At 65.3% G+C, this 54062-nt stretch carries 62 protein-coding genes and 1 tRNA gene (1 of these 63 cut by a window edge); 18 read left to right on the plus strand and 45 right to left on the minus strand.

Translation table 11 applies throughout. The annotated features are described in order from the left end of the window. The first annotated feature begins 34 nt into the window (after positions 1-34). Genes yajC through secF form a run of 3 tightly spaced genes read left to right on the plus strand, consistent with a single transcriptional unit; the run spans position 35 to position 2960 of the window. A complete protein-coding gene (gene yajC, locus ABWP22_RS04125; protein ID WP_353198875.1) occupies positions 35-391 on the plus strand; it encodes a preprotein translocase subunit YajC in 357 nt (118 codons plus the stop codon). Positions 392-397: 6 nt separating this feature from the next. Next, positions 398-1993, plus strand: a complete 1596-nt coding sequence (secD, locus tag ABWP22_RS04130) for a protein translocase subunit SecD (protein WP_353198679.1) — start codon at positions 398-400, stop codon at positions 1991-1993. A 19-nt stretch (positions 1994-2012) separates the two neighbouring features. Then, positions 2013-2960 carry a protein translocase subunit SecF gene (gene secF / locus ABWP22_RS04135; RefSeq protein ID WP_353198680.1) on the plus strand — a complete coding sequence of 316 codons (948 nt, stop codon included), beginning with the start codon at positions 2013-2015 and terminating at the stop codon, positions 2958-2960. A gap of 210 nt (positions 2961-3170) precedes the next feature. Here secF and ABWP22_RS04140 read toward each other — a convergent pair whose 3' ends face one another. Together ABWP22_RS04140 and ABWP22_RS04145 are read right to left on the minus strand one after the other, a co-directional pair. After that, entirely contained in the window at positions 3171-4133 is a 963-nt protein-coding gene (locus ABWP22_RS04140) for an NAD(P)H-dependent flavin oxidoreductase (RefSeq protein ID WP_353198681.1), read from the minus strand. 100 nt (positions 4134-4233) lie between these two features. Beyond that, positions 4234-4310, minus strand: a tRNA-Met gene (locus tag ABWP22_RS04145). Between the two features lie 133 nt (positions 4311-4443). Between ABWP22_RS04145 and ABWP22_RS04150 the strand changes: the two genes are divergently transcribed. Both ABWP22_RS04150 and ABWP22_RS04155 read left to right on the plus strand, forming a co-directional pair. Beyond that, positions 4444-5382 carry an isopenicillin N synthase family dioxygenase gene (locus tag ABWP22_RS04150; RefSeq protein WP_353198682.1) on the plus strand — a complete coding sequence of 313 codons (939 nt, stop codon included), beginning with the start codon at positions 4444-4446 and terminating at the stop codon, positions 5380-5382. Positions 5383-5411: 29 nt separating this feature from the next. Beyond that, positions 5412-6911, plus strand: a complete 1500-nt coding sequence (locus ABWP22_RS04155) for an alkaline phosphatase (RefSeq protein WP_353198683.1) — start codon at positions 5412-5414, stop codon at positions 6909-6911. Between the two features lie 257 nt (positions 6912-7168). Here the strand turns inward: ABWP22_RS04155 and truA are convergent, their stop codons facing one another. The 18 genes from truA to ffh form a co-directional block, all read right to left on the minus strand. Further along, positions 7169-7930, minus strand: coding sequence for a tRNA pseudouridine(38-40) synthase TruA (gene truA / locus ABWP22_RS04160; protein ID WP_353198684.1), 762 nt, complete (start codon positions 7928-7930; stop codon positions 7169-7171). Then, positions 7927-8832, minus strand: a complete 906-nt coding sequence (gene fmt / locus ABWP22_RS04165; protein WP_353198685.1) for a methionyl-tRNA formyltransferase — start codon at positions 8830-8832, stop codon at positions 7927-7929. Before fmt ends, truA begins: the two co-directional genes overlap by 4 nt. Positions 8833-8891: 59 nt before the next feature. After that, complete coding sequence (gene pal / locus ABWP22_RS04170; RefSeq protein ID WP_353198686.1) at positions 8892-9437, minus strand: peptidoglycan-associated lipoprotein Pal; 546 nt, start codon at positions 9435-9437, stop codon at positions 8892-8894. 71 nt (positions 9438-9508) lie between these two features. Further along, positions 9509-10849, minus strand: coding sequence for a Tol-Pal system beta propeller repeat protein TolB (tolB, locus tag ABWP22_RS04175; RefSeq protein ID WP_353198687.1), 1341 nt, complete (start codon positions 10847-10849; stop codon positions 9509-9511). A 509-nt stretch (positions 10850-11358) separates the two neighbouring features. Next, positions 11359-11553, minus strand: coding sequence for a hypothetical protein (locus tag ABWP22_RS04180; protein WP_353198688.1), 195 nt, complete (start codon positions 11551-11553; stop codon positions 11359-11361). Next, positions 11525-11773 (minus strand): hypothetical protein, encoded by a 249-nt coding sequence (locus ABWP22_RS04185; protein ID WP_353198689.1) that lies wholly within the window; start codon positions 11771-11773, stop codon positions 11525-11527. Before ABWP22_RS04185 ends, ABWP22_RS04180 begins: the two co-directional genes overlap by 29 nt. Then, positions 11774-12064 carry a hypothetical protein gene (locus ABWP22_RS04190; RefSeq protein ID WP_353198690.1) on the minus strand — a complete coding sequence of 97 codons (291 nt, stop codon included), beginning with the start codon at positions 12062-12064 and terminating at the stop codon, positions 11774-11776. Positions 12065-12861: 797 nt separating this feature from the next. After that, positions 12862-13653 (minus strand): cell envelope integrity protein TolA, encoded by a 792-nt coding sequence (gene tolA / locus ABWP22_RS04195; protein WP_353198691.1) that lies wholly within the window; start codon positions 13651-13653, stop codon positions 12862-12864. Next, a complete protein-coding gene (locus ABWP22_RS04200) occupies positions 13650-14051 on the minus strand; it encodes an ExbD/TolR family protein (protein WP_353198692.1) in 402 nt (133 codons plus the stop codon). Before ABWP22_RS04200 ends, tolA begins: the two co-directional genes overlap by 4 nt. A gap of 56 nt (positions 14052-14107) precedes the next feature. Continuing rightward, positions 14108-14830: a protein TolQ gene (tolQ, locus tag ABWP22_RS04205; RefSeq protein ID WP_353198693.1), complete on the minus strand. Its 723-nt coding sequence runs from the start codon at positions 14828-14830 to the stop codon at positions 14108-14110. Further along, a complete protein-coding gene (locus ABWP22_RS04210; protein WP_353198694.1) occupies positions 14827-15273 on the minus strand; it encodes a YbgC/FadM family acyl-CoA thioesterase in 447 nt (148 codons plus the stop codon). The genes tolQ and ABWP22_RS04210 overlap by 4 nt, the downstream gene beginning before the upstream one ends. Before the next feature lie 99 nt (positions 15274-15372). Then, positions 15373-15744 carry a 50S ribosomal protein L19 gene (gene rplS / locus ABWP22_RS04215; protein ID WP_353198695.1) on the minus strand — a complete coding sequence of 124 codons (372 nt, stop codon included), beginning with the start codon at positions 15742-15744 and terminating at the stop codon, positions 15373-15375. Position 15745: 1 nt separating this feature from the next. Next, positions 15746-16477 (minus strand): tRNA (guanosine(37)-N1)-methyltransferase TrmD, encoded by a 732-nt coding sequence (trmD, locus tag ABWP22_RS04220; protein ID WP_353198696.1) that lies wholly within the window; start codon positions 16475-16477, stop codon positions 15746-15748. Beyond that, positions 16474-16851, minus strand: a complete 378-nt coding sequence (locus ABWP22_RS04225; RefSeq protein WP_353198697.1) for a type II toxin-antitoxin system VapC family toxin — start codon at positions 16849-16851, stop codon at positions 16474-16476. Before ABWP22_RS04225 ends, trmD begins: the two co-directional genes overlap by 4 nt. After that, positions 16848-17123 (minus strand): antitoxin, encoded by a 276-nt coding sequence (locus ABWP22_RS04230; RefSeq protein ID WP_353198698.1) that lies wholly within the window; start codon positions 17121-17123, stop codon positions 16848-16850. Before ABWP22_RS04230 ends, ABWP22_RS04225 begins: the two co-directional genes overlap by 4 nt. A gap of 35 nt (positions 17124-17158) precedes the next feature. After that, a complete protein-coding gene (rimM, locus tag ABWP22_RS04235; RefSeq protein WP_353198699.1) occupies positions 17159-17647 on the minus strand; it encodes a ribosome maturation factor RimM in 489 nt (162 codons plus the stop codon). 12 nt (positions 17648-17659) lie between these two features. After that, positions 17660-18160 (minus strand): 30S ribosomal protein S16, encoded by a 501-nt coding sequence (gene rpsP, locus ABWP22_RS04240; RefSeq protein ID WP_353198700.1) that lies wholly within the window; start codon positions 18158-18160, stop codon positions 17660-17662. 44 nt (positions 18161-18204) lie between these two features. Next, positions 18205-19719 (minus strand): signal recognition particle protein, encoded by a 1515-nt coding sequence (ffh, locus tag ABWP22_RS04245; protein ID WP_353198701.1) that lies wholly within the window; start codon positions 19717-19719, stop codon positions 18205-18207. A 375-nt stretch (positions 19720-20094) separates the two neighbouring features. Between ffh and ABWP22_RS04250 the strand changes: the two genes are divergently transcribed. Beyond that, positions 20095-22332, plus strand: coding sequence for a putative bifunctional diguanylate cyclase/phosphodiesterase (locus tag ABWP22_RS04250; protein WP_353198702.1), 2238 nt, complete (start codon positions 20095-20097; stop codon positions 22330-22332). A gap of 9 nt (positions 22333-22341) precedes the next feature. Here the strand turns inward: ABWP22_RS04250 and ftsY are convergent, their stop codons facing one another. From ftsY to ABWP22_RS04280, 6 genes are read right to left on the minus strand one after another with little or no spacing between them, the layout of a single operon-like run. Continuing rightward, a complete protein-coding gene (ftsY, locus tag ABWP22_RS04255; protein ID WP_353198703.1) occupies positions 22342-23253 on the minus strand; it encodes a signal recognition particle-docking protein FtsY in 912 nt (303 codons plus the stop codon). Then, on the minus strand, positions 23250-24059 hold the full coding sequence (gene dapF / locus ABWP22_RS04260; RefSeq protein WP_353198704.1) for a diaminopimelate epimerase: 810 nt from the start codon (positions 24057-24059) through the stop codon (positions 23250-23252). Before dapF ends, ftsY begins: the two co-directional genes overlap by 4 nt. A 9-nt stretch (positions 24060-24068) precedes the next feature. Beyond that, positions 24069-24902, minus strand: coding sequence for a PhzF family phenazine biosynthesis protein (locus tag ABWP22_RS04265; RefSeq protein WP_353198705.1), 834 nt, complete (start codon positions 24900-24902; stop codon positions 24069-24071). Then, positions 24902-25489, minus strand: a complete 588-nt coding sequence (pdxH, locus tag ABWP22_RS04270; RefSeq protein ID WP_353198706.1) for a pyridoxamine 5'-phosphate oxidase — start codon at positions 25487-25489, stop codon at positions 24902-24904. The genes ABWP22_RS04265 and pdxH overlap by 1 nt, the downstream gene beginning before the upstream one ends. Before the next feature lie 41 nt (positions 25490-25530). Next, complete coding sequence (locus tag ABWP22_RS04275) at positions 25531-25845, minus strand: TraR/DksA family transcriptional regulator (RefSeq protein WP_353198707.1); 315 nt, start codon at positions 25843-25845, stop codon at positions 25531-25533. Further along, a complete protein-coding gene (locus ABWP22_RS04280; RefSeq protein ID WP_353198708.1) occupies positions 25842-26102 on the minus strand; it encodes an HP1242/YdcH family protein in 261 nt (86 codons plus the stop codon). Before ABWP22_RS04280 ends, ABWP22_RS04275 begins: the two co-directional genes overlap by 4 nt. Before the next feature lie 175 nt (positions 26103-26277). Between ABWP22_RS04280 and ABWP22_RS04285 the strand changes: the two genes are divergently transcribed. The 3 genes from ABWP22_RS04285 to ABWP22_RS04295 all read left to right on the plus strand — a co-directional run bounded on the left by ABWP22_RS04285 (position 26278) and on the right by ABWP22_RS04295 (position 27869). Beyond that, the gene (locus ABWP22_RS04285) at positions 26278-27177 is read left to right on the plus strand and encodes a MipA/OmpV family protein (protein WP_353198709.1); all 900 of its coding nucleotides are present in this window, start codon (positions 26278-26280) and stop codon (positions 27175-27177) included. A gap of 133 nt (positions 27178-27310) precedes the next feature. After that, entirely contained in the window at positions 27311-27550 is a 240-nt protein-coding gene (locus ABWP22_RS04290; protein ID WP_353198710.1) for an AbrB/MazE/SpoVT family DNA-binding domain-containing protein, read from the plus strand. Next, on the plus strand, positions 27531-27869 hold the full coding sequence (locus ABWP22_RS04295) for a type II toxin-antitoxin system PemK/MazF family toxin (RefSeq protein ID WP_353198711.1): 339 nt from the start codon (positions 27531-27533) through the stop codon (positions 27867-27869). The genes ABWP22_RS04290 and ABWP22_RS04295 overlap by 20 nt, the downstream gene beginning before the upstream one ends. 42 nt (positions 27870-27911) lie before the next feature. Here the strand turns inward: ABWP22_RS04295 and ABWP22_RS04300 are convergent, their stop codons facing one another. The 6 genes from ABWP22_RS04300 to ABWP22_RS04325 form a co-directional block, all read right to left on the minus strand. Beyond that, positions 27912-28160 (minus strand): BrnA antitoxin family protein, encoded by a 249-nt coding sequence (locus ABWP22_RS04300; protein WP_353198712.1) that lies wholly within the window; start codon positions 28158-28160, stop codon positions 27912-27914. Next, positions 28120-28395 carry a BrnT family toxin gene (locus ABWP22_RS04305; protein WP_353198713.1) on the minus strand — a complete coding sequence of 92 codons (276 nt, stop codon included), beginning with the start codon at positions 28393-28395 and terminating at the stop codon, positions 28120-28122. The genes ABWP22_RS04300 and ABWP22_RS04305 overlap by 41 nt, the downstream gene beginning before the upstream one ends. Before the next feature lie 178 nt (positions 28396-28573). Next, complete coding sequence (gene uvrA / locus ABWP22_RS04310) at positions 28574-31495, minus strand: excinuclease ABC subunit UvrA (protein WP_353198714.1); 2922 nt, start codon at positions 31493-31495, stop codon at positions 28574-28576. A 197-nt stretch (positions 31496-31692) separates the two neighbouring features. Further along, entirely contained in the window at positions 31693-32100 is a 408-nt protein-coding gene (locus tag ABWP22_RS04315) for a hypothetical protein (protein ID WP_353198715.1), read from the minus strand. Positions 32101-32187: 87 nt separating this feature from the next. Continuing rightward, positions 32188-32544 carry a hypothetical protein gene (locus ABWP22_RS04320; protein WP_353198716.1) on the minus strand — a complete coding sequence of 119 codons (357 nt, stop codon included), beginning with the start codon at positions 32542-32544 and terminating at the stop codon, positions 32188-32190. A 79-nt stretch (positions 32545-32623) separates the two neighbouring features. Continuing rightward, positions 32624-33283: a helix-turn-helix domain-containing protein gene (locus tag ABWP22_RS04325; RefSeq protein ID WP_353198717.1), complete on the minus strand. Its 660-nt coding sequence runs from the start codon at positions 33281-33283 to the stop codon at positions 32624-32626. Positions 33284-33707: 424 nt separating this feature from the next. Between ABWP22_RS04325 and ABWP22_RS04330 the strand changes: the two genes are divergently transcribed. After that, positions 33708-35255 (plus strand): acyl-CoA carboxylase subunit beta, encoded by a 1548-nt coding sequence (locus tag ABWP22_RS04330; RefSeq protein WP_353198718.1) that lies wholly within the window; start codon positions 33708-33710, stop codon positions 35253-35255. Between the two features lie 116 nt (positions 35256-35371). Here ABWP22_RS04330 and ABWP22_RS04335 read toward each other — a convergent pair whose 3' ends face one another. Then, the gene (locus tag ABWP22_RS04335) at positions 35372-35656 is read right to left on the minus strand and encodes an EF-hand domain-containing protein (RefSeq protein WP_353198719.1); all 285 of its coding nucleotides are present in this window, start codon (positions 35654-35656) and stop codon (positions 35372-35374) included. A gap of 79 nt (positions 35657-35735) precedes the next feature. After that, positions 35736-36548 (minus strand): NUDIX hydrolase, encoded by an 813-nt coding sequence (locus ABWP22_RS04340; RefSeq protein WP_353198720.1) that lies wholly within the window; start codon positions 36546-36548, stop codon positions 35736-35738. Positions 36549-36654: 106 nt separating this feature from the next. Here ABWP22_RS04340 and ispG point away from each other — a divergent pair, with 106 nt between their 5' ends. From ispG to ABWP22_RS04360, 4 genes are read left to right on the plus strand one after another with little or no spacing between them, the layout of a single operon-like run. Beyond that, entirely contained in the window at positions 36655-37779 is a 1125-nt protein-coding gene (gene ispG / locus ABWP22_RS04345) for a flavodoxin-dependent (E)-4-hydroxy-3-methylbut-2-enyl-diphosphate synthase (protein ID WP_353198721.1), read from the plus strand. Between the two features lie 6 nt (positions 37780-37785). Continuing rightward, on the plus strand, positions 37786-38115 hold the full coding sequence (locus ABWP22_RS04350) for a hypothetical protein (protein WP_353198722.1): 330 nt from the start codon (positions 37786-37788) through the stop codon (positions 38113-38115). Continuing rightward, positions 38112-38306, plus strand: a complete 195-nt coding sequence (locus tag ABWP22_RS04355) for a hypothetical protein (protein WP_353198723.1) — start codon at positions 38112-38114, stop codon at positions 38304-38306. Before ABWP22_RS04350 ends, ABWP22_RS04355 begins: the two co-directional genes overlap by 4 nt. Then, on the plus strand, positions 38303-38776 hold the full coding sequence (locus tag ABWP22_RS04360; RefSeq protein WP_353198724.1) for a GNAT family N-acetyltransferase: 474 nt from the start codon (positions 38303-38305) through the stop codon (positions 38774-38776). Before ABWP22_RS04355 ends, ABWP22_RS04360 begins: the two co-directional genes overlap by 4 nt. Before the next feature lie 40 nt (positions 38777-38816). On the opposite strand, the gene ppa is transcribed toward ABWP22_RS04360, so the two are convergent. After that, positions 38817-39401 (minus strand): inorganic diphosphatase, encoded by a 585-nt coding sequence (ppa, locus tag ABWP22_RS04365; RefSeq protein WP_353198725.1) that lies wholly within the window; start codon positions 39399-39401, stop codon positions 38817-38819. 94 nt (positions 39402-39495) lie between these two features. Further along, a complete protein-coding gene (locus tag ABWP22_RS04370; protein WP_353198726.1) occupies positions 39496-41415 on the minus strand; it encodes a M61 family metallopeptidase in 1920 nt (639 codons plus the stop codon). Between the two features lie 206 nt (positions 41416-41621). Here ABWP22_RS04370 and hisS point away from each other — a divergent pair, with 206 nt between their 5' ends. The 3 genes from hisS to prmC are packed head-to-tail and all read left to right on the plus strand — an operon-like array spanning position 41622 to position 44774. After that, on the plus strand, positions 41622-42890 hold the full coding sequence (gene hisS / locus ABWP22_RS04375; RefSeq protein ID WP_353198727.1) for a histidine--tRNA ligase: 1269 nt from the start codon (positions 41622-41624) through the stop codon (positions 42888-42890). Positions 42891-42900: 10 nt separating this feature from the next. Beyond that, positions 42901-43962, plus strand: a complete 1062-nt coding sequence (gene prfA / locus ABWP22_RS04380; RefSeq protein ID WP_353198728.1) for a peptide chain release factor 1 — start codon at positions 42901-42903, stop codon at positions 43960-43962. After that, positions 43959-44774 carry a peptide chain release factor N(5)-glutamine methyltransferase gene (prmC, locus tag ABWP22_RS04385; protein WP_353198729.1) on the plus strand — a complete coding sequence of 272 codons (816 nt, stop codon included), beginning with the start codon at positions 43959-43961 and terminating at the stop codon, positions 44772-44774. The genes prfA and prmC overlap by 4 nt, the downstream gene beginning before the upstream one ends. Here the strand turns inward: prmC and mazG are convergent. Both mazG and ABWP22_RS04395 read right to left on the minus strand, forming a co-directional pair. Then, complete coding sequence (mazG, locus tag ABWP22_RS04390; RefSeq protein ID WP_353198730.1) at positions 44766-45569, minus strand: nucleoside triphosphate pyrophosphohydrolase; 804 nt, start codon at positions 45567-45569, stop codon at positions 44766-44768. The two genes, prmC and mazG, sit on opposite strands and share 9 nt — an antisense overlap. After that, positions 45566-46513 carry an alpha/beta fold hydrolase gene (locus ABWP22_RS04395; RefSeq protein WP_353198731.1) on the minus strand — a complete coding sequence of 316 codons (948 nt, stop codon included), beginning with the start codon at positions 46511-46513 and terminating at the stop codon, positions 45566-45568. Before ABWP22_RS04395 ends, mazG begins: the two co-directional genes overlap by 4 nt. 172 nt (positions 46514-46685) lie before the next feature. Between ABWP22_RS04395 and ABWP22_RS04400 the strand changes: the two genes are divergently transcribed. After that, a complete protein-coding gene (locus tag ABWP22_RS04400; protein WP_353198732.1) occupies positions 46686-47741 on the plus strand; it encodes a YeiH family protein in 1056 nt (351 codons plus the stop codon). On the opposite strand, the gene ABWP22_RS04405 is transcribed toward ABWP22_RS04400, so the two are convergent. The 7 genes in view from ABWP22_RS04405 to ABWP22_RS04435 are tightly spaced (at most 46 nt apart) and all read right to left on the minus strand, a layout consistent with a single transcriptional unit that may run on beyond the window. Beyond that, positions 47736-48515, minus strand: a complete 780-nt coding sequence (locus ABWP22_RS04405; protein WP_353198733.1) for an MBL fold metallo-hydrolase — start codon at positions 48513-48515, stop codon at positions 47736-47738. The genes ABWP22_RS04400 and ABWP22_RS04405 overlap by 6 nt on opposite strands. Beyond that, positions 48512-49282: a TatD family hydrolase gene (locus ABWP22_RS04410; RefSeq protein WP_353198734.1), complete on the minus strand. Its 771-nt coding sequence runs from the start codon at positions 49280-49282 to the stop codon at positions 48512-48514. Before ABWP22_RS04410 ends, ABWP22_RS04405 begins: the two co-directional genes overlap by 4 nt. Positions 49283-49285: 3 nt before the next feature. Beyond that, the gene (gene metG / locus ABWP22_RS04415) at positions 49286-50845 is read right to left on the minus strand and encodes a methionine--tRNA ligase (protein ID WP_353198735.1); all 1560 of its coding nucleotides are present in this window, start codon (positions 50843-50845) and stop codon (positions 49286-49288) included. A 46-nt stretch (positions 50846-50891) separates the two neighbouring features. Next, positions 50892-51866: a DNA polymerase III delta subunit-related protein gene (locus ABWP22_RS04420; protein ID WP_353198736.1), complete on the minus strand. Its 975-nt coding sequence runs from the start codon at positions 51864-51866 to the stop codon at positions 50892-50894. Further along, positions 51863-52471 (minus strand): dTMP kinase, encoded by a 609-nt coding sequence (gene tmk / locus ABWP22_RS04425; RefSeq protein ID WP_353198737.1) that lies wholly within the window; start codon positions 52469-52471, stop codon positions 51863-51865. Before tmk ends, ABWP22_RS04420 begins: the two co-directional genes overlap by 4 nt. Then, entirely contained in the window at positions 52471-53634 is a 1164-nt protein-coding gene (locus tag ABWP22_RS04430) for a D-alanyl-D-alanine carboxypeptidase family protein (protein ID WP_353198738.1), read from the minus strand. The genes tmk and ABWP22_RS04430 overlap by 1 nt, the downstream gene beginning before the upstream one ends. 23 nt (positions 53635-53657) lie before the next feature. Next, positions 53658-54062 carry the 3' end of a septal ring lytic transglycosylase RlpA family protein gene (locus tag ABWP22_RS04435; protein WP_353198739.1) on the minus strand. Its footprint extends 447 nt past the window's final position, so 405 of the gene's 852 nt are visible here — the last part of the coding sequence; its start codon lies off the right edge, out of view; it ends in the stop codon at positions 53658-53660.

Here is a 54062-nt window from a genome sequence, read left to right on the forward strand (position 1 = left end):
GTTTTCCGGTCGATTTTCCGAGAGCGAGACCATGATATTTGCATCCCCGGCCCATGCCCAGACAGCCGGCGCTGCCGCTGCTGGCGGCACTGCCGCCCTGATCGGCTTCCTGCCTTATCTGGCGATCTTCGGGATTTTCTATTTCCTGATCATCCGGCCGCAGCAGCAGCGGGTGAAGCAGCACCGTGCCATGGTCGACGCCGTGAAAAAGGGTGACGATGTGGTGACCGGCGGCGGGATCATCGGCAAGGCCATTCGCGTGACCGATACCGAAGTGGAAGTGGAAGCCGGCCCGAACGTGAAGTTCCGCGTGCTCAAATCCACACTGGTCGATGTCAAGTCGCGCGGCCTGACCGCCGCCAACGATGTTGCAACGGTCGGCAAGGAATAAGCGCTCGTGCTCGATTTTCCCGCGTGGAAGAACTGGTCGATCTGGCTGACTGTGCTCGTCTGCTTCCTGCTGGCGGTGCCCAACGCGCTGACGCCGTCGCAGATTGCGATGATCCCCGACGGCCTGCCGAAAAGCCAGTTGCCGCTGGGCCTCGATCTGCGCGGCGGCTCGCATCTGATGCTGGAAGCCACCGCCAACGAGGTTGAAAAGGCCAAGCTGGAAGGCCTGGAAGACACGGTGCGCAGCGAATTGCGCGTGGCCGAAGGCGGCGCGATTGCCGTGTCGGACCTGTCGATCAACCGCGGCCAATTGAGCTTTGCGGTGGGCGATGTCACCCGCGTCGATCAGGCCGTCGCCATCCTCAACAAGGTGACCGCGCCGCTGGGTGTCGGCGCGGCGCGTGAGGTCTCGGTCAGCCGCGGCAGCCTGCCCGGCCAGATCATCCTGCAACCAACGGCCGCCGGCATCAGTGCGGCTGTCGATGGCGCCATGGCGCAGGCTGTCGAAGTCATCCGCAAGCGCATCGACGAGCTCGGCACGCGCGAGCCGACCATTGTGCGGCAGGGCAAGACCCGCATCGTCGTGCAGGTGCCGGGTCTGCAAGACCCGGAAGCACTGAAGGCGCTGCTCGGCAAGACCGCGAAGCTGGAATTCAAACTGGTCGATGCTGCGGCCGATCCGGAAGAGGTCGCCCAGGGCCGCGCGCCGCCGGGCAGCCAGATCCTCCCGGTTCAGCAGGGCGGGCAGGTGGTGGTGAAGCGCCGCGCCATCATCACCGGCGATCAACTGGTCGATTCCCAGGTTTCCACCGATCAGAATGGTGCGCCAGCGGTGTCGTTCCGCTTTGATTCGACCGGCGGCCGGCGTTTTGCCCAGGCCACCACCGAGAATGTCGGCAAGCCATTTGCCATCATCCTCGACGGCATGGTGATTTCCGCGCCGAACATCAACGAGCCGATCCTGGGCGGCAGCGGCGTGATCAGTGGCAGTTACACGGTGGAAACTGCCAACGAACTGGCCATCCTGCTGCGTTCGGGCAAGTTGCCGGTGGAACTGAAGGTGGTCGAGGAGCGAACGGTCGGGCCCGATCTGGGTGCGGATTCGATCCGCGCCGGCGCCATTGCGTCGATCGTGGCGGTGCTGGCGGTTTCGCTTCTGATGATCCTCACTTACGGCCGCTTCGGCGTCTATGCCGTGGTTGCGCTGTTCATCAACATCATCATGATCCTCGGCATCATGTCGGCGGCCGGCTTCACGCTGACGCTGCCGGGCATTGCCGGCATGGTGCTGACCATCGGCGCGGCGGTGGACGCCAACGTGCTGGTGAACGAACGCATCCGCGAAGAACAACGCAAGGGCAGGGGCGTGATCGCCAGTGTGGAGGTGGGCTTCCGCGAAGCCACCCGCACCATCTGGGATGCCAACAGCCTGAACATCATCGTCGCCATCATCATGTTCCTGTTCGGCTCCGGCCCGATCAAGGGCTTTGCCGTGGTGCTGTCGATCGGCATTGCCACATCGGTGTTCACCGCGGTCACCTTGGTGCGCTGGATGGTGGCGCGCTGGTTGACGTCGGCGCGCCCCGCCACGCTCGACATCTGATCGGGAAAGGACTGGCCCCATGCCGCTGAAACTTGTTCCCGACAACACCAATATCGGTTTCGTCAAACTGCGCTTTCTGGCGTTTGCGTTCACCATTGCGCTCACCATCGGCGCTGGCGCGCTGCTGGGCCTGCGCGGGCTCAATCTGGGGGTCGATTTCCTCGGCGGCCTGACCATGCAGGTGGAATTCAAGGCGCCGCCCGAGCTTGATACGCTGCGCGTGCGGGTCAATCAGGTGGGTGTCGGCGATGCGGCCCTGCAGGAATTCGGCAAGCCTTCGACCATCCTGGTGCGGCTGCCGTTGCCCGACGGCGATCAGGCGGCCGTGCAGCGCGTGGTGGCCAAGGTGCGCAAGGCGCTGGAAAAGGATTATCCCGGCGTCAGCTTTGCCCGCGTCGAAAGCGTATCGGGCAAGGTGTCCGATGAGTTGATCACCGACGGCCTGTGGGCGGTCGGCCTGTCGATGCTGTTCGTGGCCGTGTTCACCTGGTTCCGCTTCGAATGGTATTTCGGCGTGTCCACGGTGGTGGCCCTGGTGCATGATGTGGTGGTGACGTTGGGCTTTTTCGCGCTCACGCAGCTCGAATTCGATCTCAACATCGTCGCTGCCGTGCTGACCATCATCGGCTACAGCCTGAACGACAAGGTGGTGATCGACGATCGCATCCGCGAAAACCTGCGCAAGTATCGGCAGATGGACATCAAGGGCATCATCGATCTGTCGGTGAACGAAACGCTGCCGCGCACGGTGATGACCTCGGTGACACTGCTGGCGGCGCTGGTGGCGTTGCTGTTCCTGGGCCCGGAGGTTATTTTCGGCTTCACTGCGGCGATGGTGCTGGGGATTGTGGTCGGTACCTATTCGTCGATCTTCGTGTCATCGTCGCTGCTGATCAGCCTGGGCGTGAAGGCAAAGCCGCTGGCCACAGAGGACAAGCGCGCGGCTGGCGCCGAACGGGTCGGTTGACCCGCTGGACTTGATTGCGTTCTGATTTGATGATCCCGCCCTCCCCGCAAGGGGGAGGGCGGCAAACACTTCAACGTTAGCGCGATCGACCCTAGATCGGGGCCCCACAGGGCCCGAACACCGTGCACCACTGGCTGAGCATGCCGAGCACCATGGCACCGGCCAGCCACACAAGACGGGTTCTAGCGGTCAAGTCGATCTGCATTCGGTTCACGCCGCTGCGATCGCTGCGGTCTTCATGCCGATGCGCGCGCGCGCCACATCATATTCGCGGATCAACCGCGCGACCAGTTCTCCGGCGGGCAGCACTTCCTTGACCGCACCGATGCCCTGACCGCAGCCCCAGATGTCTTTCCAGGCCTTGGCGTCGGTGTTGCCGCCGCTGCCGAAGTTCATCGCCGACGGATCGCTGGTCGGCAGCGCATCCGGATCCATGCCGGCGTTGACGATCGATGGGCGCAGATAATTGCCGTGCACGCCGGTGAACAGGTTGGAATAAACGATGTCGGAAGCAGCGCTTTCGACGATCATGTCCTTGTAACCCTGCACCGCGCGGGCTTCAGCGGTTGCGATGAAGGCACTGCCGATATAGCCGAAATCGGCACCCATCGCCTGCGCGGCCAGCACGGCATCGCCGGTGGCAATCGAGCCCGAAAGCGCCAGCGGGCCATCAAACCATTCGCGGATTTCCTGGATCAGCGCGAATGGGCTGGTGGTGCCGGCATGGCCGCCAGCCCCGGCGGCAACGGCGATCAGGCCGTCGGCACCCTTTTCCACGGCTTTCTTGGCGAACTTGTTGTTGATGATGTCGTGCATCACGATGCCGCCATAGCTGTGGATGGCCTCGTTCACGTCCTCGCGCGCACCCAAGGAGGTGATGATCAACGGCACCTTGTATTTCACGCACAGCGCCAGATCATCCATCAACCGATCGTTGGACCGGTGGACAATCAGGTTGACGGCATAAGGCGCATCATTCGGCCCGAGTTCGGTCGACAGGCGTTGCAGCCATTCTTCGAACTGGGCCAGCGGCCGGGCGTTGAGGCTGGGGAAGCTGCCGATGATGCCGGCGCGGCACTGGGCCATCACCAGCTCCGGCCCGGAAATGATGAACAACGGCGAACCGATCACCGGGATCGACAGGCGGCCAGCGAAGGCGGCGGGCATGGACATGATTTGGCTCCCCAACAGGTCAGGCCGCAACAATTAGCCGCGGTTGCGCAAACATGCCACCTCATCCTCGTCTGAGGGTCATGCGGCTTATTGTCGGCTATGGTAGCAGCGGGCGGATTTGAACCGCCGACCTCCGGGTTATGAATCCGGCGCTCTCACCAACTGAGCTACGCTGCCACAAGCCTCGCGTCTGATCGGACACGGGCAATCGGGAGGTCGCTCTAATGCGCGTCCAGGGTTCGGTCAACATATTGTGGTGCGCGTCTGGCGGGGACTGGCAAGCAGCGTCAATCCGGGGCAAAAGGCCGGTATGTCCCTCGCAGCCGATATCACGCCGATTCCGCTTTCGCTCATCGATTCCGATCTGGGCACGGCTGCGGCCGGATTTGGCGATGCCTTCGCGCGGACCGGCTTTGCCGTCGTTTCGGATCACGGCATTGATCCTGCGCTGATCGACCGGGCGATGGCGGCGACAAAGGCGTTCTTTGCGCTGCCGCAGGCCATCAAGCAGAAATATGTGGTGGCTGGCGGTGGCGGCCAGCGCGGACTGACGCCGTTCGGCATCGAAGCCGCGAAGGGTGAGGCCAAGGCCGATCTGAAGGAATTCTGGCATGTCGGGCGGTCGCTGCCGGCCGGCCATGCCTATGCCAAGATCATGCTTGCCAATCTGTGGCCCGCAGAGGTGCCCGAATTCGAAGCGGCCGTGGGCGCGCTCTATGCGGCTCTGGACGGTGCCGGCAACCGCATGCTGCGGGCGATTGCCGTGCATCTGGGCCTGGCGGCGGATTTCTTTGTCGATCCGGTGCGGGACGGCAATTCGGTGCTGCGCCTGCTGCACTATCCGCCGGTCACGCCAGAATCTCTTGGCGACGCGGCGGGTGCCATCCGCGCCGGCGCCCACGAGGATATCAATGTGATCACCTTGCTGCTGGGCGCCGAGGAGGCCGGGCTGCAATTGCTGGACAAGGATGGCCAGTGGCGCAGCATCGACGCGCCGCCGGGCAGCCTGGTGTGCAACGTGGGGGACATGCTGCAACGCCTGACCGGGCATCTCCTGCCCTCCACCACCCACCGCGTGGTCAACCCGGCACCGGATCGCATGGGGGTGGCGCGCTATTCAACGCCGTTCTTCCTGCATTTCCGGCCGGATTATCTGATCCGAACGCTGCCGGGCGGCCCGCACGTTGAACCGCCGATCACCGCCGATGATTATCTGCGGGAACGGCTGCGCGAAATCAAATTGCTGTAACAATCCGCGAGCAGGGTAGAGCCATGTCCATGATCCGCAACATCCTGCTGGCCACGACCCTGGCCGTTTCCGCCCCTGCATTGGCCGCTGGCCCGGTGCTCGACACGCCCGTGCAGGATGATTGGTGGCAAGGCGGCCGCGCCGCGCTTGATGCAAGGCTGAAGGTGGTCAACCGGCCGAAGCGGGCGAAAAACGTCATCCTGATGGTCGGCGACGGCATGGGCGTCACCACCATCACTGCGGCACGCATCTTCGATGGCCAGCACCCGATTGACGGTCGCAAGCCCGGCCCCGGCGAAGAGAACAGCCTGGCCTGGGATCGCATGGCCAATACCGCGCTGGTGAAGACCTATAACACCAATGCGCAGGTGGCGGACAGCGCCGGCACGGCGAGCGCTTTCAACACTGGCGTGAAGACCCGCATCGGCGTGATCAACATGGGCCAGAACCAGGGCGCCGAAGCCTGCAAGACGCCGGAAAAGCTGCCGCGCACCTTTGCTGAGATCGCGCGGGCCCAGGGGTTGGCGGTTGGCATTGTCTCTACGGCACGCATCACCCATGCCACCCCGGCTGCGGTGTTTGGCCATGTGCCCAAGCGCGATTGGGAAGGGGCCGATCGTGCCTATCCGATGGCTGACCGCGCTTCGGGCTGCGCCGATCTCGCCACGCAGTTGGTGAACTTCAAAGGCGGCGTGGAGGTGGTGCTGGGCGGCGGTGGCGCCCGCTTCCTGCCCGTGGGCAAGGGCGGCGTGCGCGACGATGGCCGCAATCTGGTGAGCGAATGGCAGCAGCGCTGGCCGACCGGGCAATATGTCGCCGACGCCAAGGGTCTGCGGGCTCTGTCAGCCGCCAGCACCGGTCCGGTGCTGGGCCTGTTCACGGCCGACCATCTGAGTTTTGAACATGATCGCAAGGATGACGCAGAGCCAGGCCTGCCCGAACTGGCACGCTTTGCTGTGGCCAAGCTGGCCGCTGGCACCAAGGCACGCGGCGGCAAGGGCTATTATCTGATGATCGAAGGGGGCCGCATCGATCATGCCCACCATGCCAGCAATCCCTATCGGGCACTGAAGGAGGCACAGACCTTCAGCGTTGCAGTTGCCGAGGTGCTGAAGATGGTGAATCTGGATGAGACGCTGGTGCTGGTGACCGCAGATCACAGCCATGTGTTGACCATGGCCGGCTACCCCGAGCGTGGCAACGACATCTTGGGCTACATCAAACCGGCGCGTGATGGCGAAGGTGGCGGTCCGATCAGCAAGGAAGGCTGGGCGCTGGATGATCGCGGCCAGCCGATGACCACCTTGTCCTATGCCAACGGCCCATTTCTGGCACCGCAGTTGTCTCGCCAACTGCCGCCAACCGATCCCAATTATCTGGCGAGCAAGACATTTGGTACCGGCAGCGAAAGCCATGGCGGCGAAGATGTGGCGCTGTTTGCCGAAGGCCCGCGCGCCGATCTGGTGCGCGGCGTGATGGAGCAGAATCTGATCTTCCACATCATGGCCGAAGCGCTCGGCTGGCGCTGATCCACGCGCTGGTGGCCGTGGCCGGCGCGGATCAGCCGATCAGCATCCAGCCGGCCGCGCCGCCCGCCACCACACCAATGGCCATCCCGACCAGCCAGCGTAGGCGGGGAGAATTTTGCGCCTGTTGCAACCAGTTCACCATGGGACCCGTATTTTCCATCCGGTCTTGTACACCCGATGACAAAGCAATTATCGTGCCAAGGGCTGGCCAATGGTCAAGCTGCTGATATTGCCCGCGTCATGCCGCAGGTAGACATTCATTCTGTAAAACCCACCGACAGGCCCGGATAGATTGCGCCCACGAACCACAAGCCATCGGGTGGGGCGTTGAGGCCGAGGGCGTCCCGGTTGCGGGCCGCCAGCGCCGCCGCCAGATCATCCGGCGACCATTGGCCTTCGCCGACCAGCTTGAGGCAGCCGACCATCGATCGCACCTGGTGGTGCAGGAAGGACCGGGCCGCTGCGAACACTTCGACCGTATCGCCGTTGCGGGTCACCTCCAGCCGATCGAGCGTGCGCAGCGGCGAACTGGCCTGGCAGTGCGATGATCGGAAGGTGGTGAAATCGTGGCGGCCGATCAGCAGCTGCGCCGCCGCCTGCATCGCATCGAGATCGAGCGGCACCGGCACCCGCCACGCCAGCCCGCTGAGTGCCGTTAGCGGCGCGCGCCGATTGATGATCGTGTAGCGATAGCGCCGGCCCAGGCAATCGAAGCGCGCGTGCCAATCCGGCGCTTCGGCGCAATCGACGATCGCCACCGGTTGCGGTCGCAGCCTGGCGTTGATCGCCTCCATCAGCTTGAATGGCGTGAACGGCTTTTCGATCTCGGCATGCGCCGGCATGGCGCTGGCGTGCACGCCAGCATCGGTGCGTCCGGCGGCGATGACTTCGACGGTTTCGCCGGTGATGGCGTGGATGGCGGCTTCGATGGCGGCCTGCACGGTGAGCCCATGCGCCTGGCGCTGCCAGCCCATGAATGGCCGGCCATCATATTCCACCGTGAAGCGATAGCGCGTCACGCCACAAGCGTTCCCGCCGGCACCCGCCAGCCGTTCAGCAGCGCCTTGACCGGCATCGCCGGCTTGCCGGCGCGCTGGACGATGCTGGGCCGCAAGCCGCCATCGGCGGTGCCGATCAGCAGGCGATCATCCAGCGTGACGCCCGGCGCCGGTGCGGCCGATTCCACCGTCGCCGCCAAGATCTTCACGCGCTCGCCGCCAATCTCCAGCCACGCGCCCGGCGCCGGGTTGAAGGCCCGCACCCGGCGCTCCAATTCGATCGCCGGCAGGGTGGGGTCGAGATGCGCCTCTGCCTTTTCGATGCGCGGCGCCAGGGTGACACCGTCCTCGGGCTGCAGCACGGCGCGGCGCGGGTTGGCCAGCACATCGATCAGCAATTCGGCACCCAGCACGGCCAGCTCGCCGAACAATTCGCCGCTGGTCTTCGTGCCCACCGCGGTTTGCGCTTCGGCCAACATGGGCCCGGTATCGAGGCCTAACTCCATCTGCATGATGGTCACCCCGGTCAGCACATCGCCGGCCAGGATCGCCCGCTGGATCGGTGCCGCCCCGCGCCAGCGCGGCAGCAGGGAGGCGTGGATGTTGAGGCAGCCCAATCGCGGCGCCGCCAGCACGGCCGGCGGCAGGATCAGGCCATAGGCGGCGACCACGGCCACATCACAATCGCGTGCCACGTCCAGAAACTCGGCCACTGCATCCGCGTCGCGGAACGTGCGCGGGCAGAACACCGGGATACCCAGCGCTGCGGCGCGCGCATTGACCGGGCTGGCCTGCAACTGCTTGCCGCGCCCGGCCGGCTTTGGCGCGCGCGTATAGACGGCCATGATCTCGTGCCCGGCGTGGCGCAAGGCATCCAGCGCCGGCACGGCGAAGTCTGGCGTGCCCATGTGAATGATCCGCATGGGCCGTGCTGTTATCGGCTTGGCGCGCCGCGGGGAAGCCCCCTCGGCGCGTGACACCTTCAGCGCGTTACGGTCGTCACGGCGCGGCGGTTCTGCGCAAAGGCGGCCTCGTCGGCGCCCTCTACCACCGGGCGTTCCTTGCCATAGGAAATCGTCGCCAGCCGCGCCACATCGACGCCTTCGTTGGCCAGGAAATTCTTCACCGAATTGGCGCGGCGTTCCCCCAGCGCCAGATTATATTCGCGGGTGCCGCGCTCATCGGCGTGGCCTTCCAGCGTCACGCGGACATTGTTGTTCTTCAGCCACGCGGCATGGCGCGCCAGGATGGCGCGGGCATCGCCATCCAGTTCATAGCTGTCGTAGGCGAACAGCACCGTGTCCTTGCCGGCCTGGGCGCGCAGATCGTCCTGGCTGCCGGGCACGATGCTGCTGGTGACAACCGGGGTCTGATCGCCGCTGCTGGGCGGTGCGACCGGCGTTGCAGGGGCTTCCGGTCGGGCGGCGGTGGGCGGCGCCTCGAGCTGGGGCTTTTCCTTCTTGGCGCAGGCCGTCACGGTCAGAGCGAGCGTGGCCATCAGGGCGAAACGGATTGAAGTGCGATTCATGGGGTTGGGGTTCCTTTCAACTTCAAGGTACAAATGACATCGGCCAAAGCCAGACTGTCAAGATTCAACATCTAGGGCAACAACGGTGACCAGGCGGGATCGGATGCATCCAGCGGCGTTGCCAGCCGACGCTCGTTCAAACCGGAAATGTCCACCGACCACAGCGCCGATCGCCCGTTGCGTTCGGAACGGGAAAACAGGATCACCCGGCCGTTGGGGGACCAGGAGGCACCTTCGTCCTGATAGCCGTTGGTGAGCAGCCGTTCGCCGCCGCCATCGGGCCGCATCACGCCGATGCCGAAGCGCCCGGCGCCGATGCGGGTGAAGGCGATATAATCGCCGCGCGGGCTCCACACCGGGCTGGCCGATCGGCCCTCACCAAATGAGATCCGGCTCTGGCCGCTGCCATCTTCGTTCATCAAATAGACCTGCTGGCTGCCGCCACGATCACTTTCAAAGACGATCTTGCTGCCGTCGGGGGAATAGCTCGGCGAGGTGTCGATGCCCGGCCCGGTGGTGAGCCGGGTGGTCTGCCTGGTCTGGATGTTGAAGCGGTAGATATCTGTGTTGCCGCCCACCGCCATCGACAAGATCAGATTCTGCCCATCCGGCGAGAAACGCGGCGCGAAGGTCATGGCGGCGAACTGGCCCACCGCCTCCTGCCGGCCACTGCCCAGGGTATAAAGCCACACCCGCGGCCGGTTGTTCTCGAAACTCATGTAGGTGATCGTCTGCTGCGCCGGCGCAAAGCGCGGTGTGAGCACCAGATTCTGCCCCGAGGTGAGGAAACGATGGCCGGCGCCATCCTGATCCATGATCGCCAGCCGCTTGATGCGTTTGGTGCGTGCGCCGGTTTCGGAGACATAGACGATGCGGCTGTCGAAATAGCCGCTTTCGCCGGTGAGGCGCGCATAGACGAGATCGGCACATTTGTGCGCCGCGCGCCGCCAGCCGGCCGCAGTCGTCACGAACCCCTGCCGTGCGATTTCCGCGCCGGCAAACACATCATAGGCATAGCAGGCCAGCGTGATGCCGCCATCGGGATTGGCGCTGACCGTGCCGGTCACCAGCGCCTGCGCCGCAATGGTGCGCCAGGCCGGATAATCCGGGTGCAACACATCATCGACGCCGACCGTGGTGGTGAAGGCCGCCGGATCGAGCGGCCGGAACAGGCCGGAGGATTTCAGATCATTGGCAATCACCTGCGCCGCGCGCTCGCCCAAAGCGGTGGTGGTGCCCGCCTCGGTGGCGCCGCCATTGCCCGGCGCAAAGGCTGGCACGGCGATCGGCATGGGTTGCATCAGCCCGGCGTTGATATCGACGCGCAGCGGGCCGGCGGCAGGCGGCGCTGCTGGCGCCTGGGCGAGGGCAGGGGCGGCGGCGAGGAGCAGGGCAAGGGGAATCAGGCGCATGACGGCAGTCTATCAGCACCGGCCGCTGAACGGGAGATAAACCGGCTGCAGACAGCCCGCAGCCTGACGCGGCGGCGCAGCGCAGGCCGGTTCCGATGGCTGCATCATGGGCGCTTCCTCCTGTTTTGGAGCGGAAATCGGGCGATTGTTATTTACAAGGTTACAAAGGTTCCGCTTTTTCCCTATTTTGGGATGAACAAGATATATCTTAGCGTCGGATGATGCGACGTGCATCCGAGCAGGACGATATCTAACGCAAAAGGCCTGTGTAGGACATGTTCTGGCTGGCCAGGATTGGCATGGGGCGGGGCAAACACCCCTCTCCCGCTTGCGGGAGAGGCGAGACGCGCGCCAGCGCGCCGGGTGAGGGTGTACCCGGCCGTCGTTGCCAAGGGACATATTCACCCGCACGCCGAAGTCGGCGAGCCGCCTCTCTCGACTGTGGGAGAGGAGCGCTTCAAACAACATGCAATACAGCCTGCACAATTGAGGGGGAAATTCCGGGGACACTATACCAAATGCCCCACCGTCAGCCTCTCTTTCGGCTTGGGACCGCGCTTGGTAGGGGCGAGTTTGCGGTTGATGGCACGCTCGGCGTTGGCGATCCAATCGGGTGAGGCGAGCGGGCGGCCGGTGCACAGGCGGGCTTCGATTTCGGCGATCGCGGCGGTTTCGTCATCCGCGTCCAATTCGATCTGCAACATCGCCCGCCAGTTTTTTCACATGGCGGCCTGGTGCGGCAACATCGGTAAAAGGATCGTCGGCAGTGCGCGCGCCATTGATGTGAGATCGCGCGCTCGGCCAGGGCCAGTCTTCCGCGCAGGCCACCATGCCGGCGGCAACCGGGTTGTTCTCCACATATCGCACCGCGGCCATCAGATGCCCTGCGTCCATCGGATCGCTGCCGAACCGGCCCTGGAACAATCAGCCGCGCCAGCTTTCGCGGAAATTGATTCGCCGCGAGTACCGCCGGTGCGCCTCGGCCAGTGCAGCCCGCAAGCCATCGGCCGACTGCGGCACCAGAACCAGATGCACGTAATTGTCCATCAGGCGCCAGGCCAGGCAGGTCGTTTCGTTTGCTGCCCATGCCCCGAACACCAACGCCAGATAGCCATGCCTGTCCTCATCATTGAAGAACACCGGCAGCCGCCGATTGCCGCGCTGCGTGACATGGTGCGGCACATCCGGGATCACGATGCGGGCGAAGCGAGCCATGGCGGATGTAAAATCTAAGAAATGCAGCCCGTCAATTTAGTATAGTGTACCCGGAATTTCCATAGTGGATTGATAACCCAATATAAGCGGCTCGTCAAGGTATTATAGTGTCCCGGGAAACTCCCGGAAGTTCTCTGGAATTTCTCGAGAATTTAGAATTTATTACAGTGTTTCCGGAATTTCCAATTTATTATAGTGTCCACGGAATTTACCGGATTTTCCGGGAGTTATATCATCCCCGGAATTTACAGAATTTTGAGAATTTGACTTGATAAGGCATATTCGCATGTCTATCTTTGGCTCCTCTTTGCGATTTGTCGGTAGAGGTTATCAAATGAAAGCCCTGATTTTTGGCTCCGCCGCTCTTCTGTCGCTTAGCGGATGCTCCAGTGAGGTTGATAAGTGCGTGGCCGAATGGGATAAAGCAAATCCCGGCCCGGACAATGGAGGCGACTACTGTGAACCGCTATACAGAGATTACGAGACCGGCAAATGCGAAAAATATAAGTCAAGAACTAAAGCGGATGTAAGAGCAGATGTCCGTCTGCAATGCCTCAGAGCTTCTAAATAGCAATAATTAGATATTTTTTCAGTATTTTGCTGTCTCAACGTTCACAAGATCCATTGCTTACGTCCTATTAGATACATTTTTTGGCCATGAAAACTACAAATTCAAATTCCGGGGATACAAAACTTAATTACTGAGTTCATGCGCCTGTTCCCTATCTCGAGCGATGGACGCCGGTGTTCGCCGAGGTGACGGCTGGAGGTGATGCGGGGAGAGGCGGTAAAGGCCCTCAGGTCATCTCCTCCGGATCGAAATTGATCTCCACGCTCGCCCACAGATCATAAAGATCGGCCGGCAGCTTCAACGGCTGGCAGCGCAGCACGGCGCGGCGGGCGGTTTCGGCGAAGGTGCGGGCGAAATCGGCGTTGGCTGGCGTGGCGCCGGTGGGGGTGCCGGCTTGCGGTTGGCCGATGACGCGGCCGTCGCGGCCATATTGCACCCGCACGATCACGGTCATCTTGCGCACGTCGCGGCCGCCGACGGGCGGATTCCAGCACGGCGCGACCTGGCCGCGGATGGCTTGCGACAGGGTGGCGGCGGCGCGGGGATCGATGGTGGCGCGCGCCGGGGCGGCGGTGCTGAGCTCCCTGGCAAGGCTGGAGGTGTCGAGCGGCTTGTTTCGCGCCTTGGGCAGGGCCTTGTCGATCACGCTGGCCAGGCTGGAGGTGTCGAGCTTGGCGGGCGGCGCCTTGGCGGGCGCGGCTTTTGGCTTGGCGGCCGGCTTGGGCTTGGTCAGTTCAGGGGGCGGCACCGCGTCGGGCTTCACCGGTTCCGGGGCGGGGGCGGCCTCCGGCACAGGTTCCGGCGCGGCGGCGGGTTCCTGCGGGGCGGCCGCCATCGATGGCTTGGGCGGTTCCGTCACGCGCGGGGCGTCGGCGATGGTCACCAGCTCCACCGGCACGGCATCGGTGGGGGCGGGCATGACGCGCTGGCTGTTGGCCCAGGCCAGGCTGAGCCCCAGCAGCAGCAGCAGATGCGCGACCGCTGCGCCGGCAATGTAGCTGCGTTCGGTGCGGTTCATTTGGCTTCGGGGGCTGCCACCGGCCGGCTGCCGTCCGTCACCAGCGCGACCTTCTTGAAGCCGGCGGCGTTCACATCCCCCACCACCTGCATGACCCGGCCATAATCCAGCCCGCGATCGGCCCGCACATAGACGCGCGCCTCATCGCTGCGTGCCTCGCGCAGCGCCGCCAGCTTGGGCAGCAGGGCGGCCGGCGTGACGACCAGACGATCGATGAACAATTGCCCTTGCGCATCCAGGCTGATCTGGATCGGCGTGTTGTCCTGCGGCAGCGATTGCGCGCGGGCATCGGGCAGGTCCACTGCCACGCCGGTGACCAGCAGCGGCGCGGTGACCATGAAGATGATCAGCAGCACCAGCATGACATCGACCATCGGGGTGACGTTGATATCGGCCATCGGTTGGCGACGGCTTCCGCGCCTGCCGCCGCGTCCACCTTGCAAGTGCATCGCCATCAGCGACCCTCCATGCCGTCGAGCTGGCGGGAGAGCAGGTTGAGATATTCCTCGGCAAAGGCCGACAGCCGCGCCTCCAGCCGGTTCACCCGGTGCAGCAGCCGGTTGTAGCCGATGACCGCCGGGATGGCGGCGAACAGGCCGATGGCGGTGGCGAACAAGGCCTCGGCAATGCCCGGCGCCACCACGGCGAGCGTGGTGTTCTGGCTGGCGGCGATGCTGGCAAAGCTGCGCATGATGCCCCACACCGTGCCGAACAGGCCGACGAACGGCGCCACCGACCCGATGGTGGCGAGCACCGACAGGCGATCGGACAGGGCATCGATATCACGGCCGATGGCGACGTTGATGGCGCTGGCCAGGCGTGCGCGCAGGCCTTCGCGGTCTACGGCAGAACGCCCATTTGCCCCCACTGCTTTGATGCTTTGCCGCCATTCGTTCATGCCGGCGATGAAGGCGCGCGCCGACGGGTGATCGGCGCGGGAGGCCGGTTCATACATCTTGTCGAGATCGCCGGCTTTCCAGAACCATTCTTCGAACTTGGCGGCTTCGCCGTTCATGCGGCCAAGGCGGCGCGAGCGTTCGATGATGATCGCCCAGCTCCAGATCGACGCGAGCAGCAGGCCGAGCATAACGGCCTTCACCACGATGTCCGCGGCCAGGAACAGCGCCAGCGGCGACAGTTCGGCGGTGGTTTTCAAGGCGATCTCAGGGGCCATCATGCATCCTGTTGAACGAGACTGTCATAACGCGCGATCCACTCGCGCGGTTGCCGGCGCGGGCGGCCGGCGGGATCGAGAAAGGCCGCGGTCAGGCTGGCGGTGAAGATCGGCGCACCGTCGCGCAGAATCGCCTGATCGATGCGGCAGGCGGCGGCGCGCACGGAAACCAGGCGGGTTTCCACCACCAGCACATCATCCAGCCGCGCCGGGCGCAGCCAGCGGCAGTCCATCTGCGTCACCGCGTAAGCGCCCAGGCCTTCGCGCACCGCCGCGCCATGATCGATGCCGGCCACGCGCAGGAATTCGGTGCGGCCACGTTCCAGGAAATGCAGATATTTGGCGTGATAGACGATCGCCGCCGTGTCGGTGTCTTCGAAATAGACACGCAACGTCAGGTGATGCACGCCGCCTGTGATCAGGCCGGATGGGGGGAGAGAGGCCATGGCAGACAGATAGGGTCCCGACCGGCGCCAACGCAACGAAAAAGGCGCCGGAAGCTTTGCCACCGGCGCCCTTTCGGCCGTGTGAACGCAGCCGTCCGATTATTCCGGACGCGCTGTCCGCTTTTCGACAATGCGGGCGCTCTTGCCGCTGCGGCCGCGCAGATAATAGAGCTTGGCGCGGCGGACGACGCCGCGACGGACGACTTCGATGGCTTCGATGCTCGGGCTGTACAGCGGGAACACGCGCTCCACGCCTTCGCCGAAGCTGATCTTGCGCACGGTGAACGAGCTGTTGATGCTGCGGTTCGAACGCGCGATGCACACGCCTTCGTAGTTCTGCACGCGGGTGCGCTCGCCTTCGACGACCTTCACGCCAACGCGCAGCGTATCGCCGGCGCGGAAATTCGGGATGGTGCGCTTTTCGGTCAGCTTGGCAATCTGTTCGGCTTCGATCTGCTGGATGAGATTCATCTCATTCCTCCTTCTTCTGTTGTCGCGCGCCAGAGGGCGAGTGGACCGGACCATCAACATGATGATCCACCAAGTCCGGCCGCCGTAGCCGTGTGTCCTGTTCGGACTGCGCGCGCCGCCAGCGGGCGATGCGTGCATGATCCCCCGATCGCAACGCTTCGGGGATCGCCAGGCCTTCCCATGCGGGGGGCCTAGTGTAGTGCGGATGTTCGAGGAGGCCGCGTTCGTGGCTTTCCTCATCCCCACTGCAAGCCGCGCCCATTACACCGGGCAACAGGCGCACGCAAGCATCCATCACCACCAGCGCCGCCACCTCGCCGCCGGACAGGACATAATCGCCGATCGAGACCTCCTCGATGGCGCGGCGCTGGAAGATGCGTTCGTCAAAGCCTTCGAAGCGGCCGCAGAGCAGGATGGCGCCGGGGCCATTTGCCAGGGCGCGGACACGGGCCTGCGTCAACGGCCGGCCGCGCGGGGTCATCGCCAGCAGCGGGCGGCCATCCGCGACGCTGTCGATCGCCGCGGCGACCACATCGGCGCGCAGCACCATGCCGGGGCCGCCGCCGGCCGGCGTGTCATCGACGGTGCGGTGGCGATCGGTGGCGAAATCGCGGATGTTGACGGCGTCGCAGGCCCAGGTGCCGGCGCCGATGGCGCGCCCCGCCAGGCTGTGGCCCAGGTGGCCGGGGAACATGTCGGGGTAGAGGGTGAGGATGGTGGCACGCCAGGTCATGGCTGCATCCAGTCTTCGACGGCGAGGCCGGGGATATCGGCAAAGTCGGCCAGATTGGCGGTGACGATGGTCAATCCACATGACAGGGCGTGGGCCGCGATCAGGCGATCGTAACTGGCACGGCGGAAGGGCAGGGTGGCGTACAGGCGGGCGGCCGCCTCGTCGAAGGGCTCGACCGAGATGATGGCGAGCAAGCGCTGCAGTCCGGCGACTTCAACGGGCCGCAAGCCTATCAGCATTTCACCCAGACAGATGCTGGAGGTGACGACGCTGCCCAGTGGGCAATTGTTCAGCCGCGCCAGCGCGTGCGGCGCGTTGCCTTGCAGCAGATAGATGGCGATGTTGCTGTCGAGCAACCAGCGGGCGGGCATCATTCGGTGCCGGACGCCGCCCGCTCCGCCGCTTCGCGCGCCAGGCGTTCGGATGGCCGTTCATCGAAGCTGCGATCGGTGATCGGCTTCAGGCCCGGCAGGCTGCCATAGATGCCGTCCAGATTGATCATCGGCACATCGGTTGGTGCCGGCTCGATGATCCAGCGGCCGGCTTCCTCGCGCACTTCGACGACCGTGCCGGGCAGCGGCGCGAAGCTGGCGGGCAGGCGGACGGCGGCACTGTTGCCGGATTTGAAGATCTTGGTGCGGGCCATGGCGGCGTTCCCGATGTGTATACGGGATGTATATACTAGGTCAGCCAAGCCCGGTCAACGATCAGGCGGTCGCGCTCTTCGCGCACCACATCGGCCACGAACGGCACCATCACCGTGCCGCCGGCGTCCAGCGTGATGTCCAATATGTCCGACGCGCCGAAATTCTCGATGGCGCGCACCTTGCCGACCACCGTGCCGGTTTCATCGACAACGGTCTTGCCGAGATAATCCGCGACATAATATTCGCCATCCGCCAGCGCCGGCAGCGCCGTGCGCGGCACCGAAAGCTGCACACCGCGCAAGGCTTCGGCCGCGTTGCGGTCAACGATATTCTCAAAGCGCGCGACCGCGGTGCCGGGCTTGTCGGGCCGGATATTCTGCAAAACCAACGCCCGCCCGCCCGCATCGAAGCGGGCGTGACGGGCGAGATTGTCGGCGGTGTCGGTGAACAGCTTCAGCCGCACCTCACCGCGGATGCCATGGGCGCCGGCAACGGCGGCCAGCACGATCTTGTCGGCCGCCATGCCAGGGCCGCCTTACTGGGCCGCTTCGCCCTCGGCAGGCGCTTCCGCAGCCGCCTCAGCAACGGCGGTGTCTTCAGCAGGCGCTTCTTCGGCAGGCGCGGCTGCAGCTTCAGCAGCGGCGGCAGCGGCGGCTTCGGCGGCTTCGGCGGCAGCCTGAGCGGCCGCTTCTTCGGCTTCGGCGATCTTCTGGGCGGCGAGTTCGGCACGCTCCTTCGCCTTGGCGCCGGGCTGCGCCTTGTTGGGGTTGCTGCGGACGGCGCGGGTGCGCAGGCCGGCGGCATCGAGGAAGCGGGCGACGCGATCGGTCGGCTGCGCGCCAACGCTCAGCCAATAGGCGGCGCGGTCGGTGTCCAGGGTCACGCGGGTGCCGCTATCCTTGGGCAGCAGCGGATTGTAGGTGCCGAGCTTTTCGAGGAACTTGCCATCACGCGGATTGCGGCTGTCGGTCACCACGATGCGATAGACGGGACGCTTCTTCATGCCACCGCGGGCCAGACGAATTGCCAGAGACATTCAATTTTTCCTTCCAGTAAACTTTGTTATCGAGGAACTTCTGTTCATTTCCGGCCGAACTTGTTGAAGCCGGGGGGCAGATTGCCGCCGCCCAGGCCGGGGCGGCCGAACATCCGGCCAACCGCTCCCAGATCGATCGCGCCACCGGGGCCATCCCCGGCCGGCGCGCCATCGGCGCCGGGCATGCCGCCGCCGCCCAGACCACCCAGGCCGCCGGCACCGGCCAGCATTTTCATCATGCCCTTCATGCCACCCATTTTCTTCAGGCGCTTCATGGCATTGGCCATTTCCTGGTGCATCTTCAGCACCTTGTTCACATCCTGCACCGTGGTGCCGGAACCATTGGCGATGCGGATCTTGCGCTTGGCGGTCAACAATTCGGGTTTGGCGCGTTCCTTGCGGGTCATCGACAGGATGATGGCTTCCATCCGGTCGAGCAGACGCGGGTTGATGCCACCGCTGTCCATCGCCTTCTTGGCAGCGCCCATGCCGGGCATCATCGCGGCCAGCCCCGACATGCCGCCCATCTTCTTCATCTGGGCAAGCTGCTGGCGCAGATCGTCCATGTCGAACTGGCCCTTGGCCATTTTCTCGGCCATTTTCTCGGCCTGTTCGGCTTCGAAATTGGCGGCGGCCTTTTCCACCAGGCCGACAATGTCGCCCATGCCCAGGATGCGCCCGGCCACGCGGCGCGCGTCGAACAATTCCAGCGCATCGATCTTTTCGCCGACGCCGGCAAAGCGGATCGGCGCACCGGTGACCTGCCGCATCGACAGGGCCGCACCGCCGCGGGCATCGCCGTCCATGCGGGTCAGGATCACGCCGGAAATTGCCACACGGGCCTTGAAGGCGGCCGCAACATTCACCGCGTCCTGGCCGGTCAGGCTGTCGACCACCAGCAAGATCTCGTCGGGCGTGGTCGCGCCGGCAATGGCGGCCATTTCCGACATCAGCGCTTCATCGACGCCAAGGCGGCCCGCGGTGTCGAGCACAACCACATCAAAGCCTTGCAGGCGCGCGGCCTGGCGGGCGCGCTCGGCGATCTGTACCGGGGTCTGGCCCGCGATGATCGGCAGGGTGGCAATGTTGTTCTGTTCGCCCAGCACCCGCAATTGTTCCTGCGCCGCCGGGCGGGCGACGTCGAGGCTGGCCAGCAAGACCTTCTTGCGTTCGCGCGTGCCCAGCCACACGGCCAGCTTGGCGCTGCTGGTGGTCTTCCCCGACCCTTGCAGGCCGACCATCATGACCACGGCCGGCGGTGTCACCGCGATCTTCAGCGGCGCGGGCTCCTCGCTGCCGCCGAGCAGATCGACCAGGCAATCATTGACGATCTTGACGACTTGCTGGCCGGGCGTCACCGATTTGATCACTTCGGCCCCGATGGCGCGCGCGGTGGCGTCGTCCACGAACTGCTTGACAACGGGCAGGGCGACGTCCGCCTCCAGCAAGGCCACGCGCACTTCACGCATGGCGGCGCGCACATCGATTTCGGTCAGCGCGCCGCGGCCACGCAACCGTTCGAATATGCCGCCAAGCCGGTCGGAAAGACTGTCAAACAAAGGCCGCGGCCTCCAATTTCAAATAGACCTGCCTCCAAATGGAAACGCGCCGGCGGGCGAAAACTCGCTGGCCGGCGTGCATCCTCGGACGCATGACTTCCTTTCGGAACTCGCTGGCCCCTTACGCGGCAGGCCAACCGGGGTCAAGTCCAGCGGCCTTCGCCGTCCAATCCGCTCCGGAGCGGCGATCAGCACGCCGCTGCGCCCGGCGTGACCAGGGTGGTTGCGCTGCAGGCTTGGTGCAATCGGCAATGCCGTGATAGGCTCGGTTCCGTGCCGAATTCTTTGCCTGGCAGTCAAAATGTCCGCGCACCCAACCGCGTTTGGCAGTATTGGCACAACCGCCTGTTCGGGCCTCCGCTGGCACCGGAGTTGATGGCCGAATTCACCCGGGCCATCGGCAGCTATTTCGGCCCGTTTCTGGTTGCCGGACCGGTTGCCGCGGCGTTGGCCATCGCGGTTGCGCTGTCCGTTGGCAGTGTATTGGCGATGGTATTTGCGGCATTCGCCCTGCTTGGTTTCCTGTTCATCCTGCTGGCCTGTTGGGCGGCCTTGGCGCCGTTGGAGGCTGCGGCGTTGGCCGCCGTCGAGGCGCGCTACGCGTTGGGCTGCATCATGGTGTCGATGGGCCTGGGCGGGATCGTGCTGGCGGTGCTGGCGGCGGATGCGCCGATGCTGGTGCAATCCGTGGTGGTGATGGTCGCGCTGGCAGCCTTGGGCGTTGCCAACGGCACCGGGGCGGGCCGCCCGCAGGTGGCCGCCGCCCAGGCGCTGTGCACCAGCCTGCCGATGGCGATCGCCATCATCGTGCAATGGGAATGGCCGTGGGGGCTGGCAGCCGGTGTCGGTGTGCTGGTCTATGGGATGATCTGCATCAGCGTCGCGCGGCGCAGCTCTGCCACCCAGACCGAATTGCTGAAGGCCCGTGAACACAGCCGCGCCGAACGCGTGCGCATGGATGTGGCGGTGGCGCATCTCAACCAGGCCGTGGCGATATTGGATGAATCGCTGCGTGTGTTCGTGATCAACCGCCGGGCGCTCGACCTGTTGGGCATCGATGAAATCGATCCGGCCAATCCGCCGATTTTTTCGGAACTGCTGACGAGCGCGCCCAATCTGGCGCGTGCGTCGGGCGATCGCGCGGAATTCCTGGCCCATGCCGCCCTGCTGGTGGCCGCACGCCAGCAGTTCAACGGCGTGCTGCGGTTGAATGACGATCGGGTCATCGATCTGGAATGCCTGCCGATTCCGGGCGCTGGTTGGGTGAGCGTGCTGCGCGACAGCACGGGTGAGCGCAACGCCATCGCCGAACTCAACCGGGAAATGCGCCGTTGCCCGCTGACCGGCCTGCCCAATCGCCGCGCCTTCATCGAGGAACTGGAGCGGCGTGTCGGTCGCGGCGAGCAATTTGCCCTGCTGGTGATCGATCTTGATCGTTTCAAGCAGGTCAATGATCGCCATGGCCATGCCGTGGGCGACCGCATGATCACCCGGATCGGTTTCCGGCTGCGCACGGCCGATCCGGGCCTGTTCACGGCCAGGCTGGCCAGTGATGAATTTGCGATACTCGCGGAGACGGCGGACATTGCTGTTGCCGAAGCATTGGGTTGGCGCCTGATCGAAACAGTGGATATGCCGGCGCGATTTGGCGAGGACGAGGTGCAGGTGGGCGCCGCCGTGGGCGTGGTCATGGTGCCCGCCGATGGCGTGCTGGCCGAGGTTGTGCTGCGGGCTGCCGATCTGGCCTTGCTGGCCGCGAAGGCCCGCCCCGGCAACAACTTGTGCCGTTTCACGCCGGAACTGCTGCAGCACTCGACCAGCGCAGCCCGCAATGAAGCCAGGGTGCGCAAGACCCTGCGGGCGGGCAGGATCGATGTCGCCTATCAGCCGATCGTCGATGTCGCGATGGGCCGTGTCGTGGCGGTGGAGGCGCTGGCCCGCTGGCCTGATGATGGCGGCGATGCGCTGGCACCGGCCTGTCTGGTGGCCATTGCCGAAGCGCAAGGCCTGGTGACGCGATTGCGCCAACTGGTGATGGATCAGGCCGTTGCCACGGTTGCCGCGCTGCCCGGTGAAATCGAATTGTGGGTGAATGCATCGGTGCTCGACCTGCGCAGCGAGGCGATGGCGGATGAAGTGATCGCCGCCCTGCAACAGGCGGGTCTGCCGCCATCCCGTCTTGCCATGGAGATCACCGAAACCGCGTTGATGACCGACGAGGAGGCTTGCAGAAACACGCTTGGGCGGTTGAGGACGCTTGGCGCTGGTGTGGCGATGGACGATTTTGGCGCTGGCTTCTCGTCGCTGGATCGGCTGCGGCGGTTGCCGATCTGTGCCCTGAAAATCTCCGGTTCCCTGCTGACCGGTGCCGCAGGCGATGCGGTTGGGGCGGGCGTCTTCAAGGCGGCGGCCAGCCTTGGCCGGTCGTTGGGCCTGACCGTCGTGGCCGAAGGCGTGGAAAGCGCCGCCGATCTGGCACTGGCGCGCAGCGCCGGGATACAACGCCTGCAAGGCTTTGCCCTGTCGCCGCCGGTATCGGCGGCGCAGTTGCCGATCGCCATCGTCAACGCCGAAGCGACGGCACGCGCGGCCGCGGGCCAGGCCGCCGCCTGATAACTCGCCCTATTCAGCCCCGGCCAGCGCCGCTGCGAAATCGGCCGCCGCGAACGGCCGCAGATCATCCATGGCTTCGCCAACGCCAATGGCGTGGATCGGCAAGCCGTAAGCCTCCGCCGCCGCCACCAGCATGCCGCCACGCGCCGAGCCGTCGAGTTTGGTCATCACCAGCCCGGTCACGCCGGCAACGTTCCGGAACACCTCGATCTGCGACAGGGCATTCTGGCCGGTGGTGGCATCGAGCACCAGGATGACATCATGGGGCGCATCCGGATCGATCTTGCTGATCACCCGCTTCAGCTTGGCGAGTTCGTCCATCAGCCCGGCCTTGTTCTGGAGGCGGCCGGCGGTGTCGATGATCAACACATCGATGCCTTCGGCCTGGGCGCGCTTCACCGCTTCAAAGGCCAGGCTGGCGGCATCGCCGCCCTGTTCGCCGGCCACGATCGGCACGCCGACCCGATCAGCCCAGATCTGCAACTGGGCGATGGCGGCGGCGCGAAACGTGTCCCCGGCGGCCAGCATCACCGCGTGGCCATCGGCCTTGAACAGCCGCGCCAGCTTGGCGATGGTCGTCGTCTTGCCGCTGCCATTGACGCCCACCACCAGCACGACATGCGGGCGGTGCGTGATGGCCAGCGGCCGCGCAACAGGCGCCAGCACCTGCTCCACCTCTTCGGCGACCACCTGCCTGATGCCGGCGTCGTCGATGCCCTTGGCGAATTTCTGATCACCCAGGCGCGTGCGGATGCGTGCCGCCACCGCGGGGCCCAGATCGGCGGCGATCAGTGCCTCCTCGATCTCGTCCAGGCGCGCATCGTCCAGCGGCAGCGTGCCGGTGGCCAGCCCGGTGATATTGTCGGTCAGGCGCTTGGTGGATTTCGCCAGCCCCTGCGTCAGGCGGCCCAACCAGCTCATGCGTAGCGCTCCAGATCGACCAGGCCGGTAAAGGCCACCACCGCCGGCCCGGACAACAGCAGATGGCCATCATCGCGCCGTTCCACCAGCAGATCGCCGCCGGGCAGGGTAACGCGCACCGTGGCATCGACCAGGCCCCGCCGCTGGGCTGCGGCCACGGCCGCCACCGCGCCGGTGCCGCACGCCAGTGTCGCGCCGGCGCCACGTTCCCACACGCGCAGGATCAGGTGCCCGCGCGAGACCAACTGCGCAATGCCGACATTCACCCGCTCCGGAAACACCGGGTCATGTTCGATCTGCGGGCCGATGGTTTCCAGCGCCACGGCTGCGGCATCGGCCACGAAAAATACCACATGCGGATTGCCGACCGACACCGCCACTGGATGCGCCAGATCTTCCCACGCCAGCGGCAGCGATGATGTGTCCATCGGATATGCCAGCGGCAGATCCGCCCAGCCGAACCGCGGGGCCCCCATGTCCACCGCAGCACCGCCGGCCACAGCATCGCTGGCCAGCAGGCCGCCCGCCGTTTCCATGCGTTGCTGCCCACCCAGCAGCGCCGCGGCGGCCCGGCTGCCGTTGCCGCACGCCGCGACTTCGCCGCCATCGCTGTTCCAGAACCGCAGCCGCACATCGGCGACGGTGCTGGGCTCGATCAGGATCAGTTGGTCAAAGCCGATGCCGGTGTGGCGGTTGGCCAGACCGCGCACCTGCCCGGCCGACAGGCTGACCGGAGCCGCGCGCGCATCGAGCACCAGGAAATCATTGCCCAGACCGTGCATCTTGAAGAAAGGGCGTTCTGCCATGCGGCGGGGTTAGCCGGTTAGTCCGGTCTCCGGCAAGTCATACTCGCCGCGAATGACGGTGCGGGCATGGCCGGTGAGGATGACATGGTCGCCCGCATGTTGACAGATCAGCCGGCCACCGCGCGCGCTGGCCTGTTCGGCTGTGAAGCGCCCGCGTCCGAACCGCGCTGACCACAATGGCGCGATCACGGCATGCGCCGATCCGGTCACCGGGTCCTCGTCGATGCCGCCGGAGGGCACGAACACCCGCGACAGTATATCGGTGGCCTCGCCGGGCGCCGTGGCGATCAGCATCAGATCATGGCCCGGTGACAACGCAATCACGCGGCGGAAATCCGGCCGCAACGCCCGCACCTCATCCGGCGAATCGAACATGGCCACCAGATAATCCGGCCCGCGCGCCCAGACTTCGCTCGGGCTCGCGCCCAGGGCGGCGGCCACGGCGTCGGCATCCGGGCCGATCAGGCGGCGCTCCACGGAGCGTGCCGGCAGCCGCACGTCATAGGCCGCGCCGGCCCGCGCCACCGCCAGCACGCCGGACAGGCGGGTCTGAAACTGCACCTCAGCGAGATCGGGCAGGGCATCGAGCACGACATGGCCGCTGGCCAACGTGGCGTGGCCGCACATGGCCACCTCCAGCACTGGCGTGAACCAGCGCAGATCAAACATCGCAGCGCCGCCATCGCTGGGCACCAGAAAGGCGGTTTCCGAAAGATTATTGTCGGCGGCAATGCCTTGCAGCACGGCATCGGGCAGCCAGTGCGGCAACATCATCACCGCCGCCGGATTGCCGGTGAACGGCCCATCGGCAAAGGCATCGACCTGAACGAACGGCAGCCGCATCAGGGATAGACCAGGCCGAAGCGCCAGCCGTCAGCTTCGCGCCAAAACACTTCGCGCTCGTGCCAGCGGCCGTCGCGCGCCTGCCAAAATTCGATGCGTTCGGGCGTCACAAGCCAGCCGCTCCAGCGCGGCGGACGCGGCACCTCACCCGGAAACCGCTGCGCCATTTCGGCAACGCGGGCTTCGAAGGTGGCGCGGTCGGGCAGGGGTTGGCTTTGCAGGCTGGCCCAGGCACCCAATTGCGACTCGCGCGGGCGGGTGGCGAAATAGGCGTCGGCCTCTGTATCGGACACCAGGGCGGCCTTGCCGCCGATGCGCACCTGACGCTGCAGGCTTTTCCAGTGGAAATTGAGATGGACCGCCGGATTGCCCGCAATCTCGCGGCCCTTCTGGCTGTCGAGATTGGTGTAGAACACGAAACCGCGCTCATCCCAGGCCTTGAGCAGCACCACGCGCAGGGATGGCGCGCCGTCCGGCGTGGCCGTGGCCAGTGCCATCGCATTGGGATCATTCGGCTCACTTGCCTGGGCCGCGGCGAACCAATCGGCAAAGCGGGTGAACGGGGCAGCGTGGGGAAGCAGCGTCATGCCCCGGCGTTACGCCGGCGCGTGGCCGCTGTCACCCGCCTTCACGCCGCACAGGCGATGCAGCGTGTGGCGGTGGGCAGGGCGGCGAGCCGGGCCGGGGCGATCTCGGCGCCGCACATGTCGCACACGCCATAATGGCCGGCCTCGATGCGCGCCAGTGCGGCAACGATCTGATCGGCCTCGTGGATCTGCTGCACTTCCCGGCCTTCGTTGGTGGCCAGTGCCTCCAGGTCGCCCGATTGATCGGCGAATTTCGGCGAAAGCGGCTGGGTCGTCGCTGTTTCCAGCCGGGCGATATCGGCCTGCACGTCGGCCAGGCGGCGGCGCAAGGCCGCGGCAACATCCTGATGTGTCATGCCTCTTCTCCCAGCACGTCGCCGTGCACCACTGCGGCGATCTGATCGAGCACCGCCAACCGGTCGCGCTTGAGGGCGTCGCTATGGGCATCGTCCATCGCCGGTGCCACCCCGGTTTCGCTGCGCCTGATCTCGTCGTCCAGCGCGGTGTAGCGATCGGCCAGGCTGCGGAAATGCCGGTCGCCTTCCTTCAATTCGCGGAGCCGATCGGTCGCATCGGGGAAGATGTCGTGCAGGTCTTGCGGCAGATGGCTCATGGCTTGGTTCCTGCTTTTGGTCGCCGGTGGCGGTGGGTGGGCCAATCTGCGGTCTTCTGTGTCTGGTGGCTATCGTGGCGATTGCGTAGGGCGCCATCCGCAAACAGCCATGCAAACATTGCCTGCTTGTAACAATCGAGATATGGTTCGGGTTCCCCCAGCCTGGAATTTCAACATGTACGACGCCCGGACCTGCCTTCTGCTGCCTGCCATCACCGCCTTCCTCGCCATACCCGCTGCCGCGCAGCAGGGCCCGGCCCCCGGTGTGCCCACCACCCTTCAGGGCGCTCAGGCCGCTCGCCCGCCCCAAAATCCTCTGGCGCCCAAGGCCTGGACGCTGGGCATCGGCATCGCGCCGGTGGTGTCGCCAGCCTGGCAGGGCAGCCGCGACATGGCGCTGTCGATCTTCCCCGATCTGCGGCTGAATTATCGCGACGACGTGTTTTTCTCCATCCCCGATGGTCTGGGCTGGAATGCCGTCAACAAAGATGGCTGGAAACTCGGGCCGCTGGTGAAATTGCGCTTTGGCCGGCAGGAAAGCACCGGCGGGTCGCCGTTCCTGATCACCGGTGGCAGCACGGCGCTGCGCGGCATGGGTGATGTCGGCCTTGCCGGCGAATTCGGCGGCTTTGCCCAGAAAAGCCTGGCCAAGGGCCGGCTGCGCCTGCGCGCCGAGCTGCGGCAGGGCACCGGCGGCCATGATGGCCTGGTCGCCGATACCAACATCAGCTGGAACGGCCGCACTCCCACCGCCAGCCTGCTCTACAGCGTCGGCCTGCGCGCCACCTGGGCCGACGGTGATTACAGCAATGTCTATTTCGGCGTGACGCCCGGCCAGGCCCGCGCCGCCGGCCTGCCGGCCTTCCGCACGGGCAGCGGGCTGATTTCGGCCGGCATCAACGCCAACCTCACCAAGCCGCTGGGCCGCTTCGGCAAGAACGGCGCGCTCACCCTGTTCACCAGCTATGACCGGCTGGGGGATGTGGTGGCGGATTCCTCGCTGATCCGCCTGCGCGGGGATCGCAACCAGGTGGCGGTGGGCCTGGCATACGGGGTGCGGTTCGGCTGGAATTGAAGCCTCGTCACCGCCCCCCCCGGGGGAGAGGTCGGACTCGGCGCAGCCGGCCGGGTGAGGGGTCTCGCGTGGCAGCACTTGGCGCGAGCAGCCTCAGCATGGTATTACCACCGTAATACAAGCGAGGTTCAGCATGGCTGCGGAATTCAGCCGCCTTACCGGCAAATATCAGGCAACGGTGCCCGCCAACGTGCGCCGTACGCTGGGCGTCGGTGCTGGGGATCGGCTCGCCTGGGTGGTGGAAGGTGACACCGTTGCCTTGCGCCGCGCCGGCCCCAAGGACGAGGATTTCGCTGCCGCCGTTTCCGCCACGCTGGGCGAATGGGCCACAGCCGAAGACGAGGCGGCCTGGCATGATCTTTGGTGCCGATGACGTCATCATCGTGCCGTTCCCCTTCACCGACCGCACAACCAGCAAGCGACGCCCGGCGCTGGTGTTGAGCAACGCCGCCTTCAATACGGCTACAGGCCACGTGATCGCGGCGATGATTACCAGTGCCAAACAGTCGAGCTGGGCCGGAGACGTGGCCCTTACCGACCTTGCTGCCGCTGGGCTGCCAGTGCCATGTGTTGTGCGGATGAAACTGTTCACGCTGGAAGCGGGGCTGGTGGTACGTAAGGCCGGGCAATTGGCATCAGGCGATGCGGCAAAGGTGCATGCGGCGATCAAAGGGATCGTTGTTGCGCGTTGAGCGCATTGCCACGGCAATTCGCAGCGTTACGGCGAAGGGCGCCTACAGGCCCACCGCCTTGCGCAGCATTTCGTTGGCGCGGGTTTGCCAGCCGGGGCCGGTGGCGCGCAGGGCGGAGAGGACGGCTTCGTCGAGGCGCAGGGAGACGGCGCGTTTGGTGCTTCCAGGCGGGCGGCCGCGGCGGATGATGTGGCTGCCAATCATCAGGTCAGCCGAATCGAACCAGGCGTCGGTGAGTTCGGGGGCGTCGTCAGGGTTGATCGAGCCGGTCGCGATATCGTTGTTGCTCACGGTCGTTGGCCTTTCGCATCGAGATAATGTGCCGGCTGGGGCCGCGCTGGGTCCAGACCACCACGATCATCCGTTCACCCAGCATGCCAATGGTGATCAGTCGGATTTCACCATAGTCCTGCCTGTCATCCACAAACTGGAATTTCACGCCGTCGAGGACGGTGCCGGCGTCGGCGAAATCCAGCCCGCGTTCTGCCAGGCATATGGCGCGCTTGGCTTCATCCCAGCTTAGCATCGTAGATTTATGTATCTACAAAAATTTGTTGATCAAGGGCGACTGCGGGGCAGGGGCTGCGTGAAAACTGATGGGTGCAGGGACGAGTCCCTGCCCGCCGGAGGCTTTCCTTGCTTTTGCGTGCCTACTTGTCTGCGCCGAGGCGCCGTCTCCCGCAGGGGGAGAGGGGAGAGGGGAGTCAGGCTTTGGCTTTGCGTTTGGGTTTGGCGGCGGGTGCGTCCCCACCCCCGACCCCTCCCGCAAGCGGGAGGGGAGCAGGAAGCAGCGGCGCCAGATATTTGCCGGTCCAGCTGCCCTCGCACGCCGCCACCTGTTCCGGGGTGCCGGTGACGTTGATCTGGCCGCCCTTGTCGCCGCCGTCGGGGCCGAGATCGATGATCCAGTCGGCGGTTTTGATGACATCCAGATTATGTTCGATGACGACGACGCTGTTGCCCTGTTCGACCAGCGTGTGGAGCACTTCGAGCAGTTTGCGCACGTCTTCGAAATGCAGGCCGGTGGTGGGTTCATCGAGGATGTAGAGCGTGTTGCCGGTGGCTCTGCGGCTCAGTTCCTTGGCGAGCTTGACGCGCTGGGCTTCGCCGCCGGACAGGGTCGTCGCCTGCTGGCCGATCTTGACATAGCCGAGGCCGACTTCGAGCAGCATGGCGAGGCGCTCGCGGATGGGGGGCACCGCCTTGAAATACTCGACACCATCCTCGATCGTCATGTCGAGCACGTCGGCGATGCTCTTGCCCTTGAACTTCACCTCCAGCGTTTCGCGGTTGTAGCGGGCGCCGTGGCAGACGTCGCAGGTGACATAGACGTCGGGCAGGAAGTGCATCTCGATCTTGATGACGCCGTCGCCCTGGCAGGCTTCACAACGCCCGCCCTTCACGTTGAAGCTGAAACGGCCGGGCTTGTAACCGCGCGCCAGGCTTTCGGGCAGGCCGGCGAACCAGTCGCGGATGTTGGTGAAGCAGCCGGTGTAGGTCGCCGGGTTGGATCGCGGCGTGCGGCCGATCGGCGATTGATCGATGTCGATCACCTTGTCGAGGTGATTGAGACCTTCGATGCCATCGTGCGGGGCGGCCAGCACGCGCGCGCCGTTCAGTTCGCGCGCCGCGGCATTGTACAGCGTGTCGATGGTGAAGGTGGATTTGCCGCTGCCCGAAACGCCGGTGATGCAGGTGAAGGTGGCAAGCGGGATGCTGGCCGTCACGCCCGCCAGATTGTTGCCGCGGGCGTTCTTCACGGTGAGCTTCTTGCCGCTGCCCTTGCGGCGCTTGGCCGGCACCGGGATGGCGCGGCGGCCGGAAAGATAATCGCCGGTAATGCTGCCGGGCGTGTTCAAGATATCGGCGAGGCTGCCGGCGGCGACCACGCTGCCGCCGTGCACGCCGGCGCCGGGGCCCATGTCGACGATATAGTCCGCCAGGCGAATGGCGTCTTCGTCATGTTCGACCACCAGCACGGTGTTGCCGAGATCGCGCAGGCGTTTCAGCGTGGTGAGCAGGCGATCATTGTCGCGCTGGTGCAGGCCGATCGAGGGTTCATCCAGCACATAGAGCACGCCGGACAGGCCGGAGCCGATCTGGCTGGCGAGGCGGATGCGCTGCGATTCGCCGCCCGACAAGGTGCCGGATTTGCGATCGAGATTGAGATAATCCAGGCCGACATTGTCGAGGAAGCCGAGCCGTTCGGTTATTTCCTTCAGGATGCGATCGCCGATGGCGCGTTGCTTGGGGGTGAGGTGATCGGCGACAGACAGCGCCCAGCGCAGCGCCTGGCCGACCGGGCGGCGCACGGCCTGGGCGATGGTTTCGCCGGCGATCTTCACCGACAGGGCTTCGGGGCGCAGGCGATCGCCATGGCAGACTTCGCAGGGGGAAGGGGACTGGTAGCGTTCCAGCTCCTCGCGCATCCAGGCGCTTTCGGTGTTCAGGCGCTTTTCGAGATTCTTGATGACGCCTTCGAAGGTCTTGACCACTTCATAGGCCTTGCGGCCGTCTTCGAAGCGCAGCGGAATGGCGCGGCTGCCGGTGCCGTGCAGGACAGCATGGCGGGCTTCGTCGGACAGGTCGCTCCACTTGTTTTTCAGGGTGAAGCCATAGGCGCGGCCAACGCTGGCCAGCACTTGCAGATAATAAGGCGAAGGCGGGTTGGATTTGGCCCAGGGGGCGACGGCGCCCTTTTCCAGGGTGAGCGCGTGATTGGGGACGATCAGATCGGGATCGAAATGCTGTTTCTCGCCGAGGCCGTCGCAGGCCGGGCAGGCGCCTTGCGGGGCGTTGAAGGAGAAGAGGCGCGGTTCGATTTCGGAAATGGTGAAGCCGGAGACGGGGCAGGCGAATTTTTCGGAAAAGAGGATGCGGCGTTCGGATTCGGGGGCTTCGGCAGCAGCGTCGGCGAGTTCGACGATCGCCAGCCCTTCGGCAAGCTTGAGTGCGGTTTCGAAGCTTTCGGCGAGGCGGGATTCGAGGCCTTCCTTCACCGCCAGCCGATCGACCACCACATCGATGTCGTGCTTGTATTTCTTGTCGAGCGCTGGCGCTTCCTCGATGGCATGGAACTCACCGTCGATCTTGACGCGGGTGAAGCCGTCCTTCTGCAGTTGCGCCAGCTCCTTGCGATATTCGCCCTTGCGGCTGCGCACGATGGGGGCGAGCAGATAGAGCCGGGTCGATTCGGGCAGCGCCATGACGCGATCGACCATCTGGCTGACGGTTTGCGCGGTGATCGGCAGGCCGGTCGTTGGCGAATAGGGTACGCCAACCCGCGCCCACAGCAGGCGCATATAATCATAGATTTCCGTCACGGTGGCGACGGTGGAGCGCGGGTTCTTGCTGGTGGTCTTCTGCTCGATGCTGATCGCCGGGGACAGGCCCTCGATATGATCGACATCGGGCTTCGACATCATCTCAAGGAACTGGCGGGCATAGGCCGACAGCGATTCGACATAGCGGCGCTGGCCTTCGGCATAGATGGTATCGAAGGCGAGGGAGGATTTGCCGGAACCGGACAGGCCAGTGATCACCGTCAGCGCGTTCTTGGGCAGATCGACGTCCACCCCTTTCAGATTATGCTCCCGCGCGCCGCGCACCTGGATCTGGTTCAGCATCCGCCATTTGTTCCATATTTGTTCAATTCGCGCAAGGCGCGCTGTCACAGGATCGGCGTTAGGCCGCAACACCCGCAACGGCAAGCGCAGGGGTGTCGCGGGCCGCTGCAACGAAACGGGCCGCCCGTGCAGTTGCACGGGCGGCCCAGGCCTTCGGTTGCTATCAACGACTGATAGAAAGCTTTCAATTCTGATATTTAAGCACTCAGGAAGCGTCGCTGGCGACCCTCCAGCCAGGTGCCGGCGAGCAGCGCGGCCACCACGGCGTAGGACCAGAAGATCAATCCGACGGCATAGGCCCAGGCGAAATCGCCGGTTTCCGTCATGCTGGCAACGTGCACCACGGTGCCCACCAGTTGGAACGCCGCGGCATACATGGGCCAGAAACGATCACTGGTGAGTGCCAGACCAAGCAGCCCGAGCAGGAGCCCGAAATCCACGGCCAGCACGTCGATCTGCGTTCCCTGATACTGGTTGTCGAGCAGCCAGGACAGCGTCGTTGCGATGAAGAACGCGCCGGCGGTAAGCCGTTCATCACGGCCGCCCCAATGTACGGCGACAAAAACTGCACTCACCAATGCAAGGAAGCTTCCATACTCAAGCATCGTCTTGCTCCTTCCTTCAAACAGGGAATGGCCGGCGCCGTTCAGCGCCAGCCATCACCGCTGCATCAAACCAACTTCGCCTGCCGATCAGGCGGCGATGGTGAGACGACGAACCGGAGCGACAGTTTCGGTCAGCGTGGCTTCTTCCGGCGGGCAACGGCCAAGGAAGTTGACGGCATCAAGGCCGACCTTGGTCTGGGCTTCGCGCAGGGCGGCATGGGTGGCGATGATCCGGCCACGGGCTTCGATCAGTTGCTGGCAGGTCTGCATGGCACCCATCAGGGCGTCCTGGCCGATGCAGGCGGCGAGATTGGCTTCCTGGCGGGCCATCGGCATGATTGCGGCGAGCTGGGCAACAGCGGAGACGGCGGCGTCGATGGCTGCTTCGGCTGCAAACAGCTGCTCGGCGATCTTGTTGGCGGCGAGGCGACGTTCTTTCAGCATGGCACAATCCTTCGGTTGCCGGCGCGCTGATGCGGCCGGGGGTGGGGTCGTCCTTCCGGACGACGACCGTCCGGAAGTGCTAGATCAGCGTCTTGAGAGCGGCGAGGGCGGCGAGAATGCCGCCGAACGTCATCGCAGACGCAAATGCGATGAACAGGATCCAGCCGAGCCGGTGTCCGATCGCCAAATCGTTTCGCGATCCCCAGGGACGTGAGCTCAGGAAGGGCCGGGCATCAATGCCAGGGTCGGGGGCTGCAATGCCCGGCCAATCCGTTGCAAGCGTCGACCCTAGGGTCACATTGCCTGTCAGTGCAGAGGGCTGGGCGAGGGTGCCGCCAACTGGACCAACATCCGGACTGGTCAGGGGCAAGTGAAGCGCCCCATCGAGGGATCCTGGTTCTAGCTGATTGGGGTCGCTGGAACGGCGGGACGCTGCACCTGCCCTGTTCGAGGCCGGTGAGCCAAATGTGACCGAGGCCGCATTTTCCTCAAGCTCCGGTGCCTGATATATCAATGATTGATAGTCAGTCCCCGTTGATTCTGTTGGAGAAACCTCTTCAGCGATCAGGGCACGTGCCGCATCAATGCGGCTGATCACATCCAGCTTGCGGATGGCCTGGCGCAGACGCATGTCGACAGCGTGGTGGGACACACCAAGCTGCCGGGCAATGTCTTTGGATGTCATGTGCTGGTAGACGAGTCGCAGGCATTCGCGCTCGCCCTCGGTCAACAGCTTCACGCGCGGATTGCGCGGGTTTTCCGGAAGGGACCGTGTTGTCACAATAGGACACGCGACGTTCGCTGCGCAAAAGTCAAGCGCAGGCGCGCCACCGGCACCTGATTTTTCCAGCAAAGACCCACTATACATAGCCGCGACCCCTGCGACCTCAACTGACCCAATCCGTTGTATCTCCTGTTTCGCGATCGCTTACAAGTCTTAACCATCATGTACAGCATGGGGCATTTGCCTTGGTGACCCGGCCGGCAGGCCGCATAGGCGGAAAATGCGGGCTCTGTGTCAAATTCAAAAGGAGACAGAAGGCCGCAAAGCCACGCTGCGCTGAAAAATTGTCGGGCTTTGCCGCAGGTCACAGGCCTGCCACATTGTCGCAGTTACAGGTAGTCGGCGCCAGCATGAAGCGCCGGTCGATAAGGGCGCATCCATGGGCTGGGAACAGGAAATTGCCGAACTTCGCCAGCGCCAGCGCGCTGCGCACGCCATGGGCGGCGCGGACAAGCTGGCGCGGCAGCGCGCCCATGGCAAGTTGAACGCGCGCGAGCGTCTGGCGGCGCTTGTGGATGACGGCAGCTTCCAGGAAATCGGCGAACTGTCTGGATTTGCGCAATATGATGCCGCCGGCACCATGGTATCGTTCCAGCCGGCGAATTTCCTGTTCGGGCTTGCCAGCATCGCCGGCCGCCCGGTGGTGGCGACCGCCGATGATTTCACCGTGCGCGGCGGCGCTGCCGACGCCAGCCTGCACCGCAAGCTGACCGATGCCGAGCGCCTGGCGCAGGAATATCGCCTGCCGCTGATCCGCATGATCGAAGGCACCGGCGGCGGCGGTAGCGTGCGTACCCTGGAAAAGGCCGGCTACACTTATATCCCCGAAATCCCCGGCTGGGAGGTGATGACGGCCAATTTGTCGCAGGTGCCGGTGGTGGCCATGGGGCTGGGGCCGGTGGCCGGGCTGGGTGCCGGGCGGATGGTAATGGCGCATTATTCGCTGCTGGTGGAGGGCACCGCCCAGATGTTCGTTGCTGGCCCGCCGGTGGTGTCTGCCGCTGGCGAGCATCGCACCAAGGAGGAATTGGGCGGCGCCGGCATTCACGCCGGCAATGGCGCGGTAGATGATCGGGTCGGCAGCGAGGCCGAGGCGTTCTTGCGCACCCGCTGGTTCCTGTCTTACCTGCCATCGTCGGTGGACGAACTGCCGGCGCGCACGCCGTGCCATGATCCGGTCACCCGCGCGGATGATTGGCTGATCGGCGCGGTGCCGCGCGATCCGCGCCGGCTCTATCCAGTGCGCCCGATCGTGGCATCGGTGGTCGACGCCGGCAGCTGGTTCGAAATCGGCCGCGAATGGGGCACCGGCGTCGTCACCGGCCTGGCGCGGCTGGATGGCTGGCCGGTGGCGATCATCGCATCGAACCCCGAATGCCTTGGCGGATTGTGGACCGCAGCGACCGCGCGCAAGGTGGAGCGGATGGTCGATCTGGCCGACACCTTCCATCTGCCGTTGATACAATTGGTGGACAATCCCGGTTTCCTGATCGGCCGCCGGGCGGAGGAAGAGGCGACAATCCGTTGGGGTTGCAGGGCCTTGGCGGCGATCTATCAAGCTTCGGTGCCCTGGTGCTGTGTGGTGATGCGCAAGGCCTATGGCATGGCGGGCAGTGGCCATGCCCCGGCGGACCGGTTTCGCTGGCGCATGGCGTGGCCCTCCGGCGACTGGGGGTCCTTGCCGATCGCTGGCGGGCTGGAGGCGGCCTATCGCGCCGAACTGGACGCCGCGGATGATCCGGCGGCGCGGCTGGCCGAGATCAAGGCCGGCCTGGAACAGGTGCGATCACCGTTCCGCACCGCCGAACATTTCGGCGTGGAGGCGATCATCGATCCGCGCGAGACGCGCGCCGAACTGTGCCGCTTTGCCGGGATGGCGCAGCGGGTGTTGAAGCCGGGGAAGAAGGCGCGGGGGCTGCGTCCGTAGCAGCGAAAACCCACCCCCAGCCCCTCCCGCAAGCGGGAGGGGAGTCGTTCTGCGCTTGCGAAATCTGCTCCCCTCCCGCTTGCGGGAGGGGCTGGGGGTGGGCGTGACCGTCCCGTTTACTGCGGTGGTGCCATCCCCATCGCGCGCATGCGCTTCATGCCCTCGGCCAGTTCCGGCCGGCTCACAAAGCCGTCCTTGTCGGCATCGATCAGATTGAAGCCCATTTCGCGGCGGCCGGCGGCCAGCCACTCCGCCTTGCTCCATTTGCCGTCCTTGTCGGCATCGGCGGCCATCAGGCGTTGACCGGCGGCCGATTGCGCCAGGGCGGGGGCCGGGGCCGCTGGCGGTTCCTGCGCCAGCACGGGTGTTGCAAGCAGGGCGGCAAGGGCAAGCAGGCGCATCTCGGTCTCCAGCAGCAAAATTTCAGCCTATCAACGCAGCAGGAACAGGCAATCCCCCGCCCGAATCATGCGCCTTCGCTCACTCCCGGCGCAGGCTGGCCACCCGGTCGCGCGTCACCGGATAATCCAGGCCTTCGGGAATGGTCAGCCATTGTTCGCCATCCACCGTCTCGAACGCCGGCTGCACATAAGGGGCGTGCAGGGCGGCGACGGCGGCGAACAGGGCGGGAATGCTTTGATATTGCGCCAGCCGATGCATGTTGCACCAGGTGGGGAACACCATGGCGGCGCGCCCGGCATCATAATCGGCCAACGCCTGCGCGGCCGTGGTCCAGCGCAGCGCCTTGGCTTCGAAGCCGTCGGGCGCGATCGCGGCACTGGCCGAGCGGCCGGCATCGGCCAGATAGAATCGCGTGTCGAAGCGGCGAACGATGGCCGCAGCCGATGGTGGCTCCCACCGCGCGAACGGAATGAAACGTGCGGCATCGACCTTGTGCCCCATGGCGCCGAGCATGCCGGCGAACGTGGTGGCCTCGTCGGCATCCGGCCCGCTGGCCAGCGCGGCGCGGGCGGTGGCCAGCGCCTGCGCATCCGGCAATGGGCCTTCGGTCAACAGCACGCCGGTTTCCTCCAGCGCTTCGCGGGCGCAGGTGACGCGGGCGGCGGCATCGAGATCATCAAGGCCTTCGAAGCCCGTCGCCAGATCTTCATTGCGGGCGATGCCGATATCCGCGGCGTCCACCCGCCCGCCCGGAAACACGAGCGCGCCGCCGGCAAAGGCGAGATTCTCGCCGCGCTGCACCAGCAGAAACTCCGGCACGCCCGCGGGCCCTGCGCGGGCGAGGATCACGGTGGCGGCCTGGATGGAAATGGGCTTCGGACTGTCAGACATATCAAGTGATGATAGGCCGCGTCTTGCATGGATGCACCCCTGTGCTATCGGGCAGGGCATCAAATTTTGCCGGGCAGGGCAGGCGAGATTCAAGGAGCCAAATGGCATGAGCGTGCGTCCGTGGCGCGACATCACTCGTCGCAAGAGCCGGCAGATCATGGTGGGCAAGGTGCCGGTGGGCGGCGATGCGCCGATCGCCGTGCAGACGATGACCAACACCCCCACCGAAGACGCCGCCGCGACGATCGACCAGATCCGCGCCTGTGAAGACGTGGGCGCCGACATCATCCGGGTGAGCTGCCCGACCAAGGAAGCCACCGCCGCCTTCGGCAAGATCACCCGCGCCGCCAAGGTGCCGATCGTTGCCGACATCCATTTCCATTACAAGCGCGCGCTGGAAGCCGCCGATGCCGGTGCGGCCTGCCTGCGCATTAACCCCGGCAACATCGGCAGCCGGCAGCGCATCCGCGAAGTGGTGAACGCCGCCAAGGCCAATGGCTGCGCCATCCGCATCGGCGTCAACGCCGGCAGCCTCGAAAAGCATTTGCTGGAAAAATATGGCGAGCCCTGCCCGGAAGCGCTGGTGGAAAGCGCGCTTGAGCATATGAAATATCTGCAGGACGAGGATTTCCACGAATTCAAGATCAGCGTGAAGGCCAGCGACGTGTTCCTCGCGGTCGCGGCCTATAATGGCCTGGCCGAAGTCTGCGATTATCCGCTGCATCTGGGCATCACCGAAGCGGGCGGCCTGATCGGCGGCACGGTGAAAAGCTCCATCGGGCTGGGCATGCTGCTCTGGGCTGGGGTGGGCGATACCATCCGCGTGTCGCTTTCCGCCGATCCGGTCGAGGAAGTGAAGGTCGGCTATCATATCCTCAAATCGCTCGGCATCCGCGCGCGCGGTGTGCGGGTGGTGTCGTGCCCGTCGTGCGCCCGCCAGGGGTTCGATGTGGTGCGCACGGTGGAGGCGCTGGAAACGCGGCTGGCGCACATCACCACGCCGCTGTCGCTTTCGGTGCTGGGCTGCGTGGTCAATGGCCCGGGCGAAGCGCGTGAAACCGATATCGGGCTGACCGGCGGCGGCAATGGCCGGCACGCGGTGTTCCTGAACGGCATTTCCGATCACGTGATCGAAAGCGAAGCCATGCTGGAACATATCGTCAAGCTGGTCGAGGCCAAGGCCGCCGAGATCGATGCGCACAATGCGGCCGCCGCGGCTGCGGCCGCGTAAACCGGCATGCACGGCGGCCCACCTCGCCCGCGCCGGGTGGAAGAACCGGTGCGCCAACAGGCGGTCGCCTATGGCTTTGCCGTGGCGACCTGGTGCTTCGGCATCGGCGCGGTCGTCGTGCTGATCGAGGCGATCAACCTGGGATTTGATGCCGATCGCTTGACCTGGATCGCGCTGCTGGCCGGGCCGGGTGCGCTGGCCTGGGTGCTGAAACGTCTGTGGCTGCCTGACCGGGTCGATCGGGGGCCGCGTTACTGGCTGTTCGGGGTGCCGTCGGTGGGCATGGCGTTTTTCAGCGTGATGTGGATGTTCCGCGCCATGGGGCGCCTGTTGTGACGCGCAATCTGGTCGCCATCACGTTGTGGGCGCTGGTTGGCGCGGCCAAGACGATGGCGCTGATCCTGCTGCTCACGGCGGCAGACACGCGCTGGCCGGATGCACTGGCCTGGCTGATGCTGGCATTCGGACTGGTGGCGGCGGCCTTGCAGTGGCGCGCCCGCACCTCCCGTCTTGGAGCAACCCCATGATCATCCGCAACGCCACACCGGCCGATGTGCCGCAAATCCTGCAATTTGCGAAAGACCTGGCCGTCTATGAGCGCGAACCCGATGCGGTGAGCGCCTCTGAGGCCGATCTCCATGCCGGTCTGTTCGGGCCCAACCCGCTGGTCGAAGCGTTGATTGCCGAGATCGACGGTGTCGCGGTGGGCAGCGCGATCTTTTACCGGACCTTTTCGACCTGGACCGGCAAGCCGGGGTTCTGGCTGGATGATCTTTATGTCCGGCCCGAAGCGCGCGGGGCTGGCGCCGGCAAGGCGCTGCTGGTCCGCATCGCCGCGCTGGCGGCGGAACGCGGCTATGCCCGGTTCGAATGGTGGGTGCTCGATTGGAACGAGCCGGCCATCGGCTTTTACAAGAAGCTGGGCGCAAAACCGATGGACGAGTGGACGGTGATGCGCGTCGAAGGCGACGCGATCGCGGCGCTGGCGGCCACCTGACCCCTCTCCCCTTTCGGGAGAGGGGAAAAATGCGTGCGGATCACTCCCGCGGTGCGCCAGGGTGCTGCTTGTGCTCCACCATCAGGCGGCCTTCCTTCTCGGCATTGTAGCGTTCGATCGATTCCAGGATCAGCCGTTCCGCAGTGGCCTTGCCTTCAAAACCCTGGCACTTCACCCATTTGCCGGGCTCCAGATCCTTGTAGTGGGTGAAGAAATGCTCGATCTGATCGAGCACGATCTGTTGCAGATCGGTATATTCCTGCACGTCGGCATAATAAGGATAGACCTTGTTCACCGACACGCAGATCAGCTTGGCATCGCCGCCGCCATCGTCTTCCATCATCAGCACGCCCACGGGGCGCACGCGGGCGATGGAGCCGGGCATGAACGGCGTACGCGCCACGATCAGCGCATCGATGGGATCGCCATCATCGGCCAGCGTGTGCGGAATGAAGCCATAATTGCACGGATAGCGCATCGGCGTGTGCAGGATGCGATCGACGAACAGCGCACCCGATGCCTTGTCCAGTTCATACTTCACCGGTTCACCGCCCAGCGGGCATTCGATCACCACGTTCACATCGTGCGGCGGGGCAACCCCGATCGGAATGGCATCGATACGCATGGGTGAACTTCTCCTGTTGAACTGGTGGCGGGTTAAGGGGCTGCGGCGGATTCGTCCATGCCCGAATTGCCACGATATCCGGTTCGGGGTGGCGTTATTTCCGCGCCGTCAACAACCGTTCCAGCCCGGTGGGATTGGCGGCGTCCGCGGGTGCGACACGCTCCAGCTTCGGATAGCGCAGGCCGCCGTTCCAGGCGAAGGCCATCGCCTGGACCCGATCAGACGTTTTCACCGTCAACCGGATCGGCTGCTGGCTGTTCTTGGCGGCCGTGATCGCCGCCTTCATCTCGTCGTCGCTGTACGGCTGTTCGTTCACTGCCAGCAGCACATCGCCCACCGCCAGCCCGGCATCGAAGGCCGGCGTCGCCCAGATCACCTGATCCACCCGGCCGGCCGTACCGATCACCAGACCGCCGGAAAACGCGAGGTTCAACGTGCGGCGGTTGGAATCGGTGAAGGCGGCGGTCGGCTTGTCGGTATAGACCAGTTTCCAGCCTGCCATCTCGAAACCCTTCAGCGGCGCGCCACTGGCCTTTTCGGTGAGGCGCTGCGCCAGATGCCCGGCCCAGTCGTAGGGCTGCACGGCCTTCAGCGCGGCGACCAGGCTGGCCATGTCATAGGGCTTCACCCCCCAATCGCCATCGCCGGTGCCAAAGAAGCCCCGCGCGAAATCATCCATGCTGCGCTTGCCGGCGCTTTCGCGGCGGATGATGGCATCGGCCTCCAGCCAGATCAGCATGCCTTCGGCATAATAATCCTCGCTGCGCTGCCAGCTTACCCAGCCCTTGGGCGCGCGCGGGGTGATCACCGGATCGTTGGTGGTATCGTCCAGGCTGCGCCAACCGCGCGCCGGGCGATTGTCCAGCGTGGCAGCGATGGTGGCGAGCTGATCGATCGTCTCGTCCTGGGTTACCAGGCCGGAGCGCGCCTGCAGCACATAGCCCCAGAATTGCGTCTGGCCTTCATAGACCCACAGCATCGAATTGCGCATCGGCGTGCGGAAATCCGGCGTCACCAGATCGGCGCCGCGGCGGTGCTTGCCGTTCCAGCTGTGGGTGAATTCGTGCGGCAACAGATTGCGCCGGCCGGGGCCTTTCGCCCAATCGGTGAAATAGCCGGTATCGACGCCGTTTTCGGAACTGCGGTGATGTTCCAGCCCGATGCCGCCCATGCGTTCGGTGAGCGACACCAGCAGATCATAATGATCGAACTGGCGGGTGCCGAACAATTTCACCGCCTGGCTGACGAGATTGCGGTGCTTGTCGATCTGGTCCGGCGTGGCTGCCAAGAAGCGGGCATCATCGGCCACCACATTCATGGTGACATTCTGGCCCAGATCCCATTTGGCGAAATGGCGGCCGGCGAAGAACGGGCTGTCCACCATCGCTTCATAATCGATGGTGGCATAGGTGATGCGGTTGCCGCTGCGGCTGGCTTCGCGCATCGCTGAGGCTGCCGTCCAGCCTGCCGGCCAGGTGACCGACAGGTTGACCGGGATCTGGCGGGTGAACCAGCCGGCCGGGTACAGCGACACGCTGTTCGGTTGCAGGTTCATCATGTCCTGCGTCACCACGATGCGGCCCTGCGGGCCATCGGTGGCCGACAGGAAATCGAATTTCACATCAAGCGCGCGCGTGCCGGCCGGCACGTTCACCCAGAAGGCATACATGTCGAGCGGGTCGCGCTTCCACGTCAGCAGCTTGCCGCCGGCGCTGATCTCGAGGCCCGCGACCTTCTCGATCTCACCGCGCGGACCATGTTTGCCGGGCAGCCATTTCGGGAACAGCAGCGCCATGCGCTTGCCGGCCAGATTGGCCGGCACCGGGATGGTCTCGCTCACCTTGAACACGCCGCGTACGGTATCGGTTGCATCGACATGCAGGGTGAGGGCCCCGGGAAAGGGCCTGTCGCGCGCGGCCGGCACTTCGTCCATGATCGGCAGCGGTTGCGGCATGGAGCGCTGCGCCAGGGCAGGGGCGGCGATGAGGGCGGTGAGGAGGAGCAGGGTGCGCATGCCTTGCCGTTAGCGCGGTCTGTACCGCTTTGCCAATCCCACCCCCAACCCCTCCCGCAAGCGGGAGGGGAGCCGTTCGTGTTTGTGGGGCATGCGTTCCCGAATGCACCGATCTGCTCCCCTCCCGCTCGCGGGAGGGGCTGGGGGTGGGTCGGTCCACGCGCACCCGTTGCGTCAATTCCCGCCCTCGCCTATTCCCCACCACCATGAGCAAGGCCCCCCAGAAACCACGCGGCACGCAAGACATGATCGGCGAGGCCGCAGCCCGCTTTGATCATGTGATCGCCACGTTCAACCACGTGCGCCAGCTTTACGGCTTTGGCCGGGTGGAAGTGCCGGTCTTCGAAAGCACCGCCGTGTTCGCGCGTTCGCTGGGTGAGACGACCGACGTGGTCTCCAAGGAAATGTATGAATTTCAGGATCGCGGCGGCGACAGCATGTGCCTGCGGCCAGAATTCACCGCCGGCATCGCGCGCGCCTATATCGAGAATGGTTGGCAGCAATTTGCCCCGTTGAAATTGGCGACGTGGGGGCCATTGTTCCGTTATGAACGCCCGCAGAAGGGTCGGTTCCGCCAGTTCCACCAGCTCGATGCCGAAATATTGGGCGCTGGCGAGCCGGCGTCGGATGTCGAGGTGATCGCGCTCGGCCAGCAGTTGCTCAGCGAACTGGGCATCGCCGACCAGATCGTGCTCACCCTGAACTCCATGGGCGATCCCGAAACGCGACAAGCGTGGAGTGCAGCGGTAGCGGCGCATTTCGCCGCGCATCGCGGCGATCTGAGCGAGGACAGCCAGCGCCGGCTCGACGCCAACCCGCTGCGCATTCTCGACAGCAAGAATGAAGGCGATCAGGCGCTGGTGGCCGGCGCGCCGCAGATCGATGATTTTTTCACGGTGGACGCCGGCGCCTTTTTCGAAAGCCTGCAAAAGGGTTTGCAGGCCAGCGGCATCGCCTGGACGCGCAACGCGCGGCTGGTGCGCGGGCTGGATTACTACCGGCACAGCGTGTTTGAATTCGTTACCGAAAATCTGGGTGCGCAGGGCACGGTGCTGGGCGGCGGGCGCTATGACGGCCTGATCGGCCACATGGGCGGGCCGGAAACGCCGGCGGTCGGCTGGGCGGCCGGGATCGAGCGGCTGGCGATGCTGGTGGCGGAGCCAGCACTGCCGAATGTCGCCGTCGCGGTGGTTGCGGTCGGGGCCGAGGCCGAGGCGCCGGCCTTGTCGCTGCTGGGTGCCCTGCGCCGCATCGGTGTGGCGGCGGAGCAGGGCTGGCGCGGAAATCTGAAGAAGAAGATGGAGCGGGCCGGCAAGTCGGGTGCCCGGCTTGCCGTGCTGATCGGCAGCGACGAAGTGGCCGCCGGCACCGTCACGGTGCGCGATCTTGGCAGCGGTGAGCAGGTCGTGCTCAGTCAGGCCGAAGCCGTCACCGCCATTCGTGCGCGGCTGGCTGGCGGCGGGCTGAAGGGATGATCACCGGGCCATGATCCTGCCCATCGAGCGCATCGCCCAGATCGAGCGCCGCCATGCCCAGGTGGCGAACGACATGGGCAATCCGGCGCTGCCGCCTGACCAGTTCGTGGCATTGTCCAAGGATTATGCCGAGCTGACGCCTTTGGTGGAGGCGGCCGCCGGCTGGCGAGCGTTGCTGGCCGAAGCCGAGAGCCTGCGCGCCATTCCGGCCGGCGATGAGATGCACGAGATCGCGCAGGAGGAACTGGCCGCGATCAGCGCGCGTCTGCCGGCGGCCGAGCGCGCGCTGGCGTTGCAACTGCTGCCGCGCGATGCCGCCGATGATCGTTCGGCCGTGCTGGAAATCCGCGCCGGCACCGGCGGCGACGAGGCGGCGCTGTTTGCCGGCGATCTTGCGCGCATGTATGAACGTTATGCAGCAAACCACGGTTGGCGTTGGGAAATCCTCTCTGCCAGTATCTCCGATCTGGGCGGTTTCAAGGAAATCATCGCCAGCGTGTCCGGCGCTGGCGTGTTCGCGCGGTTGAAGTTCGAAAGTGGTGTGCACCGCGTGCAGCGGGTGCCGGCCACCGAAGCCGGCGGGCGCATCCACACCAGCGCCGCCACCGTCGCCGTGCTGCCGGAAGCCGGCGATGTCGATATTGCCATCGACGAGAAGGATCTGCGCATCGATGTCTATCGCGCGTCCGGCTCCGGGGGGCAGCACGTCAACGTCACCGACAGTGCCGTGCGCATCACCCATATCCCCAGCGGCGTGGTGGTGGCGGTGCAGGATGAACGCAGCCAGCACAAAAACAAGGCCAAGGCGATGAAATTGCTGCGCACCCGCCTGTTCGACGCCGAACGCGAGCGGCTGGCCAGCACGCGCAGCGCCGATCGCAAGGCGATGGTGGGTTCGGGCGATCGATCGGAGCGCATCCGCACCTATAATTTCCCGCAAGGCCGCGTGACCGACCACCGCATCAACCTGACCCTGCACCGCCTGCCGGAAATATTGGAAGGCGCGCTCGATGATGTGGTCGGCGCTTTGATCGCCGAGGATGAAGCGGCGCGGTTGGCGAGCCTGGGGTGAACAGCGTCATCGACCTGCTCAAAGCCGCCGCCACGCGCATTGGCGGAGACACCGCACGGCTTGATGCCGAGGTGCTGCTCGCCCACGCCACCGGCATCCCGCGCGGCGAATTATTGCTCAACCAGCAACACAGCATTGAACCGCAACATTATGAAACCATGGTGAAACGCCGCGCCGCTGGTGAACCGGTTGCTCACATCACAGGCACTCGTGAGTTCTGGTCGCTCGATCTGATCGTCACGCCTGATGTGCTGATCCCGCGGCCGGACAGCGAGACGCTGATCGAGGTGGCGCTTCGCCTGCGCAAATCCCCGCCGCAGCATATCCTCGATCTCGGCACCGGCTCCGGCGCGCTGCTGCTGGCGGCGCTCACCGAATGGCCCGCCGCGACTGGCCTCGGCATCGATGCCAGCCGGGCGGCGCTGGCCGTGGCGCAGGCCAACGCGACGCGCACCGGCCTCGCGGCGCGCGCCAACTTCTGTCTGGGCAATTGGGGCGCCGGCCTTTTCGAGCGCTTCGATCTGATCCTGTGCAACCCGCCCTATATCGGCACTGGGGAAGCGCTGTCCGACGAAGTCCGCGCCCACGAACCAGCCAGCGCGCTCTTCGCGGGCCAAGATGGCCTCGATGATTATCGCCGCATCCTGCCGCAACTGCCTGGTCTGCTGGCCGAAGCTGGCCTTACCGTGCTGGAAATCGGCCATGAACAAGGCCCGGCGCTGATGGCGATGGCCGCCGCGACCGCCATGGCGGCCACGTTGCATCAGGATCTGGCCGGCCGCGACCGCTGTGTCGCGCTGCGGTCAGGTTGAGCCGCGCTCGGCGGCCTTCACCCGCTGCCAAAGCACTTCCTGTTCATCAAGGCTCAGGGCGGCGAACGCCGGACCGGCCCCAGAATTTGCAAGCGCTTCCATCGCCTTAAATCGCCGCTCGAATTTGGCGCTGCCCGCGCGCAGGGCGGCTTCCGGATCGATGCCGTGGCGGCGCGCCAGATTGGCCGCCACGAACAGCACGTCGCCAAATTCCTCGGCGCGGTGGGCGTCATCTATGGCGGTATCGAATTCGGCGAGCTCCTCGTCCAGCTTGGCGCGCACCCCGGCGATATCGGGCCATTCAAAGCCGACGCGCGCGGCGCGGGCCTGGAGCTTTTCGGCGCGCATCAGGGCGGGCAGGGCGGTCGCCACCCCATCGAGCGCGGAAACTTGCTTGTCCGGCTTGCCGGCGGCTGCTCGTTCGGCGGCCTTTATCCGTTCCCATTCATCTTTCTGCGCATCGGCATCGGCGGCGCGGGCGGCATCGCCGAAGATATGTGGGTGGCGCCGTTCCATCTTCTCGCACAGGCCGGTCACCACATCGGCCAGCGCGAAATGCCCGGCCTCCTCGGCGAGGCGGCTGTGGAAGACGACCTGGAACAGCAGATCGCCCAGTTCCTTCTTCAGTTCGGTCATGTCGCGCTGCGCAATGGCTTCGGCGACCTCATAGGCTTCCTCGATCGTATAGGGCGCGATCGTGTCGAAATCCTGCGCCAGATCCCAGGGGCAGCCGGAGACGGGATCACGCAAGCGGGCCATGATGGCGGCAAGGCGATCAAGGGAAAGGGCGCTCACAAGGCCTCCACAAAGGCAGAGAGCGCGGCGTTGGTGGCATCGGGTGCTTCCTGTTGCACCCAATGGCCGGCGCCTTCGATCAGGGTGGTGCCGCGGAAATCATCGCAGCCGGCACCGGCCATGGCGTACAGATCCATGCCCGGCGCGAAGAAGCGCACCGGATCGCGGCTGCCGGCGATGAAGGCGGCCGGCTGCGTGATATGCTGGCCACGCAGCGGCACGGCCTCTTCGAAATCAAGATCTTGCGCGCGATAGCGGTTGAGTGGACCGCGCCAGCCACCAGCGGCAAAGGCAGCGCGGTAGATGGCCAGATCAGCCTCTGGCAGCCAGGCGGGCGTGGGGTCGGGCAGGGCGACCCCATCCAGCAAGGTCGCTTCCGGCCCCTTGCGGCCAAAGCCCGGATAGGGCGCATCGCCGGACAGCGCGTGGTAGATTTTCAAGAGCGCATCGGGATCGGCCGCCAGTTCCGCCTCGGCCACGCCTTCGGCCTGGAAATAGAATTGATAGAAGAATTTGCCGGCGTGCATGACGCGCATGACATCAAGGAACCGGGTCTCGCCCCAAGGCGTGAACGGCACGCTGAGGCCGGCGACGGCCGCGACCCGGTCCGGATGACGCAGCGCGGTGTTCCAGACGATCGGTGCGCCCCAATCATGGCCGAACAAGATGGCGCGGCCACCCAGCGCCTCGATCACCGCAGCGACATCCGATGCCAGCGCCGACAATGTGTAATCGGAAATCGCGTGCGGTTTGGCGCTGGCGCCATAGCCGCGCACATCCATGGCGGCGATGCGGCGACCGCGCGCGGCGAAATGCGCGAGTTGGTGGCGCCAACTGTGGGACAGCTCCGGCCAGCCATGTACGCACAGGATGGGCATTTGGCCATCATCGTCCGGCCCGGCGACCACCACGCGCAGATTGATCTCGCCATTGTTGACCATCATGGACCGCATTGGAAACTCCCGCATGAACGCCGGCATTTGGTGAACCATCGCGGGGCAGGTTGGCAAGCTGCCACTGCGGCAAACTATATCGATAATATATATTATGTATAATTATATCGCCCGCGCCGACCCCCTCTTGGCGAAACCCGGATGCCAGCCTAACCAAGCACATATGGATGCCGGCCAATCACAACCATTGCCGCAAGCCGCCGATCTGTTCGGCGATATCGAACGGACAGCCTCGGCCGGCTGGCGCGACTATGTGCCGGGTCTGCTGGTGGCGCTGCTTGCCACGCTGGCGGCGGCAAGCCTGGCGGATCGTTATGGCGCGCCGCTCACCTTGCTGGCGCTGCTGGTCGGGCTCGCCATGAACTTCCTGTCGGCCGATGCGCGGCTGACGCCCGGCCTGGCGCTGGCCAGCCGGGAATTGCTGCGTTGGGCGATCGTGCTGGTCGGTATGCGCATCACCATCGCGCAGATTGCGACGCTGTGGCCGCTGTCATTGCTTGCGGTGATCGGAATCGTTGGCATCACCATCGGCGCTGCCGTGCTGGCGGCGCGCGCGCTGAAACTGGGCGCGGCGTTCGGTACATTATCGGGCGGCGCCGTTGCCATTTGCGGCGCCTCGGCGGCGATGGCGATTTCCGCCACCTTGTCGGAACGCCGCGTGCGCCAGGCGGAACTGACGCTGGTGCTGGTCGGCACGTCGGCGATGAGCAGTGCGGCGCTTCTGCTGTATCCGGCGATCTGCGAGCTGCTGGGCTTGAATGATCTGCAGGCGGGCTTCGTGCTCGGCGCGTCGATTCATGATGTCGCGCAAACACTTGGCGCCGGCTATGCCTTTTCGCCGGCGGCCGGGGAAACCGCCACCATCGTCAAGCTGGCGCGCGTGGCCCTGCTGGCGCCGGTGCTGGCGCTGGTGGCACTGGCGTTTCCGGCGCCGCTGAAGATCAGCGGCGGCAAACGGGTCGCGCCGCTGCTGCCCTGGTTCGTGGCCGGATTTTTCGTGGTCGCCGGCATCAATTCCACTGGCATCATCCCCGCGCGTGCGTCTGGTTTTGCCGCCGATCTGTCCACCTGGATGCTGGCCGTTTCGGTCGCCGCCACCGCCATACGATCACCGCTGGCCGAAATCTTGCGCACCGGGCCAAAGCCGTTGATCGTCGGCGGCGTGGCCAGCCTGACGAGCCTGGCCGCCGCGCTCGCCTTTGCCATGCTAGCCTTATAGCTCGATCACTTGCCCATCGAAGGCCGGCGCAATTCCGTCCGGCAGTTCGCTTGCCAGCGCCTCATAATCCATCGATTGATCCATGTGGGTGAGCAGCGCCCTGCCCGGCTGCCAGCGGCTGATCCAGGCCAACGTCTGTTCGAGATGGCTGTGCGTGGGGTGCGGTTCGCGGCGCAGGGCATCGACGATCCACAGATCAAGCCCGGTCAACCCCGCATCGGCCCGATCATCAAAGCCTTTCACATCAGTGGAATAGGCTAGGCTCTTGCCATTCCAGTCGAAGCGGATGCCGGTGGATTCAATGTCGCCATGCAGTTGCGGGAATGGCGTGATGGTCAGCTCGCCTAGCTGCAGCGGCGCGTCGAACTGATGGGCAGCGCACGTCGCCGGATAACCGGCAGCCCCTTCGAAGACATAATCGAACCGCCGGGTGAGCACGGCCAGCGTCGCGGCGCTGGCATGCACCGGTACGGGCGCGTGCATGGCGTGGAAGATCTGCCGCAGATCATCGATGCCATGGGCATGATCGGCATGATCATGGGTGATGATCACCGCATCCAGATGCGCCACCCGCGCGCTCAATAGTTGCTCACGGCAATCGGGGCCGCAATCGATCAGCACGCGTTTGCCCGCCGCCTCCACCAGTACCGAAACGCGGCGGCGGCGGTTTTTGGGGTTCTTGGGATCGCACAGGCCCCAGTTGCCGGCGCCATCCGGCCCGCCCAGGCGCGGCACGCCCGATGAGGTGCCGCAGCCGAGAATGGTGACCTTCATGCCGCTTTCGTGAACAGCGCGTGGAAATTGGCGGTGGTGGTGGCGGCCAGTTCCGCTTCGCTCACCCCGCGCAAGGCGCTGAGAAAGCGCGCGGTGTGGGCGACGAACGCCGGCTCGCAGGTTTTGCCGCGCATCGGCACCGGCGCCAGATAGGGCGAATCCGTTTCGATCAGCAGGCGGTCTGCCGGCAAGCCGCGCGCGGTTTCGGCGAGATCGCGGGCATTCTTGAAGGTGACGATGCCCGACAGCGAAATATAGAAGCCGAGCGCCAGCGCCGCATCGGCAAAGGCCTGGCTGGCCGTGAAACAGTGGATGACACCGGTGAGGGTCCCTTCTCCCGGCTCCTGCAACAGGGCCAGCGTGTCGGCTTCGGCATCGCGGGTGTGGACGATCAGCGGCAATCCGCAAGCGCGCGCCGCGATGATGTGGCTGCGGAAACTGGCTTTCTGCCGATCGCGGTCGGATTTGTCGTAATAATAATCGAGGCCGGTCTCGCCGATGCCGACCACGCGCGGGTGGGCAGCGGCGGCGATCAGCGTGGCGGCATCGGTGTCGGGATGCGTGTCGGCTTCGTGCGGGTGGATGCCGACCGTGGCCCAGACGCCGGGGTGGGTATCGGCCAACGCAATCACGCCATCCCACTCATTCTGCCGGCAGGAAATGGCCAGAAAGCCGCCGACGCCGGCTGCGCGGGCACGGGCCAGCACGCCGGGCACATCGTCGCCAAGGCTGGCGTAATTGAGGTGGCAATGGCTGTCGATCAGCATGGCTCAGGCGCCGTCAACGTCTGCCAGCGTCAGGCGCGGGAACACGCCGGCCGGCGCGGGAAGCTGCGTTCCAGCATCAACCGGCGTATTGAACGCCTTGAAATCACGCGCATCGGCTGCGACGCCGAGTTGATCGAGCAATTGCGCGCTGCTGCCCGGCATGAACGGTTGCGCCAGCAGGACAATGCGGCGCGTGGCGTCCAGCGTTGCCGCCAGCACTTCAGCCATGCGCACCGTATCGGTTTTGGCCAGCGCCCAGGGCGCATTCTCGGCGAAATAGCCATTGGCCGCCGCCACCATCCCCATCACCGCATCCAGCGCCTTGTGCAGCGCCAGCGCATTCATGTGGGCGAAATAGGCCTCGGCACCGACCATGAACGCCTCTTTCAGGCGCAATTCGGTCTCGCCGGCGGCGCCGCGCACCGGCATGACACCGCCCAGATTCTTGGCGACCATGGAAAGGCTGCGCTGCGCCAGATTGCCGATGCCGTTGGCGAGATCGGCATTGGTGCGCTCGACGATGGCCTCGTCGCTGTAGCTGCCGTCTTCACCGAAGGCGACTTCGCGGCACAGGAACCAGCGCAGCCGGTCAACGCCGAACCGCGTCGCCATGTCCAGCGGATCGACGACATTGCCGACGGATTTGGACATTTTCTCGCCGCGGTTGAGCAGGAAGCCATGGCCGAACACGGTTTTCGGCAAGGCCAGGCCGGCCGAGATCAGGAACGCCGGCCAATAAACGGTGTGAAAACGCACGACATCCTTGCCGACCACGTGCAGATCGGCCGGCCACCATTCGCCATCCAGGCCGCCCCGACCACCATCATCTGCCCCGGTGAGATAATTGGCCAGCGCATCCAGCCAGACATACATGACATGGCGTTCATCGCCCGGCACCGGGATGCCCCAGGTGAAACTGGTGCGGCTGACCGACAGATCCGAAAGTCCGCCGGCAACAAAGCTGCGCATCTCATTGAAACGGCTTGCGGGCTGGATGAATTCGGGCTGGCTGTCGTAGATCGCCAGCAGCCGATCCTGATAGGCGGAAAGCTTGAAGAACCAGCTTTCTTCCACCGTCCATTCAACCGGCGTCCCCTGTGGCGACAACTGCACCGTGGCGCCGGAGGCGTCGGTGGCTTCGACCAGTTCGCCCTGATCATAATAGGCTTCGTCCCGCACCGAGTACCAGCCTTCGTAGCGGCCGAGATACAGATCGCCCTTGGCGGCCATGCGCTGCCACAGCGCCTGCACCAATGCCTTGTGATCGGCGTCGGTGGTGCGGATGAAGCGATCGAAACTGATGCCCAGTGCGGCATCCATGGCGAGAAACGGCGCCACCATGTCATCGACATAGGCCTTGGGTGGCTTGCCGGCGGTGCGAGCGGCCTGATCGATCTTCAGGCCATGCTCATCCGTGCCGGTCAGGAAGCGCACATCATGGCCATCGAGCCGCTTGAAGCGCGCGATCACGTCGGTGGTGATCATCTCATAGGCATGGCCCATGTGCGGTCGACCATTGGGATAGGCAATGGCGGAGGTGATATAGAAGCGAGGCGTGGTCATGCTGGGCTGCAATGGGGCAAGACGCCCGCCAATTCAAGTTTGGGCTTCACGCCGGCAGTGAGGCCAGATGCATGCCCAGCGCATAGCCGACCTGGCCGGGATCGAGTTGCAGCGGCACCGCCTCGCGCGCCAGCCGGCTTGCCTGTTCCCAGGCGGCGATGGCATCGGCGCGTGCGCTGCCGCCAAGTCTTTGGGCCTGCGCAGCCATCACCGCCGGCGCACGATCGAGCAGCGCGGCATAGCGCCCCTCCCCGCCCTTGCCGCTGATGCTGCGCGCCAGGGCGAGGGCGGCCGGGCTGGCCCGCTCAACCGGCAATCCGATCAGGTCGGCCAGGTCGCGTTCCAATGTGGTGATGCCGGCAGCGGCAAGTCCGAGCGCGCGACCGGGGCAGCCCTGCGCCAGATGCACCAGCAAGTCGGCATCCTCGCCGCCCAGATCGGCGCCAGCAAGCACCCGGGCAACCTCGGCATCGGGCAGCCGCGAAAAGCGCAAGGTGCGGCAGCGCGACCGGATGGTGGGCAGCAGGCGACCCGGTGTGTGGCTGACCAACAGGAAGATCGTGTCTTGCGATGGTTCTTCAAGATTCTTCAGCAACGCATTGGCTGTGTTGCGGTTCATGTCGTCGGCGGCATCGACGATCACCACCCGGCGCTGGCCCAGCATCGGCGTGCCGGTGAGGAATTCGCGCAGCGGTTGCGGATCGCTGGCATCACGGCGCACGATCTGGCCGATGACGATTTCGGCGCGCAGCTTGCCGGTCTTGGCGGGCAAGCGCTCGAGCAGGCGGAAATCAAGGTGCGAGCCGGCCGCCATCAACCGGGCCGCCTCGCAATCGGCGGCCACGCTGAAATCCACCCCTGCCGGCGCACCGGCGAGCAGCCAGGTCGCGGCGGCGTGGGCGAATTGCGCTTTGCCCAGGCCCTGCTGGCCGGCGAGCAGCCAGGCGTGATGCGGGCGGCCGCCAGTGAAGGCGTCCATGAACGCCGTGACCTGCTGCTGGTGGCCGATCAGACGGGTCACAGGGCCGCCATGATGCGGGCGGCCACCATATCGATGCTGCCGCTGGCCGGGATCGCGCGGCAGCGTTGCGGGTCGCTGGTGGGCAGGCTGGCGAAGAAACCCTGCACGCGGGCGTGGAAATCGCTGCCAATGGCTTCGAAACGGGCTTCGGCGGTGCCGCGCGCGGCGGCGCGACCAAGGCCTTCGGCCTCATCCAGCAGCAGCACCAGCGTGAGATCCGGCCAGAGCCCGACCGACATTTCATGCAGGGCAATCAACGCCTCGTCGGGCAGGCCGCGCCCGGCCCCCTGATAGGCGCGGGTCGAATCGATGTAACGATCGCAGATCACGGTGGCGCCGCGGGCCAGCGCCGGCCGGATGACGCGCACGACATGATCGACGCGCGCCGCGGTCATCAACAACGCCTCACTCCATGCCGTCCAGCGCGCATCGTCGCCGGTCACCAGCAGTCCCCGGATGGCTTCGGCCCCCGGCGTGCCGCCCGGCTCACGGGTCAGCACCACGTCAAGCCCCTGCGCGCGCAGGGTTTCGGCCAGCAGGCGTGCCTGGGTGGACTTGCCGCTCCCCTCCCCGCCCTCCAGCGTGATGAAGCGGCCAGCCGTCATCAGCCGAACAGGCCCATCAGCCAGTTCCAGCCGTGGCGCACGAAATTGGCTTCCTCGATGGCCACCGGGGTGACCAGCGGCAGCTTCACCGATGCCTGCCCGGGCATGGTCACCACCAGATCGGCGACCTTGGCAGCGGCCTTCAACGGCGCCGTCAGGCCGGGCACCGCGACCACCACGGCCTTGCGCTCCATGCCAAAGCCGCGCGGCAGCGTGATGAACAGATCACGCGGCGCAGTGGCGGCCACCGTGGCTTCGGCGGCGCCGGCAATGGCGGCCTGGCCCATCACCTGGCCTTTCTTGCCAAGCGGCATATTCTGCCAGGCGGCAAAGCCCCAGTTCATGAAATCGACGCTGGAGGCCACCCGCGCGCCGAAACTGTCCAGCCCGGCCACCACCATCACCAGGCGGCGGCCATTCTGCACCGCCGAACCGGTGAAGCCATAGCCGGCTTCATCGGTATGGCCGGTTTTCAGGCCATCGGCACCGGCAACCTTGCCCAGCAAGGGATTGCGGTTGGTCTGGGTGATGTCCTGCCCCGCCCCCATGGTCTTGCCCCAGGTGAAATTCCCCATGCCATAGAAGCGCTTGTAGAGATCGGGAAAGTCGCGGATCGTCGCTTCAGCGATGGTCGCAAGATCGCGCGCCGATACATATTCCTGCGCGTCGGGCCAGCCGTTGGTGTTGGCGAAATTGCTGTTCTTCAGGCCCAGTCGCTTGGCCTCGCGGTTCATCAGCGCGACATAATTGGCTTCGGTGCCGCCCAGGCCTTCGGCCAGCACGATGCAGGCATCATTGCCCGACAAGGTCACGATGCCATGCAGCAGATTTTCGACGCTCACCTGCTCGTTCACCGAAAGGAACATCGTGCTGCCCTTGTTGTTCCACTTGGTCCAGGTTTCGGGCCGCACCAGCACGGTCTGGTTCAAGCTGGCTTCGCCGGCCTTCAGCAGCTTGAAGGCGACATAGACGCTCATCATCTTGCCCATCGATGCCGGTGGCATCTTCTGGTCGGCATTCTTGGCGAACAGCACACGGCCGGTTTGCAGATCTTTCAGATAGGCGATCGGGGCAGCGGGATCATAAGCGGTGTTCTGGGCCAGAACGGGCGCAGCAAGTGCGGTGGATAGAAAAATCGAGGAAACCAGAAAAATCAAACGCATCGCAACACTGATCCTTGTTCAACCTAACGTCCGCCCGCAGGCGGAATCAATCTGGCATCGCCATAGCCCGCAGCGCGCACCTGCGCCAGCGCCGCGCTGGCATCGGCCTGGCTGGCAAACGGGCCGAGCCGTATCCGGGTGAGGCCGCCAGGTGCCGCTTCGGTGCGCACCGGGCCAAAGCTGGCCAGATAGCCGGTCAGCCAGGACACCCGGCCACCATCGGCCAGTGCCGCGACCTGAACCAGCCAGCTCTTGCCCGGCGTGGCTGCATTCGTGGCGGTTGGCACAGCCACCGTGGCCACTGACGGCACCGGCACCGCTGCGATCACGGTGGGTGCATCCAGCGGCGGCTTGCCCTCCGGATAGATCCGTCGCAATCGCACCCGCGCGGTGCCGGCGCGATCGACGCCCAGCAACTGCGCCGATTT

The sequence above is a fragment of the Sandarakinorhabdus sp. genome (assembly GCF_040398665.1).
Lineage (GTDB): Bacteria > Pseudomonadota > Alphaproteobacteria > Sphingomonadales > Sphingomonadaceae > Sandarakinorhabdus.

Bases quoted from the DNA above. Each gene is read 5' to 3' on its own strand.
- secF (WP_353198680.1), top strand. From the start codon at position 2,013: ATGCCGCTGAAACTTGTTCCCGACAACACCAATATCGGTTTCGTCAAA.
- ABWP22_RS04140 (WP_353198681.1), bottom strand. From the start codon at position 4,133: ATGTCCATGCCCGCCGCCTTCGCTGGCCGCCTGTCGATCCCGGTGATC.
- ABWP22_RS04150 (WP_353198682.1), top strand. From the start codon at position 4,444: ATGTCCCTCGCAGCCGATATCACGCCGATTCCGCTTTCGCTCATCGAT.
- ABWP22_RS04155 (WP_353198683.1), top strand. From the start codon at position 5,412: ATGATCCGCAACATCCTGCTGGCCACGACCCTGGCCGTTTCCGCCCCT.
- fmt (WP_353198685.1), bottom strand. From the start codon at position 8,832: ATGCGGATCATTCACATGGGCACGCCAGACTTCGCCGTGCCGGCGCTG.
- pal (WP_353198686.1), bottom strand. From the start codon at position 9,437: ATGAATCGCACTTCAATCCGTTTCGCCCTGATGGCCACGCTCGCTCTG.
- tolB (WP_353198687.1), bottom strand. From the start codon at position 10,849: ATGCGCCTGATTCCCCTTGCCCTGCTCCTCGCCGCCGCCCCTGCCCTC.
- ABWP22_RS04180 (WP_353198688.1), bottom strand. From the start codon at position 11,553: ATGTTGCAGATCGAATTGGACGCGGATGACGAAACCGCCGCGATCGCC.
- ABWP22_RS04190 (WP_353198690.1), bottom strand. From the start codon at position 12,064: ATGGCTCGCTTCGCCCGCATCGTGATCCCGGATGTGCCGCACCATGTC.
- tolA (WP_353198691.1), bottom strand. From the start codon at position 13,653: ATGAACCGCACCGAACGCAGCTACATTGCCGGCGCAGCGGTCGCGCAT.
- ABWP22_RS04200 (WP_353198692.1), bottom strand. From the start codon at position 14,051: ATGGCCGATATCAACGTCACCCCGATGGTCGATGTCATGCTGGTGCTG.
- tolQ (WP_353198693.1), bottom strand. From the start codon at position 14,830: ATGATGGCCCCTGAGATCGCCTTGAAAACCACCGCCGAACTGTCGCCG.
- ABWP22_RS04210 (WP_353198694.1), bottom strand. From the start codon at position 15,273: ATGGCCTCTCTCCCCCCATCCGGCCTGATCACAGGCGGCGTGCATCAC.
- rplS (WP_353198695.1), bottom strand. From the start codon at position 15,744: ATGAATCTCATCCAGCAGATCGAAGCCGAACAGATTGCCAAGCTGACC.
- trmD (WP_353198696.1), bottom strand. From the start codon at position 16,477: ATGACCTGGCGTGCCACCATCCTCACCCTCTACCCCGACATGTTCCCC.
- ABWP22_RS04225 (WP_353198697.1), bottom strand. From the start codon at position 16,851: ATGATGCCCGCCCGCTGGTTGCTCGACAGCAACATCGCCATCTATCTG.
- ABWP22_RS04230 (WP_353198698.1), bottom strand. From the start codon at position 17,123: ATGGCCCGCACCAAGATCTTCAAATCCGGCAACAGTGCCGCCGTCCGC.
- rimM (WP_353198699.1), bottom strand. From the start codon at position 17,647: ATGGCGGCCGACAAGATCGTGCTGGCCGCCGTTGCCGGCGCCCATGGC.
- rpsP (WP_353198700.1), bottom strand. From the start codon at position 18,160: ATGTCTCTGGCAATTCGTCTGGCCCGCGGTGGCATGAAGAAGCGTCCC.
- ABWP22_RS04250 (WP_353198702.1), top strand. From the start codon at position 20,095: ATGGCCGAATTCACCCGGGCCATCGGCAGCTATTTCGGCCCGTTTCTG.
- ftsY (WP_353198703.1), bottom strand. From the start codon at position 23,253: ATGAGCTGGTTGGGCCGCCTGACGCAGGGGCTGGCGAAATCCACCAAG.
- dapF (WP_353198704.1), bottom strand. From the start codon at position 24,059: ATGGCAGAACGCCCTTTCTTCAAGATGCACGGTCTGGGCAATGATTTC.
- ABWP22_RS04265 (WP_353198705.1), bottom strand. From the start codon at position 24,902: ATGCGGCTGCCGTTCGTTCAGGTCGATGCCTTTGCCGATGGGCCGTTC.
- pdxH (WP_353198706.1), bottom strand. From the start codon at position 25,489: ATGACGCTGCTTCCCCACGCTGCCCCGTTCACCCGCTTTGCCGATTGG.
- ABWP22_RS04275 (WP_353198707.1), bottom strand. From the start codon at position 25,845: ATGACACATCAGGATGTTGCCGCGGCCTTGCGCCGCCGCCTGGCCGAC.
- ABWP22_RS04280 (WP_353198708.1), bottom strand. From the start codon at position 26,102: ATGAGCCATCTGCCGCAAGACCTGCACGACATCTTCCCCGATGCGACC.
- ABWP22_RS04285 (WP_353198709.1), top strand. From the start codon at position 26,278: ATGTACGACGCCCGGACCTGCCTTCTGCTGCCTGCCATCACCGCCTTC.
- ABWP22_RS04290 (WP_353198710.1), top strand. From the start codon at position 27,311: ATGGCTGCGGAATTCAGCCGCCTTACCGGCAAATATCAGGCAACGGTG.
- ABWP22_RS04295 (WP_353198711.1), top strand. From the start codon at position 27,531: ATGATCTTTGGTGCCGATGACGTCATCATCGTGCCGTTCCCCTTCACC.
- ABWP22_RS04305 (WP_353198713.1), bottom strand. From the start codon at position 28,395: ATGCTAAGCTGGGATGAAGCCAAGCGCGCCATATGCCTGGCAGAACGC.
- uvrA (WP_353198714.1), bottom strand. From the start codon at position 31,495: ATGCTGAACCAGATCCAGGTGCGCGGCGCGCGGGAGCATAATCTGAAA.
- ABWP22_RS04315 (WP_353198715.1), bottom strand. From the start codon at position 32,100: ATGCTTGAGTATGGAAGCTTCCTTGCATTGGTGAGTGCAGTTTTTGTC.
- ABWP22_RS04320 (WP_353198716.1), bottom strand. From the start codon at position 32,544: ATGCTGAAAGAACGTCGCCTCGCCGCCAACAAGATCGCCGAGCAGCTG.
- ABWP22_RS04330 (WP_353198718.1), top strand. From the start codon at position 33,708: ATGGGCTGGGAACAGGAAATTGCCGAACTTCGCCAGCGCCAGCGCGCT.
- ABWP22_RS04335 (WP_353198719.1), bottom strand. From the start codon at position 35,656: ATGCGCCTGCTTGCCCTTGCCGCCCTGCTTGCAACACCCGTGCTGGCG.
- ABWP22_RS04340 (WP_353198720.1), bottom strand. From the start codon at position 36,548: ATGTCTGACAGTCCGAAGCCCATTTCCATCCAGGCCGCCACCGTGATC.
- ispG (WP_353198721.1), top strand. From the start codon at position 36,655: ATGAGCGTGCGTCCGTGGCGCGACATCACTCGTCGCAAGAGCCGGCAG.
- ABWP22_RS04350 (WP_353198722.1), top strand. From the start codon at position 37,786: ATGCACGGCGGCCCACCTCGCCCGCGCCGGGTGGAAGAACCGGTGCGC.
- ABWP22_RS04360 (WP_353198724.1), top strand. From the start codon at position 38,303: ATGATCATCCGCAACGCCACACCGGCCGATGTGCCGCAAATCCTGCAA.
- ppa (WP_353198725.1), bottom strand. From the start codon at position 39,401: ATGCGTATCGATGCCATTCCGATCGGGGTTGCCCCGCCGCACGATGTG.
- ABWP22_RS04370 (WP_353198726.1), bottom strand. From the start codon at position 41,415: ATGCGCACCCTGCTCCTCCTCACCGCCCTCATCGCCGCCCCTGCCCTG.
- hisS (WP_353198727.1), top strand. From the start codon at position 41,622: ATGAGCAAGGCCCCCCAGAAACCACGCGGCACGCAAGACATGATCGGC.
- prfA (WP_353198728.1), top strand. From the start codon at position 42,901: ATGATCCTGCCCATCGAGCGCATCGCCCAGATCGAGCGCCGCCATGCC.
- ABWP22_RS04395 (WP_353198731.1), bottom strand. From the start codon at position 46,513: ATGATGGTCAACAATGGCGAGATCAATCTGCGCGTGGTGGTCGCCGGG.
- ABWP22_RS04400 (WP_353198732.1), top strand. From the start codon at position 46,686: ATGGATGCCGGCCAATCACAACCATTGCCGCAAGCCGCCGATCTGTTC.
- ABWP22_RS04405 (WP_353198733.1), bottom strand. From the start codon at position 48,515: ATGAAGGTCACCATTCTCGGCTGCGGCACCTCATCGGGCGTGCCGCGC.
- ABWP22_RS04410 (WP_353198734.1), bottom strand. From the start codon at position 49,282: ATGCTGATCGACAGCCATTGCCACCTCAATTACGCCAGCCTTGGCGAC.
- metG (WP_353198735.1), bottom strand. From the start codon at position 50,845: ATGACCACGCCTCGCTTCTATATCACCTCCGCCATTGCCTATCCCAAT.
- tmk (WP_353198737.1), bottom strand. From the start codon at position 52,471: ATGACGGCTGGCCGCTTCATCACGCTGGAGGGCGGGGAGGGGAGCGGC.
- ABWP22_RS04430 (WP_353198738.1), bottom strand. From the start codon at position 53,634: ATGCGTTTGATTTTTCTGGTTTCCTCGATTTTTCTATCCACCGCACTT.